This is a genomic window from Serratia sp. Res13-Sevr-LER1-36-b, assembly GCF_015673035.1.
Lineage (GTDB): Bacteria > Pseudomonadota > Gammaproteobacteria > Enterobacterales > Enterobacteriaceae > Chania > Chania fonticola_C.
On the sequence record NZ_JADACK010000008.1, the window covers coordinates 1 to 47,660 of the forward strand.

At 54.0% G+C, this 47,660-nt stretch carries 35 protein-coding genes, 1 tRNA gene and 1 pseudogene; 6 read left to right on the forward strand and 31 right to left on the reverse strand.

The annotated features are described in order from the left end of the window. Positions 1–287: 287 nt before the first annotated feature. From IMQ33_RS06635 to bcsR, 9 genes are all read right to left on the reverse strand, one after another. Positions 288–1,784 carry a pitrilysin family protein gene (locus IMQ33_RS06635; RefSeq protein WP_065684896.1) on the reverse strand — a complete coding sequence of 499 codons (1,497 nt, stop codon included), beginning with the start codon at positions 1,782–1,784 and terminating at the stop codon, positions 288–290. A 319-nt stretch (positions 1,785–2,103) separates the two neighbouring features. Continuing rightward, on the reverse strand, positions 2,104–3,396 hold the full coding sequence (locus IMQ33_RS06640) for a dicarboxylate/amino acid:cation symporter (RefSeq protein WP_065684897.1): 1,293 nt from the start codon (positions 3,394–3,396) through the stop codon (positions 2,104–2,106). A gap of 316 nt (positions 3,397–3,712) precedes the next feature. Then, positions 3,713–5,725, reverse strand: coding sequence for a biofilm formation regulator HmsP (hmsP, locus tag IMQ33_RS06645; RefSeq protein WP_196061580.1), 2,013 nt, complete (start codon positions 5,723–5,725; stop codon positions 3,713–3,715). A 320-nt stretch (positions 5,726–6,045) separates the two neighbouring features. Beyond that, entirely contained in the window at positions 6,046–9,519 is a 3,474-nt protein-coding gene (gene bcsC, locus IMQ33_RS06650; RefSeq protein WP_196061581.1) for a cellulose synthase complex outer membrane protein BcsC, read from the reverse strand. Then, positions 9,501–10,613, reverse strand: a complete 1,113-nt coding sequence (gene bcsZ, locus IMQ33_RS06655) for a cellulose synthase complex periplasmic endoglucanase BcsZ (protein WP_196061593.1) — start codon at positions 10,611–10,613, stop codon at positions 9,501–9,503. Before bcsZ ends, bcsC begins: the two co-directional genes overlap by 19 nt. An 8-nt stretch (positions 10,614–10,621) precedes the next feature. After that, positions 10,622–12,931 (reverse strand): cellulose biosynthesis cyclic di-GMP-binding regulatory protein BcsB, encoded by a 2,310-nt coding sequence (gene bcsB, locus IMQ33_RS06660; RefSeq protein ID WP_196061582.1) that lies wholly within the window; start codon positions 12,929–12,931, stop codon positions 10,622–10,624. A gap of 61 nt (positions 12,932–12,992) precedes the next feature. After that, complete coding sequence (bcsA, locus tag IMQ33_RS06665; RefSeq protein ID WP_065684901.1) at positions 12,993–15,596, reverse strand: UDP-forming cellulose synthase catalytic subunit; 2,604 nt, start codon at positions 15,594–15,596, stop codon at positions 12,993–12,995. Beyond that, on the reverse strand, positions 15,593–16,330 hold the full coding sequence (gene bcsQ / locus IMQ33_RS06670) for a cellulose biosynthesis protein BcsQ (RefSeq protein WP_196061583.1): 738 nt from the start codon (positions 16,328–16,330) through the stop codon (positions 15,593–15,595). The genes bcsA and bcsQ overlap by 4 nt, the downstream gene beginning before the upstream one ends. 3 nt (positions 16,331–16,333) lie before the next feature. Next, positions 16,334–16,528, reverse strand: coding sequence for a cellulose biosynthesis protein BcsR (gene bcsR / locus IMQ33_RS06675; RefSeq protein ID WP_065684903.1), 195 nt, complete (start codon positions 16,526–16,528; stop codon positions 16,334–16,336). A 194-nt stretch (positions 16,529–16,722) separates the two neighbouring features. Between bcsR and bcsE the strand changes: the two genes are divergently transcribed. From bcsE to bcsG, 3 genes are read left to right on the forward strand one after another with little or no spacing between them, the layout of a single operon-like run. Then, positions 16,723–18,288 carry a cellulose biosynthesis protein BcsE gene (gene bcsE, locus IMQ33_RS06680; RefSeq protein ID WP_065684904.1) on the forward strand — a complete coding sequence of 522 codons (1,566 nt, stop codon included), beginning with the start codon at positions 16,723–16,725 and terminating at the stop codon, positions 18,286–18,288. Beyond that, entirely contained in the window at positions 18,285–18,482 is a 198-nt protein-coding gene (gene bcsF / locus IMQ33_RS06685; protein ID WP_065684905.1) for a cellulose biosynthesis protein BcsF, read from the forward strand. The genes bcsE and bcsF overlap by 4 nt, the downstream gene beginning before the upstream one ends. Before the next feature lie 2 nt (positions 18,483–18,484). Continuing rightward, positions 18,485–20,140, forward strand: a complete 1,656-nt coding sequence (gene bcsG / locus IMQ33_RS06690) for a cellulose biosynthesis protein BcsG (protein WP_196061584.1) — start codon at positions 18,485–18,487, stop codon at positions 20,138–20,140. A gap of 160 nt (positions 20,141–20,300) precedes the next feature. Here the strand turns inward: bcsG and dppF are convergent, their stop codons facing one another. From dppF to IMQ33_RS06760, 14 genes are all read right to left on the reverse strand, one after another. Next, entirely contained in the window at positions 20,301–21,290 is a 990-nt protein-coding gene (gene dppF, locus IMQ33_RS06695; protein WP_021181580.1) for a dipeptide ABC transporter ATP-binding subunit DppF, read from the reverse strand. After that, positions 21,287–22,267, reverse strand: a complete 981-nt coding sequence (gene dppD / locus IMQ33_RS06700; protein WP_021181581.1) for a dipeptide ABC transporter ATP-binding protein — start codon at positions 22,265–22,267, stop codon at positions 21,287–21,289. Before dppD ends, dppF begins: the two co-directional genes overlap by 4 nt. A gap of 14 nt (positions 22,268–22,281) precedes the next feature. Continuing rightward, complete coding sequence (gene dppC / locus IMQ33_RS06705) at positions 22,282–23,184, reverse strand: dipeptide ABC transporter permease DppC (protein WP_024484208.1); 903 nt, start codon at positions 23,182–23,184, stop codon at positions 22,282–22,284. A gap of 11 nt (positions 23,185–23,195) precedes the next feature. Beyond that, on the reverse strand, positions 23,196–24,215 hold the full coding sequence (dppB, locus tag IMQ33_RS06710) for a dipeptide ABC transporter permease DppB (RefSeq protein WP_065684907.1): 1,020 nt from the start codon (positions 24,213–24,215) through the stop codon (positions 23,196–23,198). 162 nt (positions 24,216–24,377) lie between these two features. Then, complete coding sequence (dppA, locus tag IMQ33_RS06715) at positions 24,378–25,985, reverse strand: dipeptide ABC transporter periplasmic-binding protein DppA (protein ID WP_024527785.1); 1,608 nt, start codon at positions 25,983–25,985, stop codon at positions 24,378–24,380. A gap of 569 nt (positions 25,986–26,554) precedes the next feature. Next, positions 26,555–27,157, reverse strand: a complete 603-nt coding sequence (locus IMQ33_RS06720; RefSeq protein WP_196061585.1) for a helix-turn-helix transcriptional regulator — start codon at positions 27,155–27,157, stop codon at positions 26,555–26,557. 255 nt (positions 27,158–27,412) lie between these two features. Beyond that, positions 27,413–28,198, reverse strand: a complete 786-nt coding sequence (locus IMQ33_RS06725; protein WP_196061586.1) for a hypothetical protein — start codon at positions 28,196–28,198, stop codon at positions 27,413–27,415. 128 nt (positions 28,199–28,326) lie between these two features. After that, on the reverse strand, positions 28,327–28,893 hold the full coding sequence (locus IMQ33_RS06730; protein ID WP_370571756.1) for a fimbrial protein: 567 nt from the start codon (positions 28,891–28,893) through the stop codon (positions 28,327–28,329). A gap of 10 nt (positions 28,894–28,903) precedes the next feature. Then, the gene (locus IMQ33_RS06735) at positions 28,904–29,404 is read right to left on the reverse strand and encodes a fimbrial protein (protein WP_196061587.1); all 501 of its coding nucleotides are present in this window, start codon (positions 29,402–29,404) and stop codon (positions 28,904–28,906) included. Between the two features lie 12 nt (positions 29,405–29,416). Next, on the reverse strand, positions 29,417–29,860 hold the full coding sequence (locus tag IMQ33_RS06740) for a fimbrial protein (protein WP_230326650.1): 444 nt from the start codon (positions 29,858–29,860) through the stop codon (positions 29,417–29,419). 234 nt (positions 29,861–30,094) lie between these two features. Further along, positions 30,095–30,844: a fimbria/pilus periplasmic chaperone gene (locus tag IMQ33_RS06745; RefSeq protein WP_024527777.1), complete on the reverse strand. Its 750-nt coding sequence runs from the start codon at positions 30,842–30,844 to the stop codon at positions 30,095–30,097. A 72-nt stretch (positions 30,845–30,916) separates the two neighbouring features. Beyond that, positions 30,917–33,445, reverse strand: a complete 2,529-nt coding sequence (locus IMQ33_RS06750) for an outer membrane usher protein (protein ID WP_196061588.1) — start codon at positions 33,443–33,445, stop codon at positions 30,917–30,919. Between the two features lie 53 nt (positions 33,446–33,498). Beyond that, complete coding sequence (locus IMQ33_RS06755; RefSeq protein ID WP_230326651.1) at positions 33,499–34,041, reverse strand: fimbrial protein; 543 nt, start codon at positions 34,039–34,041, stop codon at positions 33,499–33,501. Positions 34,042–34,132: 91 nt separating this feature from the next. After that, positions 34,133–34,660: a fimbrial protein gene (locus tag IMQ33_RS06760; RefSeq protein ID WP_024527774.1), complete on the reverse strand. Its 528-nt coding sequence runs from the start codon at positions 34,658–34,660 to the stop codon at positions 34,133–34,135. A 383-nt stretch (positions 34,661–35,043) separates the two neighbouring features. Between IMQ33_RS06760 and IMQ33_RS06765 the strand changes: the two genes are divergently transcribed. Next, positions 35,044–35,781: a winged helix-turn-helix domain-containing protein gene (locus IMQ33_RS06765; protein ID WP_196061589.1), complete on the forward strand. Its 738-nt coding sequence runs from the start codon at positions 35,044–35,046 to the stop codon at positions 35,779–35,781. Positions 35,782–36,638: 857 nt separating this feature from the next. Here IMQ33_RS06765 and IMQ33_RS06770 read toward each other — a convergent pair. The 3 genes from IMQ33_RS06770 to IMQ33_RS06780 all read right to left on the reverse strand — a co-directional run bounded on the left by IMQ33_RS06770 (position 36,639) and on the right by IMQ33_RS06780 (position 39,182). Continuing rightward, a tRNA-Pro gene (locus IMQ33_RS06770) sits at positions 36,639–36,715 on the reverse strand. 125 nt (positions 36,716–36,840) lie between these two features. Further along, the gene (eptB, locus tag IMQ33_RS06775) at positions 36,841–38,535 is read right to left on the reverse strand and encodes a kdo(2)-lipid A phosphoethanolamine 7''-transferase (protein WP_024486967.1); all 1,695 of its coding nucleotides are present in this window, start codon (positions 38,533–38,535) and stop codon (positions 36,841–36,843) included. A 221-nt stretch (positions 38,536–38,756) separates the two neighbouring features. Next, entirely contained in the window at positions 38,757–39,182 is a 426-nt protein-coding gene (locus tag IMQ33_RS06780) for an organic hydroperoxide resistance protein (protein ID WP_024486966.1), read from the reverse strand. 186 nt (positions 39,183–39,368) lie between these two features. Between IMQ33_RS06780 and IMQ33_RS06785 the strand changes: the two are divergent. Continuing rightward, positions 39,369–39,659: pseudogene (locus IMQ33_RS06785) on the forward strand (GTP pyrophosphokinase); the annotation flags it as partial. A gap of 161 nt (positions 39,660–39,820) precedes the next feature. Here IMQ33_RS06785 and IMQ33_RS06790 read toward each other — a convergent pair. Together IMQ33_RS06790 and bglF are read right to left on the reverse strand one after the other, a co-directional pair. Next, entirely contained in the window at positions 39,821–41,221 is a 1,401-nt protein-coding gene (locus IMQ33_RS06790) for a glycoside hydrolase family 1 protein (RefSeq protein ID WP_196061590.1), read from the reverse strand. Positions 41,222–41,244: 23 nt separating this feature from the next. Continuing rightward, positions 41,245–43,122 carry a PTS beta-glucoside transporter subunit IIABC gene (gene bglF, locus IMQ33_RS06795; RefSeq protein WP_196061591.1) on the reverse strand — a complete coding sequence of 626 codons (1,878 nt, stop codon included), beginning with the start codon at positions 43,120–43,122 and terminating at the stop codon, positions 41,245–41,247. Positions 43,123–43,753: 631 nt separating this feature from the next. Here bglF and IMQ33_RS06800 point away from each other — a divergent pair. Next, entirely contained in the window at positions 43,754–44,503 is a 750-nt protein-coding gene (locus IMQ33_RS06800) for an NAD(P)-dependent oxidoreductase (RefSeq protein ID WP_196061592.1), read from the forward strand. A gap of 663 nt (positions 44,504–45,166) precedes the next feature. Here the strand turns inward: IMQ33_RS06800 and IMQ33_RS06805 are convergent. From IMQ33_RS06805 to IMQ33_RS06815, 3 genes are all read right to left on the reverse strand, one after another. Continuing rightward, a complete protein-coding gene (locus IMQ33_RS06805; protein ID WP_196067753.1) occupies positions 45,167–45,724 on the reverse strand; it encodes a helix-turn-helix transcriptional regulator in 558 nt (185 codons plus the stop codon). A gap of 105 nt (positions 45,725–45,829) precedes the next feature. Then, positions 45,830–47,074 carry a fimbrial protein gene (locus IMQ33_RS06810; RefSeq protein WP_196062722.1) on the reverse strand — a complete coding sequence of 415 codons (1,245 nt, stop codon included), beginning with the start codon at positions 47,072–47,074 and terminating at the stop codon, positions 45,830–45,832. A gap of 64 nt (positions 47,075–47,138) precedes the next feature. Continuing rightward, positions 47,139–47,660, reverse strand: a 522-nt coding sequence (locus IMQ33_RS06815; RefSeq protein WP_196062721.1) for a FimD/PapC C-terminal domain-containing protein, incomplete at its 5' end; no start/stop codon positions are given.

Below are 47,660 nucleotides of genomic sequence, written 5' to 3' on the forward strand. Positions count from 1 at the left end.
AGCTATCAGCTAAAGAAAATTACCTGACCACAGCACATGACCACAGCCCGGACCAGTTCCCTCTCCCCATGGGAGAGGGGACCGATCGAGCTAACTATCAGCTAAAGAAAATTACCTGACCACAGTACCAAATCAGGTCACTTTTATGTGGGGAACAGAACGATCACGGCACCTCACCACCAAGTCTGGCCCCTTTTACGTAGGGAACAGATCTACCACAGTACATGACCACAGCACCGGACCAGCTCCCTCTCCCTGTGGGAGAGGGTTGGGGTGAGGGGCAATGATTACTGTGCGCTGGCTTCCGGTGCTGCGGTAGCCGCGTCCGCCGGTTTTGGCTCTTCGCTCACCACGGCCGGTGCTGGTGCCATGATGCCGTTATAGGTTTCCTGTAGCTGCTTCATATTCATCTCCGGCTCCCCCTTCGGCTGTAACAGCACCAAGGTGGCATCCTGCGACAGTTGCAGCTTCAGTTCCTGATTCAGCGATTCCAGCGTCAGCGACGACAAGAAGGCCTGACGCAGCTTCTGGTATTGCTCCGGAGCGATATCCACCACGCCACTTTGCTGTGAACGCAGACGCTGGCTCATCAGCACGTCGGTGTCGGTGCGGGCATAGGTGGCAAACAGTTTGCTCAACTGATCGGTTTTCTGTGCCAGCAAGGCATTGAACTCATCCTGAGACAGGCCGTTGTTACGCACATTAGCCAATTCGCGGGCAATAAACGCCAGGCCGCTGTTCAGATTATCATTCGGTGAATTCAGATGGATTGCACACTGGGCGCGTTGATACTGCACCCGGCAGTCAAAGCCCAGCTTGATGTTTTTCTGCTCGCTCTTTTGCAGTACCTGCTGAATATGCCAGAACAGGGCTTCACGGGCCATATCACTACGCCAGTAACGACTCAGGCTTTGCGAATCGCGAATCGGATGCCATGGCGTATCCCACATGATCGACAGCGTATCCTGCTTAACCTGATCGCTGATCAGGCTGACAGGCTGCGGTGGCAGTGGGGTCAGAGTTGGCATGGTTGCCGGCGCTTCGCGCTTGCCTTGGAGAGGCGAGAACGCCTTGTTGATCTGCTCACTCAGGCTACGGCTATCAACTTTACCTACGACATACAACGTCATAACGTCCGGGGTATACCACTGCTGGTAAAATTTCTGCAGTTGCTCGATATTGACCGGCCGTTTGACCGGTTGGCCCGGATCGTGTGCCAGCAACGTTGAGCCTTTCAGGCGATAACGCCACCAGCTGTCTTTAGGATCCGGCGGGAAGATACCGATAGGATCCATATTGGCATTCATCACCGCTTCTACCGTTGGCTCATCAATAGCCAGCTTACCCGTGGTATCCGCCAGCCAGGCCAGCGCCTCTTTCAACAGATCGGGACGGTTATTGGGCAGGCTCAGATTGTAGATGGTGAAATCATAAGAGCTGATGGCTGGCGGCAATGGCCGTTCACTGTCCACGCTCTGTTGCCACAGCGACTGTAGCTGCGGCTGGGTAAAACTCTCGCTGCGCGTAATCGCAATACGCGGCAGCAGATGGGCAAAACCGATCTGCTGGGCAGACTCCACCAGCGATCCGGTATTGACCATCAGCCTTAATTCAACGCGATCGCTCGGGCGCTGTGGTGTATCAAGGATCTGCCAAGAAAAACCGTTACTCAGCTGCCCCTGCTGCCAGGCAGGATCAGGTTGTAGCGCTTCAGCGTGCACGCTGCCGTTGGCCGCAACCAACAGCAGCCCACCCACTAAAAGACGAATTCTGGTGCCCTGCATGTGAACCCCTACTTAATGACTAGCCAATTTTTTATGCAAATACGGATATTCCGTTCATTGGAATATAAGGCATCGTCTCGCCGCGATGTTGACGAGTACGGCCTGAACTGTGCGTGGCACAGCAACGATCACACCCTGAGTTTCACCGTAGGGCGGAAAGCGCAAAGTGTACCATTCTGTTAGACCGCGCGCCTTGGCGGATGTCACTCATCACAGTGAAAAATAATAGCTGTAGGGTGTTATGGAGAAAAAATGAACAAGAAGCAAGGGGAAATGACATCGGCTGCCATGGCAGCCGATGTTGAAGATAGGAATAAACTTAGGCAGAAGGCAGCTTTTTGTTGGTAGCAACCTTATCTGTTCTGTTATTCAACACGTCTTGCAGCTGCTTCTCATCCAGTTGGTTACACCATTTGGCCACCACTACCGTCGCCACACCGTTACCGACCAGGTTGGTCAAGGCGCGGGCTTCAGACATAAAGCGGTCGATACCGAGGATCAGCGCCAGACCGGCCAGCGGTAAATGCCCTACTGCCGAAATTGTCGCTGCCAGTACGATAAAGCCACTGCCTGTAACCCCTGCTGCCCCTTTCGAGGAGAGCAGCAACACCACCAACAAGGTCACCTGATGCATGATGTCCATATGGGTGTTGGTAGCCTGGGCGATAAACACCGCCGCCATCGTCAGATAGATCGAAGTGCCATCAAGGTTGAACGAGTAGCCTGTCGGGATCACCAGGCCTACCACCGATTTCTTGCACCCCAGATTTTCCATTTTATCGAGCATGCGTGGCAGCACCGATTCGGAAGACGAGGTACCCAGTACGATCAGCAGTTCTTCTTTGATATAGCGAATAAATTTGAAGATATTGAAGCCGTTGTAACGGGCAATCGAGCCCAGCACCACCACCACAAACAGCACACAGGTGACATAGAAGCAGACAATCAGCTGGCCCAGTTGCAACAGGGTGCCCACACCGTATTTACCGATAGTGAACGCCATGGCACCAAAGGCCCCCAGCGGCGCCAGGCGCATGATCATATTGATGATGCCGAAAATGACGCGGGAGAAGCTGTCGATAACGTTAAAGATCACCTGGCCTTTCTCACCCAGGCGATGCAGAGCAAAACCGAACAGCACCGCAAACAGAAGCACCTGCAAGATGTTGCCGCTGGCAAAGGCACCTACCACGCTACCCGGGATAATATCCAACAGGAAAGGCACAATGCCCTGCTGCGAAGCCTGCTCGGCATAGACTGCTACCGCTTTGGCATCCAACGTTCCTGCATCAACGTTCATCCCGGCACCGGGTTGCACCACGTTAACGATCACCAGGCCGATCAGCAACGCAATGGTGCTGACGATTTCAAAGTACAGCAGGGCAATCGCCCCGGTACGGCCCACGGCCTTCATGCTCTCCATGCCCGCAATGCCGGTCACCACGGTACAGAAGATCACCGGAGCGATAATCATTTTGATTAATTTAACAAATCCATCGCCCAGGGGTTTCATCTGGGCACCGAGTTCAGGGTAGAAATGGCCAAGCAGGATCCCCAGCGTAATCGCTGTTAACACCTGAAAATAGAGGCTCTTAAATATAGTTGTTTTCATTAGCACATCCTTTGGGGGGAGACAACGCGGCAGGCGGGCAATCACTCGTCCGTCCTGTTTATCGCTTGCGCGGAAAATAACACCCCCATAACAACATGGAAATAACTTGTTGGAGGGATCCAGGCCTATTGGTGTGAATTTAAGAGCTGAAACGCGTCAGTCAGTGTACAAGTTCCAGCGTTACGGACGCTTTTCTTTGCATTAACTCAGAATAGGTAGCAGTAGAAACTAGTTTTTGACTGGGGAAATAAAGCGGCTGCTCCCACCTGAAAAGTACCAGGAGGGAGGATAAAAACTCAGCGTCAGGTCAACCAGGTCACGCTTTGGCAACGGAGGCAAACTGCGCTTCAAACTCCTTGCGGGGCAAGGGCTTGGCAAACAGGAAGCCCTGGCCAGTGCGAATGCCGTGCTGTAACAGCCAGTCTCGCTGCGCCGCGGTTTCCACCCCTTCCGCCATTACCGGCAGATGGAGCACCTCGGAAATCGAGCTGACGATCCGCACCATAGCATCGTCCTCCGGCAGGCCGTCAATAAAGCTTTTGTCGATTTTAATCAGATCAATTGGCAGGGATTTCAGACGATTGAGGTAATTCAGGCTGGCATAGCCCATGCCAAAGTCATCCAAGGCGATCGACACGCCTAAATCATGTAATTCCCGTAGCAGTTCCAGCGCCCCATCAAGGTCGTGGATACGCACCGTCTCGGTGATTTCCAGCAGCAGCTTATGCGGGTCGATCTGGTGCTCGTCCAGCAGCCGTTTCAACTGAGGCACAAAGTCTTTATGCTGCAGTTGGATCGGCGAAATATTTACCGCCAACGGCAACGTGATGCCCTGGGATTGCCACGCGGCCAGAATACGGCATGACTCTTCCAGCACCCAGTTACCCAAGGGCACGATCACGTCCAACTCCTCCGCCAGCGGGATCACATCCGCCGGGAGAATAATCTGCCCGTCGGGCAGTTGCCAACGCAGCAGGGCTTCCGCACCAGTCACCTGATTGGTTTGCATATCCCACTGCGGTTGCAGGAACAACGCAAACTGACGTTGCTCAATGGCCAGCAGGATCTCGCTTTCCTGCGTCAGACGCTTTTGGGTTTTTTCGGTCAGGCAAGGCTCGAAGAACAGGATCTGATTTTTACCCTCACGATGTGCCGACATCATGGCCGAGGTGGCACTGCGCAGCAGTTGCTCCGCGCTTTCCCCAGAATTGGGATAATGGGCAATGCCGATACTGGCGCTTGGCCGCAGCGGCATTTTCTGTTGCAAGTTAAGCGGCGCATTGATGGCTGCCATCACTCTTCTGGCCAACTGCATGGCGTGAATGGGCTGCTCAATATTTTTCGCCAGGATGGCAAACTCGGCATTGCTCAGCTGTGCCAGCACGCAGTCCACACCGATAACCTGACGCAGCTTTTTCGCCAGCGTCAGCAACAGCGCTTCACGCATGGATGGGTTCAGCGCGCCGGAGGCTTCATGCAGGGTTTCGATCCCCACTACCAACAGATTAAAGCGCGGTGGCCGCATACTGGCAGCAATATGCTGTTCAAGCAGCGCGGCAAACAGCACCGGATTGGGTAATTCGGTCATCGAGTTATGGGTACTCAGGCGGCTCATGGCGGTATGCGCCTTGGCCAGCGTTTGCTGGTTGCGGTTGTAATTGCGCACCAGCAAGCCTAATTCATCGTCCTGATGTTGAGCAGGCAACATCAGTTGGTGGTAAGGGAGATCTTCCTGAGGGACATTTTCCAGTTCACGCGCCATGGCTCGCAATGGATAAACCAGCAGCCGGTTCATACACCAGCTAACGGCGATCGACAGGATCAGCGCCAACAGCAGATAGGTCGACAGCATGGTCGATAGCGTGCTGAGGATAAACTGATACATGCGGTACGAATCGGCCTGTAACACCAGATAGGCCAGCGGCTGAGGATTGGCAGGCACCCGCTCAAGCGAATAGAGCGGCACCGAAATCTGTACCGGCAGCTCAAAGATACGCGCCACTAGCGCAGGGACCGGGCGTTCCGGCGGGAAATTGGCATGCAGCGCCTGAAACTCGTTAGGCAGGACAATATCCGCTCGGGTGAGGATCCCCACCGGCTGCAGAGAGTTGAGCACGCGTTTGGTTTCCGGCACATCCATGCGCAGCACGGCTTCTGCCAGAGGCTGACGCACGGCCTGGGCCACATTCTCCAACTGCTGGGCATAGTCATCTCTGCGCTGCTGCACAAAGTGGAATAGCTGGATCACGATGAAGATACAGATCGTCACCAGTGCCACACCAGACACTGCCGCCATCTGCTTAATCGTTAATGAACGCCTGACCCGCAAAAACCTGCACTCCTAGATTAATCAATGACGCCCCTCACCCTAACCCTCTCCCACAGGGAGAAGGGATTGAATGCTCTAAAAACCTAACTCTTGTGCCTGACCGCAGCTCCGTATCAGTTCCTGCAAGGAGGGGCAGGGGTAAGGGGAAATATTGCTTGCTGGATAAGCGGCTTGAGTATACTCGATTGCCTCACGTGTTTACCTTACCAACCGCTTGGTGGCAGCAGGAAAAGCGCGGGTTTCGGTATTATCCTAGCCGGAATAGCCACAGGGTAGCAAAACTACCCTGTGGGCGACACCACGAATCGACCAATTTCACGTTACTTGAAGTCGGCGTACGGCGTCAGTGGCTGCGGTGGCAGATCGAGATCGCCCTGCCAACCGGCGAGCGAGTAACGCAGATAAATCAACGCATGGCTCGGGGTATAGTCTTTAGCCTGTTGAATATCGATGCCGGCCCCCAGCGTCCAATGGGAACTGAGGCGGCGTTCGATCAGGGCTCGCAGCGTATAGCCCACGCCGGAGGAGGAGCCACCGCTTTCCACCGCGTCCCTGTCTGGCAGGGAATCTGGGATCAGCCCTTGCAGGGGATAGCGTTTTTCATCGTTGGTTTTCGAGTGCGAGATCGACACCGAGCCCCCCACTTCCCACGACCAGTTTTCCGTGCGCTGGCGATAGTTCACCGGCACCGCCAGCGAAACATATTGCTGCGGGCTGTAATAACCCCCCTGCCCAAGGGAGTAACCGCTCAAGTCTTTCTGATAGTGCCAGAGCATGGTGCTCAACCCAACGGTGGCGCGGCGGTTATCTTCGTTTATCACCTTATAGTAATAACCGGCCATCAAGCGCTGGCGCTGGTTATCCTCGACATTCTGGCCGGTAAGCTGATGAGCACTGAGATCGGCCCACACGCCGTTGGCTTCACCGCGATCGTAGCTGGCGCTCAGATTGATACCGGTGGCACGCACGCCGCCCCAGGTAGTGCCGGTGTTCGGATCTCGCGTCCCGCCGAAGGCCAACAGCGAGCTGGTAATCGGCCGCCGCGAGGCGCCTAGCGTCCAACCGATATGGTTCCAGTCACCGCTATAGGCCACGCCGCCGACCCAGTCCACCACTTCAAATCCCATCGGGGTAGTGCCGATATCGGTTTGCCAATGGTCGTTAGCCCAACCGGCCGCCACGCTGGTGCCGGTGGTTTTTTGCCGTTCGTCACCGCGGCAACCCTGCGTGTTACAGGTGCCAAAGGTTTCGAAGTACTTGCCGTTATTATCGGTCGAGAAACTGCCCGCGTTCAGTTGGACGGTGTCGGTACGCAGGAACGCCCGGCCGTCATACAGCGGCATATCCACCTGCAACATGGTGTCATGCGCCTGATAATCCGAGATGCCACCGGTGCCGCTCGAACGCCAGTAGTCGTGATCGAGCGTGACCCTGACGTCCTGTTGGCGATAAAGATCGGCGGCATCGGAGCGGATGCCGCGTTTTAGCCAGTCATCCGTCGCGTTATTGCGGGTCAGACGGGTATAACCTTCATTATCCTCGGGCACCGTTGGCGCAATGCCGCTGGCCACCATCGCCTGACGATAATCCTGCTGCGCCGTTTGCGGTTGCAACTGCTTTTGCTCCAGCCTGGCGGCATCACGGTACACCAAGGCTTTGGCCTGCCCCGGCGGCTCCTGTTGGGCAGCCACTTTTAACTGCTTGAAGATATCGGTCGCTTTTTGCGGTTCGCCCACTGCCGTCCAGGCATTGGCAACACGGCGCTGGCCATTGATCGACTCATCCGCTTGCGCTGGTGCCGTTTGCAGCCGTTGGCGGGCCTCGCTCAGCTGACCTTGCGCCACATAGGCTTCAATCTCCCCCAAACGCGCATCCGGATTATTCGGTTCACGCGCACGCACCCGCTGATAATCCGCCAGCGCCTCGTCATACTCTCCCCGCTCCAGCGCCCAATCTGCCAAGGTCAGGTCGATGCGTGTTGCCGGGGGCTGCTGGCGCAGATAGGCGATTGCTGCGGGTTCATCACCGGCAGTTCGGAGCCGTTCGGCATGATCGAGCGTGGCCTGCATCTGCAAGCGCTGGACCATCTCACGCATCCCGTCGTTCCACTGCGCTTTGGGCAATGCATTCAACTGGGCCAACGCCTGGTTGTCACGATCGCTACCAGCCAGGTACAGCGCATAGGCGTAAACCAGCTGCGGATCGCCTGACTTCTTCGCGGCCAGTTGACGCATCAGCACGTCGGCCTGCTGCGGTTGCCCGGCCTGACGCAGCGTTTGCGCATAGTGGTAGGTCAGCCAGACGTCATCAGGATCCTTCTGGTGCGCCTGCCGGTACTTTTCCGCCGCCTCTGGCCACTGTTGGCGCTGGGCCAGTTCGTCGCCCTGCTGTTTGAGCATATCCAGTTGCAACCCGTTGAGAGTGCTGTGCAGCTTGGTCTGCTGCCCACGAGGCAGGCTATTGAGATAGGCCAGCGCCTTTTGTGGCGACTGCCGCTGGTAGATATTCACCAAACCCCGCACCGCGCTACCGCTGCCCGGATCCAGGCGCAGAGCCTGCTGATAGTAGCGCTCGGCAGCAGCATCATCTTTACGGGCTACGGCAACATCGCCCAGGCCGATCAACGCATCGCTGTCGCCGTTATCAATCTGCCGCGCCTGCTGGTATTTTTGCTGAGCCAACGGCAGGTTATTAGCCTTTAACGCTTTGTCGCCCGCCTCGATCGCTAGCCAGTAGCGGGTGGTTTTGATCAGGCTCTGCCATTTGCTGCTGTCGTAGTTATCCTTGTCCGCCTTCTGCGCCTGTTGGAACAGGCTCAAGGCCTGCTGCCGGTTACCGGCGCGGGAATAGGCCAGGCCAAGCGCACCAAGCACTTCGGCATCATTGGGCGCACTCGATAGCGCTTTTTTCAGTTCCGGGATTGCCGCACGGCTGCCGCCTTTATTCACCTGCGCCAGCCCGGTCATGCGCGCGCGATAGGCAGGATCGGCCAACAGGGTCCGCTGGCGGGCCAGTTCCTGCTGTGCGCCAAGCGCCTGCTCACCGCTTTCAAACACGCCGAGGAAACGGTTCAACGCCGCCACGCTCTGCGGGCTGACCGGCAACGCTTTGACCTGTTCCAACCACAAATCCGCCGCAGAACCGCGGCCTGCGGGATCGGCCGCCACTTGCTGTAACAGCTCATAGGCCTGAGCGTCGCGATCCTGGCTGAACAGCATCCGCGCCAGCGCCATGCGCAGCGTGATGTTGCCGGGATATTGCCGATCCAGCGCCTGTAGTTGCTGTGTCGCGGCTAATTCCTGGCCGGGTAGCCTGGCCACCAGACGCCAATACTCCACCGCCAGATCGAGCGTTGGCAGATTGCCGTGGAACAGCTCGTCGTACTGAGCTTTGGCCTCCGGCAAGCGCCCTGCGGCCGCCATCAGGCGAGCCTGTTGCAGCTTCTGGCGGGTTTCCGGCTGGGTCAGCAGCATATTCATTTCTGCCTGGCGGAACACCGGCGATTGCGGTGCCACCCCCTTCAGCTTATCCAGCTGTTGCTGCGCCAAGACCTGATTTCCCTGCCGCAGCGCCAGGCGCATACGCGCCGCTATCACGTCGGGGTTATTCGGATCCATCAGCTCAAGGCGATAAAGCGATTGACGTACCAGCTCATCTTTGTTGCTGGCTTCACCGATGCGCACCTGCTCCAGCAGCCATTGCTCCGGGGCAACGCTCTCGGCACTCTGCGCCTGCGGCAACAGAGCCAGGCTTAAAGGAAACAGGCTTAGCCAGCCTAGTGTGAAGTTGCGCATAGGCTACTCCAGGCAGGTTGAAGTTCACCCTGACGATTGAAACGATAGCGTTGTTGATCCCATCCCTGGCCGAACAGCAGCAAAGAGGCGCTGAAATAGGCCTCATTACCCAAGGGGTTATCCTGAATACGTTGGCGTTGCACCGCCAGGGCATCGGGTTGTGCAGCCAGCAGCGGCAACAGCGCGGCGGAGAAACCTACCGGGCCAGTACCGTTGGTTTTCCCGCTGGCGGTATCGACCTTCTCCGGCACAGCGCCAAGCTGGGCGGTGAGGCGCATCATCGGTTGAAACTGCTTCACCAGCGCCGCTTTATGGGGATCGTCGTCCGCCAACATCCCAACCCAGAGATAGACGCGAATGGCGTCATAGCTGCCGATATTGGGTTTGACGGGATCGGGCTGCCAACCTTTGCCCAATTGCCACTCGGCCCAGTCTGGTGAAAACCCTTGCGGAGCCGTTTCCAGCAGCATCCGCTGGCTGGTTTTCTGCATCGCTCGCCACGGCCCGTTCAATTGGGCAAAGCGGGCCAGCAACTGCGGTGGTAAATAGCTGGGGTTCAAGCGCCAGCGATCCTCGGCCACAAAACCCATCTTGCCCGGCAGCAGCATCAGACCCAAACCGGGGATATTCGCCACCTCTTCACGACCAATCCGTTGCAACAACAGCGTGCCCAATGTTTGATAGCGGCGGCTTTGCCACAGCCGCCCCGCCTCCAGCAGGTTATACGCGATCCATAGATCCGCATCGGCAGCCGAGTTGCTGTCCAGCACCTTCCAGGCCTTGGCATCGTCCTGCCCCCACAGCCAGGCGGGCAGATGTGCGCTCAGGTCGCCAGAGGCGAGATTGTTCTCCGTCCACGCCAACAGCTTATCGAAGGCAGGCCGATCGTTGGCCACCAGCGCGAAGAACATCCCATAGCTCTGGCCTTCGGACGTGGTGATGCGCTTCGGGCTGCTGGGATCGATCACCCGCCCTTCATCGCTGAGATAAAACTGTTGGTACTGCTGCCAGGCTGGCCAATCACAGCTTGCTGCCGTGCTGAACGCACACAGCAGCATCAGGCCAGGCAGCAGGCGGCGCAGACAGATCTCCATCATGGCGATTAATCCCGATCTTCCGGTGACAGACGACGACGGCTAAAGGCCTTCAGACCACGCCGCAGCAACAGGGCCGCCATCACCACCACCAGCGCGGCTATCGCGCCCAGCAACAGCGGATGCGTCGACAACGCATACCAGATACGTTCCCACCATGGCAGATGGCCGACGTAATAAACATCCCCCACGCGCAAGCTATCGACGCCGGACTCACGGATCACGGCCACCGAACCAAACATCGCCGCACGCTTGCCGCTGTCTAGCTGCGCATTATTCAACAGTTCATAACCCCGTGGGCTGTCTGCCAGCAGGGCTACAATGCTGCGCTGATCGTGGAACGGGGATTGCACACCGACAACCGCCGCCATCGCCCCTTCCGAGCTGATGGTGGTTTTGCTGTCTGGCGTAGCGTCATCCTGCTGCACATCCATACTCGGCAGCGGCAGTTGGCGCATCGGCATTTTCACCCAGCTCAGCGTCGCCTCTACCAGCAGGTTGATTTTCTTGTCATCACGCAGCTCCGGCGGAATGGTGCCGATCAGCAGGATATCGGCGTCTTTTTCCTTGGCCTGTGACCAGTCATCGGACAGCGAGAAAGCCAGCGCCGGATAGCCGGTTTGCGCCCCCATGTTACCCATGGCGTTGAGCAAGGCGCTCACCTGGGCGGGCTGCGGCTGTTTGTTCACCAGCACCAGCGTTTGCGACAGATCCGCCAGACGGCTGAAAGGGAAACCGGCATTGGCGAAGGAACGCAGGTCGGGCATGGTGATAAAGTGACGATAGCCGGAGAAATCGATGGTGGAGTTGCCGTCGATCACCGCATGGTTCGGCACCAAGGAATAGGTTTCGCAACGCCCTTCGGCACCGCTGGCCAGCAGCGTGGTGTAATCGAAGTCAAAGCGCAGCTGGTTGGTCGCCCCCAACTTCAGCACCGGAATATTGACCGCCTTGTCGGAATCGAGCAATCCCTGAGCCAGCGGCAAACGCAACAGCTGTGCGCCCTTCTCATGCTCTGGCACCAGGGCATAGGACTGCACAAACTGATTGTTCAGGCTGATGCTCAGGCGAGAACCATCCTCAATACGCGGGGAGGTGTAGCGGTATTTCAGCTGCATATCGATACCGTTGCTGTGGATCAGGAACAGATCCGGCGGCAGGTTCATCGACAGCGAGATAGGCCCAGGTTCGACGCCGTCAGTCTGCAACTGCTGGGCATATTGCTGCAGTTCGCTGAACTTCATTGCCCGATCGGTACGCACCCAGTTTGGTGCATCGTATGGCTGGCGAACGGCCAACTGCTCAACCTTATCCACGCTCACATTCTGGCCACGGAACAGGATATTACCCTGCGCGATGCCCTTCACCGCCGTGATCAGGTCGTTATCATCACGGCCCTGTACTAACAACAGCTTCACATAGGGGTTATCCGGGTGGCTGATCATCTCCACCGTCGGCCCGTTGACCGCCGGATAATCCTTCAGGAAGTCCGGGCGCTGTTTATTGGTGGCAAACACGATGGCGTGCTGGCTTGGCAATCGGTTAAACAGCGTCGGGAAGGACTGACCGCGCCACTGCGCCTGGGTGCCGAACCAGGAGGCCAAGATCCCCGCTGCACGCTGCTGTGCAAGATCGGGTTGGCCGGCAAACACCATCGGCAGCGTTAATGGCCGATCGTCTCGGCTGTCAAAGAAGGGTTCCGGGAAGTGGGAAAGCTCATTTTTCACCGGCAGTGTCTGGTAACGCAGGTTCAGCGAACTGGATTTGCTGACGTCCAGCCACAGCGTGCTGTTGGCCGGGTTCTCACAGATGTTCTGGTAATGACCGACAAACACCAGACGAATGCGATTAAAATCGGTGATATAGCGCGGATCGATCGGCAACTGGACACGATTAGGCTTACCCAACTGTTCCTTGGTAATGGTGGTGACGCCCATCAACTCATCGTTGAGGTAGATCTTGACGTGCGACTCCACCGGGATCAGCGACGGTGAAGGGGTAAACTCCAGGTCCAGCAGCGCCTGCGAAACCACTTCGTCACTGCGCACGCTAAACTCAATCTGGCCTTCTGGGCGGGTGCCACGCAGGATAAAGGTGCCAGGCGGTGGTGCCACCTCGGTAAACGGCAGTTTTACATCCCGCACCGGCGCCTCGGGTGCTTGCGGCACCGCCACTCCCATTGGTACGGTGACCGGAGCTTCGGCCACGGTGCTCACAGGCGGGGTCACGCCAGCCGCTGGAGTGGGGGCCGTTTCCGCCTGAGATAAGCTACTGATGCCTAAGGCCAGTGCGGTAAACCAGTTTATTTTTCTCGTCATCGTATCATCATCTTTTGGGCCAGTTCACAGGGCATGCGAACGGGCGGTTGCGACATACAGCCTATGCCACCGTCTCTGTGGCCGTTGGAGCGCGGCCTCTTCCTACGCCATGCGGAATAAATGACAGGATCCAGGTGGCCAGCGAGGTCAGGCCGACCAGGATCTTGCGCATCGTTGGAGGCGCATAGTCCGCCATGCGCCGGTAGCCGTGAAAACCTAGCATCAGTACGTCCCGCAGGCTGTCCACCGGCCGGTCTTCCGGGAATGCGTCTTGCCACAGTGCCCAGGTATCGGCCCGGGCAAAGGTGCATTGAATAAATTCGATATGTTGGCGGGTCGAGAGTTCGACCAAGCGGACACCCACCGAGCGGCCATGGGATCGCGTCACCACGCAAGGGAAGCTGAACTCCTGCTGGCCACGTTTAAGCAGCAGCGCAATCTGGTCATGCTCTTGCAACTGATCCGGCACGCGCATTTCGATACCCACACCACCGTCGGAGTAATCACGCAACGTACAGGGGAACAGATGTCCGTCAGCCCGGGCTACCGCCGCAGGCATGGCGATCTCCACGCGATGCGACTGCCGTACTTGCCTGGCCTCCACCGCTACGGCCACCGCTCCACCGAGGATGGTCATGTTGTAGATCACCCAAATCAGGCTGATAACCACCGTCATCATCTCGTCCGCCGGGCCGTAGAAAAAGCGCCACACGCCAAAACCCAGGCCTGCCAGATTGAGTGTCACCAACAGCAGGTAAGGCCGGGTGATCACCCAATCAACGTGCTCTTGCGTAACCAACCCACCTTTGGCGGTGACGTTGAACTTGCCTTTATGCGGGTTGAACAAGGCCACGGTCGTTGGCCGGGCGATATACCAGGCCAGCACGGTTTCGTAGATTTCACTCCAGAAGGAGTGGCGGTATTTGCCCTGAATACGTGAGTTGGTCAGGCTGGCGTGGATCATGTGGGGCAGCACATACAGCGCAATTGCCAAGGCTGGCGCGAAGATGATGTAAGCATGCATCAACAAAAACGCCAGCGGCGCGGTCAGGAAGATCAGGCGCGGAATACCGGACAGGAAGTGCAGCATGGCGTTGGCATAGCACAGGCGCTGGGCAAACTTCAGCCCTTTACCCAGTAACGGGTTATCCAACCGGAAGATCTGCACCATGCCACGCGCCCAACGAATACGCTGGCCGATATGGGCAGACAGGCTTTCCGTTGCCAGCCCGGCGGCCTGCGGAATACGGATATAGGCAGAGGTGTGGCCAAGGCGGTGCAGACGCAGCGAGGTATGGGCATCTTCGGTCACCGTTTCCACCGCGATACCGCCGATCTCATCTAATGCCGTACGGCGCAAGATGGCGCAGGAGCCGCAGAAGAAGGTGGCATCCCACATATCATTACCGTCTTGTACCAGCCCGTAGAACAAGGTGCCTTCGTTCGGCGTCTGGCGAAAACGCCCCAGGTTGCGCTCAAACGGATCGGGCGAGAAGAAGTGGTGCGGCGTTTGCAGCATCGCCAGCTTCTTGTCTTTAAAGAACCAGCCCATGGTCAGCTGCAGGAAAGAACGCGTGGGGACGTGATCGCAGTCGAAGATAGCAACAAAATCACCGCTAGCGTGCTTGAGCGCATTGTTGATATTGCCCGCTTTGGCGTGTTCATGGGTCGGCCGGGCGATGTATTTCACCCCGACCTCTGCGGCAAAGGCTTTAAACTCTGGCCGGTTACCGTCGTCGAGAATATAGATATTGATTTTATCTTTCGGCCAATCGATGCCCAGCGCCGCATAGATGGTGGGCTTCACCACGCCCAGATCTTCGTTGTAGGTCGGCACCAGCAGATCGACGGTCGGCCAGGTGCTGCTGTCGGCAGGCATCGGCACCGGCTGGCGATTCAACGGCCACACGGTTTGGAAGTAGCCCAGCACCAGCACTACCCAGGCATAGGTTTCCGCCGCCAGCAACAGCAGGCCGCAGGTCAGGCTGAGCGGATCGTCCCAGTTCAGCGTTGAGGTATAGCGCCACCATAGATAACGGCAGGAAACGGTCAGCGACAGCACAATCAGCATCAGGCTGGGTAACCGGCCCGGGATACGCCGCACCACCATGGCAATACACCACAGCAGCAGCACAAAAATAAACTGGGCGGGCAGTTCAAAGGGCTGGGAAATACACAGCAGAGCCAGCAGCCCAGCCAATAGGCCAGCAATGATAAACAGCACCTGCCGTACCCGGTGATTCATCCGGTTGAGGCGCTGTACCGTACGCTCCTCCATACCGGCACCCTGCAAGCGCTGTGGCAAGCTTTGCAACCAGTTGGCGTAACGCAGTTGCAAACGGTGCCAACCGGCAAAGTAATGGCGCCCCATCGGGGCCGGGCCACTGTGGGTCACCAGCAACCAAAAACCCTGCAACAAATAACGCAACGCGTCTGCCGGGCGTGGGCGATGGGGGGAAATATGGGGGAACCAATAGCTTTGGCCTGCCTGCACCTTTTGCCAGCCAGGGGACTCAAACCGCAGCAACAGCCAGCCAATGGCCACCATCAGGGTCGTGAGACCAGCGGTAAATGCCGGGGCCCCCGCGTGCCGATAAGCGCGGTAGCGTTGTTGCACCGCCCGGTGAACAGGAGGCACCAGCAGCAGGCTCAATACCCTGCTCATACCTCGGCGTCCTGCAGGTTGAGCAGACACCAGTTGGCCAGCGTCAGCACTTCGTCGGCCGCCAGGCTTTCCGGCCGATACTCTCCCAGCGGCTGCTTGACCGCCATCGCTTCCGCCAGCGCTTCATCACGATGGACCACCAGTGGCAACAGACCTGCTAGCGTTTGTAGCCACAGCTGATGCAGATCTTGCTGCAACGGGCTGGCCGAGGAATAGTGATTAATCAGCAAGTGGCACCCCGTAGGCAATGGCTGCTGATGCAGGCGCGCATGGCAGTTGGCATCGGGCCCGAGCAACAGGAAAACCTGGTCGGCCAGCGCCAGTTGCTGTTCAATCTCGGGACCGTCACCCGCCGGGATATCCAGCAGGATCCAGCGATACTGCCCTGAAGCACGTAACTGAGCCAGAAAATCATGCCAACGTTGTGGGGTATCACTTTGTTGCTGCCGTACTTTTTCCCGTTCGGCGGCGCTTAACCGGCCAAACGGCAGAAAATCGAGCTTTTTGCCGTAACGCATTGCCCCATGCGACCAACCGGTGCCATCCAGCTCTGCACGAGCCCAGCCCCGGTTCAGTTCGAAGGGCATATTAAAGTGTAATCGCAGCAGGTTGTCCGGTGACAGGTCAATTGCCAGTACCGACTCGCCCAGTTGCTGTAACGCCCAGGCTAACGCCGCAGTGATTGACGTGGTGCCAATACCGCCCCGAATCCCTTGCAGTGCAATGACCGGCATGGATCAAGCACTCCCCGTCTTGTTGGCTAGTTCCGCCAGCAGCGGCCAGCGGACCATCATTTGTGCTAGCCGTTCCTGGCGTGAAATATCGATGTAGTTTAACTTAGGCAACGAAAAAGCGCGGCTCAAAGCCTGCAAATCGTCCTGAGGTTCTACTGGGGCTTTCTCCCGAAGCCCTCTTAACGCATCATTATTCATCTTGCCGCCTCATAAAATAGGCTAATGTTAAATGACTATAGCAACGTTCGGAAAAAATTGGGCCAATAAGATGAATCTTAACGGATAATATCCCTCTTATGGTTAGATTTGCTATGCTAACTCAGACATTACGCTTTTAATGTGACCAGCTCGGGTTTGGTCTACGCCACTTTCAACGAAAGTAGAATAAATCTATGGCGCACTCTTTTTCATTAGGTATCCGACGGATTTGGCAAGAATTGTCGGCTATGCAATCCCCAGGCTTTTACTGGGTGAATATCGATCGCCAGAGCGATGCCAACCTGTTTTGCCGGCAGATCATCGCCGCCCAGGCAGAAGATGCCCAGTTGGCAGTGATTTGTAGCGGCAATCAGGCAGACACCTTATTGGCAACGCCTCTTTCCCCTGCGATTAAAAAACTCCCTTTATATAGCCTGCCAGAAAAAAAAGCGGCGCTGCTGCATTTGGCCGACGATCTGATGCGTGAGCTAAAACCCAGCAACCGCTTACTGATCCTGTTGGCCCACGCCAGCCTGTGGCAAACCTTTACCAGCGATGAATTGCGCAAATGGGCCGCTCAACTCGGCCAATGGTTACACCAGCAGCAGTGCACGCTGGTTGTACTCAGCCACGGCAGTGGCGTGAGTAAACTCAAAGGCCAGCTAGCCGCCGAGCACCGTATTCTCAACGGCCTGGCCAGCCTGCAGGGGCTGCAAGGCAGTGCCCAGTATCTGGTGCACTGGTGGAGCACGGCAAACGGCATCAATGCCAATCAGTTGTTCACCCTGACCGAAGGCCCGGAAGGCTGGCAAGGGGCAGACGATAGTAACCAACCCTCCCCTACCCCGGAACGCAACGACGAGAGCCTGTGCCTGGCGGAACAACGCATTCTCGAGGGCGCCCCGCCGCTATCGGCCAGTTGGCAACTGTTTGAGAACAATACCAAATTGATGCAGCGTGGCATGCTGACCATCGCCGCCACGCTGATCTTCGCCCTGTATCAAAGTGACGAAATTGACGAGTTGGCCCATCAGATCCATAGCCTGCGCCGCAGCAGGGGCGACGGGCTGAAGATTGTGGTACGTGAGATGAGCGCCAGCCTGCGCTACAGCGACGAACGCCTGCTGCTGGCCTGCGGTGCCAATCTGATCGTGCCCCACGTGGCACCGCTTTCCAATTTTTTGACCATGCTGGAAGGTATCCAGGGCCAGAGGCTGTCGCGCCATGTCCCGGCGGATATCGATAACCTGCTCGCCGGGCTGCGGCCACTGCAACTGAAAGGCTACCTGCCGCTGGAGGAATTCAACCGGGCGGTGACTTCGCTGATGGAAAATACCCTGTTGCCGGAAGATGGCAAAGGGGTGATGGTCGCCCTGCGCCCAGCACCGGGGTTGAGCGCCCGTCAGTCGATGACGCTGTGCCATTTGCGGCGTTTTGGCGACATCATGACCGTGGCACAGAATCGGCTGTTCCTGTTCCTTTCCACCTGCCGGATTAACGATCTGGATACCGCACTGAAATTCGTCTTCCGCCTGCCCGTTAGCGAGGCGTTCAGTAATCGGGTAGTGTGGCATCAGGATGTGGATATTATCGATAAAATCAGGCTGTTGCGGCAGCATATCGAGTTTTCGCTCCCCGCCAGCAAGCTGCAATCGGCCGCTGCCACAACAACCCACGCCGTAGAAACGGAACACCAGACCGAACGCCGGGAACCCATTCCCTTCACCCTGATGAGCCTCGGGCAGGAGGAACAGCCATGAACGCACTTGACGATATCGTGCAACTGGTGATCCTGTGCGCAATAGTGTTTATCCCTACGGGATACCTGCTGCATCGCCGTTTCCCCAACTGGCACCGATCTTGGCAGAATTTGTTGTTATCACCGCGCTATTTAAAGTCGGCAGGGCTATGGGTGCGCACAGGTTCCACCTCTCAAATCAAGCGTAAAAAATAACCATGAGTGACGATAAAATAACGCAACCTGACAATACCTTATGGCGATACTGGCGCGGCCTTGGCGGCTGGAACTTCTATTTCCTGGCCAAGTTCGGCCTGCTGTGGTTCGGCTATCTGAATTTCCATGCGCTGCCCAACCTGGTGTTTATGGCCTTTTTACTGATGCCGATCCCGTCGCCGCGCTTGCACCGCTGGCGTCACCTGATCGCCATTCCTATCGGTATCGGTTTGTTCTACCACGACACCTGGCTGCCGGGGATTAACAGCATCCTTAGCCAGGGCTCGCAGCTCACCGGTTTCAGCGCCGATTACCTGCTGGAACTGACCAACCGCTTTATCAACTGGCAGATGATTGGCGCCGCCTTCGTGCTGCTGATTGCCTACCTGTTCCTGGCCCAATGGATACGCATCACGGTGTTTACCGTGGCGGCATTGGTGTGGTTGAACGTGGTCAATATTGCTGGCCCGGCGATCTCCTTGCTGCCTACCACCAACACTGCAACGGTGACGGATACCCCGTCTACACCGGCCACGGCGACGACACCAGGCGGCAATCTGCCTGCGGCCAATGGCCCACCGACCAATGCCAACCTCACGGCCTACCTGGAGCAGTTCTACCAGCAGGAAAAAGCCCGAGCGACCACCTTCCCGGCCGCCTTACCTGCCGATGCCCAGCCGTTTGACGTGCTGATCATCAACATCTGCTCGTTAGCCTGGGCCGATCTGGACGCCGTCAATCTGCGCAACCACCCGCTGTGGGCCAAGATGGACATTATGTTCACCAACTTTAACTCGGCCACTGCGTACAGCGGCCCAGCGGCCATCCGCCTGTTACGCGCCAGCTGCGGCCAGCCTTCACATCACGATCTGTATCAGCCTGCCAATCAGCAGTGCTATCTGTTTGATAACCTGGCCAAGCTGGGCTTTAAACAACAGTTGATGCTCGATCACTCCGGCGTGTTCGGTAACTTCCTGAAAGAAGTACGTGAGCAAGGTGATATACAGGCTCCACTGATGTCGCAGGCCGGGATCGGCAATGAACTGGCTTCATTCGACGGTGAACCGATCTATAACGATCTGCAACTGCTCAACCGCTGGCTCGATCAGCAGAAAAAGGGCGGCGATGCCCGCACCGCCACCTTCTTCAACCTGATCCCGCTGCATGACGGCAACCGCTTTGTCGGGGGTAAACAGACCGCCGATTATCAGCCCCGAGCGCAGCAACTCTTCGATCAGTTGAATACCTTCCTCGATGAGCTACAGAAATCCGGGCGCAAGGTGATGGTGGTGATCGTGCCGGAGCACGGTGCGGCGCTGGCGGGCGACAAAATGCAGATGTCCGGCCTGCGGGATATCCCAAGCCTGAACATTACCCATACGCCGGTTGGTATAAAACTGGTTGGTATGCAGGCCCCGCATCAGGGCAGCCCGGTGGAGATTAAAACGCCGAGCAGCTATCTGGCGCTGTCCGAACTGGTCTCGCGGTTGGTGGACGGCAAGGTGTTTACTGCGCCAAGCGTCGACTGGCAAGTGCTGACGCAGAACCTGCCGCAAACGGCGGTGATCTCTGAGAATGACAATGCCATCGTGATGCAGTATCAGGGCAAGGCGTATATTCGCCTTAATGGCGGGGATTGGGTGCCTTATCCCCAGTAAGCGGTGAGGGGCGTTTTGCGGCTAGTAAGTTTCTGAACCGCACTTATAAAAAAACGCCGGTATCGCTACCGGCGTCTGATTGAAGATAGAGTGGCAATGTCGCGGAGGTAACCGGGCGCAGCATGCAGAGTATCTACGTTGCGAGCCCGGTGAAGAAATATCAAGACCCTGCGGCTTCATCCTGGTCAACGGCAAAGCAGGCCACCATCTGATCGCCATACTGCTTGAGCTGCGGTTGCAGCTGGGTGCAGGTGCCAAAGGCACGGCGGCAACGGGCGTTGAACGCACAGCCCGGCGGTGGGTTCATTGGGCTTGGCAGTTCACCGGTCAACTTGATGCGCTCCCGGCGCATATCCGGGTTCAGGCGCGGCGTAGCGGAAAGCAGTGCCTGAGTGTACGGATGGCGCGGGTTATTGAAGATGGCGTCTTTACTGCCCTTCTCCACGCAGCGGCCGAGGTACATCACCATCACTTCATCAGCGATGTGCTCCACCACCGACAGATCGTGGGAGATGAACACGTAAGACAGCCCCAGATCCTGTTGCAGATCCATCATCAGGTTCAGCACCTGCGCACGCACGGACACGTCCAGCGCAGAGACAGGCTCATCGGCAATCACCACGTCCGGGTTGAGCATCAGCCCACGCGCAATGGCGATACGCTGCCGCTGGCCGCCGGAGAACATATGCGGGTAACGGTCGTAATGCTCGGTTTTCAGGCCGACCTTCGCCATCATTTCCAGCGCTTTCTCACGCCGTTCGGCGCTGCTCAACGAGGTATTGATCAGCAGCGGCTCCTCAAGGATCTGCCCCACCTTCTTACGGGGGTTAAGCGATCCGTAAGGATTCTGGAACACGATCTGGATCTTCTGGCGGCGCAGCTTCTCTGCCGTCACGTCTGGCTTAAGCAGATCTTGCCCCTGATAGTACAGCTCACCACCGGTAGGGATTTCGATCATGGTCAGCAAGCGGCCCAGCGTGGACTTACCACAGCCAGACTCCCCAACCACCGCCAGGGTTTTACCGCGCTCAAGGGTAAAGGAAACCCCGTCCAGTGCTTTTACCAGCCGTTCCGGGGCAAACAGCCCCTTCTTGACCGGGTAGTGTTTTTTCAGGTCAATGGCCTGCAATAAAGGGTGGTTCTGGCTCATACGGTCGGCCTCCCCGCATCATCCAGCGGTGTGTGACATTTAACCTGACGGCCGGGAATGCTGCGCAGTTCCGGCTCTTCTTCGCGACAGTGTTGGGTTGCATACGGGCAACGCGGGTTCAGCAAGCAGCCTTGTGGCCGATCGTACTTGCCCGGCACCACGCCAGGCAGCGAGGCCAAACGCGCCTTGTCGGTAGCAAACTCTGGCAATGCGCGCAGCAGCGCCTGGGTGTACGGGTGGCGCGGCGAACGGAAAATTTCTACCGCCTTGCCGGATTCCACTACCTGCCCGGCATACATCACGATGATGTGGTGTGCCGCTTCCGCCACCAGCGCCAAATCGTGGGTGATCAGCAGCAGCGCCATATTTTCGCGCTGTTGCAGCTCGAGCAGCAGCTCAATGATCTGGGCCTGGATGGTCACGTCGAGCGCGGTCGTCGGTTCATCCGCAATCAGCAGCTTGGGCCGGCAGGCGATCGCCATGGCGATCATCACACGCTGGCTCATCCCGCCGGAAAGCTGATGAGGGTAAACGTCCAGCCGCGAGGCCGGATCGGGAATGCCTACCTGATTGAGCAGATCGATAGCGCGTTGGCGACGGGTGCGGCGGTTACCGCCCTGATGCACCTTCAACGCTTCCATAATCTGGAAACCGACGGTATAGCATGGGTTCAGGCTGGTCATTGGATCCTGGAAAATCATCGCGACTTCGGAGCCCACCAGCTGGCGGCGCTCTTTTTCCGAGATTTTCCGCAGGTCCTGGCCGTTGAACTCCAGCTTGTCAGCCATCACCTTGCCAGGGAAATCGATCAACCCCATGATCGCCAGCGAACTGACGGATTTACCGGAGCCGGATTCGCCGACGATGCCAACCACCTGCCCCTGTTCTACGCTGTAGCTGATTCGGTCTACCGCGCGGAACGGCGCACCTTCGTCACCGAAGTGCACCGAAAGCTTGTCTACATTTAATAACGCCATTCTCTCTTCCTCTGTTACTGCTTGAGTTTGGGGTCGAGAGCATCACGCAAGCCGTCCCCCATCAGGTTAAAGGCCAAAACCGTCAGCAGAATTGCCACCCCTGGGAAGGTCACAACCCACCAGGCACTTTGCGCGAACTGCAGTACGTCAGAGAGCATGGTGCCCCACTCCGGCGTTGGCGGTTGCGCACCCATACCCAGGAAGCCGAGAGCGGCCATATCCAGAATGGCGTTCGAGAAACCGAGAGAAGCCTGCACGATCAGCGGTGCCAGGCAGTTTGGCAGGATATTGACGAACATCTGACGCGCAGCTCCAGCCCCCGCCACGCGGGAAGCCGTCACGTAATCGCGGTTCACTTCCACTAGCACCGCAGCACGAGTCAAGCGAACATAGTGCGGCAAAGCAACAAAGGTCAGCGCCAGCGAGGCGTTAACGATCGAGGGCCCAAACACCGCCACCAGCACCAACGCCAACAGCAGGCTTGGCAGTGCCAGCATGATATCGACCACGCGCATGATGATGGCATCGACTACGCCGCCGAAATAACCGGCCAACAGGCCGAATACCACGCCCATCACCAGAGAAAGCACCACCACCAGGCAGCCTACCAACAGCGAGAGCCTGGCACCGTACATCAGGCGCGACAACACATCACGGCCGACATCGTCGGTACCCAGAATAAACTTCCAGCTTCCGCCTGTCTCCCAGACCGGGGGCCTAAGCAGGGCATCACGGAACTGTTCGGCAGGCGCATGTGGAGCCAGGAACCCGGCCCCCACGGCAACCACCAGCATGATAACGATATAAACCAGGCCAACTACGGCCCCTTTGTTGCGCTTGAAATAGTGCCAAAACTCCTGGAACGGGGTCATTGGCTTCGGCGCACCTTTCACTACAGACTCGGTAATTTGAGACATCAGAGCGCCCCTTATTTCTTGTGGCGAATACGCGGGTTGACCACGCCGTAGAGCACGTCTACCAGCAGGTTAACCAGAATAATCATACAGGCGACCAGCAATACGCCGCCCTGAACAACCGGGTAATCACGGCGTTGCAACGCATCCATCAGCCAGCGGCCAAGCCCCGGCCAGGAGAAGATGGTTTCGGTCAGGATCGCCCCGGCCAGCATGGTGCCAACCTGTAGGCCGATCACCGTCACCACCGGCAGCAAGGCGTTACGCAATGCATGCACCACGATCACCCGCATACGGCTCACACCCTTGGCGCGCGCGGTACGGATATAATCTTCACCCAGCACTTCCAGCATGGAGGAGCGGGTCATACGCACGATAACCGCCAGCGGGATGGTGCCCAATACGATGGCGGGCAGGATCATATGCATCACGGCGTCGATGAAATCACCCGGCTCACCCCAGATCAGGGTGTCGATCAGCATAAAGCCGGTTAGCGGCAGGCTGTCATCGAGGAAGACCGTATCGCTTATTCGCCCCGATACGGGCGTGAGGTTGAGCTGTACCGAAACCAGCATGATCAGCATCATGCCCCACCAGAAGATCGGCATTGAATAACCGGTCAGGGAGATACCCACGGCGGTATGATCAAACACCGAACCTCGCCTGACGGCCGCCAGCACCCCCACCGGGATACCGACAATCACCGCGAAGAGCATCGCGCACAGGCCCAGTTCCAGGGTGGCCTTAAAGCGCGGCACAAACTCTTCCCACACGGAGATACGGCTTTTGAGGGACGTCCCCAAATCGCCATGCAGCACGTTGGTGACGTAATGGAAGTATTGTTGATAGAGCGGTTTATCCAGCCCCATCTCTGCCATGAGTTGTGCATGGCGCTCTGCGGAGATCCCGCGTTCCCCGGCCATAATGGTCACCGGATCGCCGGGGATCATATGGACGAATGCAAAAGTCAGCAACGTTATGCCGATAAACGTTGGGATAACTAACCCCAAACGTCGGAGTATGAACTGCAACATATCCCGAACTCTCTGTATAAAGTGCCCGGCAGCTCATCGTCCGCCAGGCTTATTAAAACTCACACGCTTCACGACATTCTTCTGGGGACGGGAATGCAGGGGCGCAACGTATTGCGCCCCTGCAGATTAAGTATCCCAGTCCTTCAACCCGCCTTGGTAGGCTTAGTCCAGAGAAACGTTCTCAAAGTGATGTTTACCAAGCGGGTCAACCACATAGCCCTTCACTTCTTTACGCACTGGCTCGTAAACGGTGGAGTGGGCAACAATCAGCGCCGGAGCCTGATCGTGCATGACTACCTGAGCCTGCTTGTAGAGTGCGACGCGTTTGTCGTGGTCCGCTTCGGCACGGGCCGGTTGGATCAGATCCTCAAACGGCTTGTAGCACCAACGGGAATAGTTGGAACCATCTTTGGCGGCCGCACAGCTGAACAGCGTGGCGAAGAAGTTGTCTGGATCCCCATTGTCACCGGTCCAACCCATCATCACCGTCTGATGCTCACCGTCTTTGGCACGCTTGAGGTACTCGCCCCACTCGTAGGTGACGATCTTGGCATTGACGCCAATCTTCGCCCAGTCGGACTGGATCATCTCAGCCATACGACGTGCGTTCGGGTTATACGGACGTTGTACCGGCATCGCCCACAGATCGATGGAGAAGCCATCTGGCATGCCTGCTTCTTTCAGCAGCTCTTTGGCCTTGACCGGATCGTAAGCGTAGTCTTTGACCTCGTCGTTATAGCCCCACATGGTTGGTGGGATCAGGTTCTTGGCAGGTTGACCTGCCCCCTGATACACCGCATCCACGATGGCCTGCTTGTTCACCGCCATGGTCAGTGCCTGACGCACCTTCACGTTATCCAGCGGCTTCTTCTCGGTGTTGAACGACAGGTAGCCGACGTTCAGGCCAGGCTGTTCCATCAGGTTGATGGTTTTGTCCTGCTTCATGCGAGCGATGTCTGCCGGGTTCGGGTACGGCATGACCTGGCACTCGTTTTTCTGCAGCTTGGCGTAACGCACAGAGGCATCTGGCGTGATGGAGAACACCAGGCGATCGATCTTCGGCTTGGTGCCCCAGAAACCGTCAAAGGCCTTGTAGAGGATTTTAGAGTCTTTCTGGTACTGCAGCAGTTGGAACGGCCCGGTACCCACTGGGTTCAGGTCCACTTTCTCTGGCGTACCGGCTTTCATCATCTTGTCGGCATATTCAGCGGACAGGATGGAAGCGAAGTCCATGCCCAGGTCAGCCAGGAATGGCGCTTCTGGACGGGTCAGCGTAAAGCGAACGGTGTTGTCGTCTACTTTCTCGACTTTGCTGATCAGATCCTGCATGCCCATACCCTGGAAGTATTCATAGCTGCCGCCAGAAACCTTGTGGTAAGGGTGGTTTGGATCAAGCTGACGCATGAAGGAGAACACCACGTCGTCGGCATTCAGTTCACGGGTAGGTTTGAAATCTTTGCTGTCCTGCCACTTCACGCCTTTGCGCAGGTGGAAGGTATAGGTTTTACCGTCTTCGCTGACGTCCCACTTCTCTGCCAGGCCAGGTTCCAGTTCGGTGGTGCCCAGTTTGAACTCAACCAGACGGTTATAGATTGGCACTGAGCTGGCATCATAGGTGGTGCCGGAGGTGAACAACTGCGGGTTGAACCCTTCAGGAGAACCCTCAGAACAGTAAACCAGCGTCTTTGCCTGCACGCTTGCCGCAACGGTCAGCGCAATCAGGCCGATACCGAATTTCAGAATCCCTGATTTACCCAAGGAACTTGTCATCGCTAGTGCTCCGTATGTGATGTGGTGTGTGTATTACCGCCAGAGCCTAATATTTTTTGTTACGCGGCCTGTGCGGTCAGTGCCCGAAGGCAGGAGGAATAAAAAGCGCGAGAATGCCGGATGGAACGCATCACGGCAGGGCGTTTGAGCGAGTGAATTTCACTCATACACCTCTCACTCTTATCCCTGAGGGTACCAAATTGCCAACTGTTTGGGGTGCCGTCAATATAACCAGTAGGGATTTACCTAGACTGTGAGAAACAGCAAGCAAACATAAAAAAAACCTTTCAGCAACATTTACAGCATTAAAACTTGTGCTACGGGTTAAATCTTGGCGTCATGAACCAATGTTCATGACCAATCCAGCATTAACCTCCAATAAAAAACCAAAAAAGATTATTGCTGAATGATGAATATCTGAGCGGTTATTTTTGTGATCCCGGTAAAAGACAGGAGGAAATGCTGGAGCACTACCCGAAAGGGGGAGCTGGGTTGAGGGGGCGGCGCGTAGGGGGTTTGCCACCAGGTTTTCCACCTCTAGACGCCACTGTTGCCGATTTGAGTCATCGTCAAAATAGAGTCCGCGGGTTAAATTCCAGGCCGCCATTGCGTAGCCAGTCATACAATTCACTGTTGCGCCTGAAACCCAGCTTGCGCATCGCCGTGAGTTTATGGGTGCTGACGGTTTTGACGCTAAGTGAGAGTTTGCTGGCTATCTTCTCAGGGGTTAATTCCCATGAGATCCCTTGCAGAACCTCACGCTCGCGTGGGGTCAGGTGCAAACTGCGACATGCTCTTTTCGAATTGGCGATCAAAGACGACTGACTTGCCTGTTCAAACATTTCCTCGACCAAGCGCAGCACGGCATCAGGCCTTGCCTGGCGGCTTAATACCGCGCCTTGAGGCCGGTTTCTTACATTCTCAGCCGCCGTATCCCGGATAAAAATCGTCCCGATTAGCCGCTCCCCCGAATTTTCCCTGCAAGCATTGAGCCTCGCCGCCCCGCCAAAGGGTTTGGCACAGACCATCAGGTCGATCGCTATCCCTAGCGTCACCGGTACAAAACGCCACGTATAGCCTTTCGCCAGAAAATAGTCCTGCAAAATATGCTGGATACCCTGTGCGAAATAACGGTTGCTATCCTGGATAGCGATAACAATACGTGGCTTCATTTTACTTCCTTATAATTTGAGACATAATATTGGGTATTTCGGCATGGTGTTTTGCTGAAAATTAGCATCTACCCAGATCAGGGGTATGGCTCCCTGTCGGAATTATTCTGCTTGCACGCCCCTATATCTCACTAATATCTGCGGTGTTTACCCTGGTAACATTTATACAATTTATGAAGCTGCCTCAACACTCTGTTAAATAATGCCCTGACTTTTCATGACCATTGTTAATAACATAAATCAATAAACACACCATCATTCCGTAGTTACAGCAATAATCAGCGAGCCACTATATTCCCCCCCAACAACTTCCTTAGCCGCGCTCCGTAATTCAGAGCGAACGGTAAATATTCTGTAGGTGTCCACACGCTTCACGACCCCCTGTTCAGCAGATATTCCGTCAATAGAAATAAGCGACTTAAGCGTGTCAGGGCCTTTAAGTGTCACACCACCATTATTGGGGTAGTAATTTAAAGCTTGTACCCGCACGTTGGTAGATCCGGTACAGTTAACAGAGACCTCTGTCTCGGCTCTATCTAGGGTGACCTTAGTACTGGCCACTAGATGATTTATGGTACCGCTACCGATATAGCAGGTTAATGGTGGTGTAACCGGCGGATCTGGCTCCTCTGGCGGTAAACCAGCATCAGGGTTTTGGTTGCAGCCTCTGGGGTAATCTTGCAGGTATTTCTGAGTAATGATGGTTAGGCAAAGACTAGGGCCAGTCTCAAGCATGGTTTGGCCCTGCACTCTGAGCGCATTTCGCACTTCATCCAAGGTAGCACTAGCAGGAAGTTTGGCAAGGATTAGGTCGTCCTTAATGGAATAGAGCCTTATTTGACATCCTCCTCCTGCGCAAGGCAATCCGGGCTCCACGTTTATAACATTGATCGTATTGGTTATGACAAACACATATCCATTCACGTCTTTCCATGTTATTTTCCCTCCGTGTATCATAGCAGAACTATAAGAATTCACTGAGTAAGGTAAGATAAAAGAAAGTATAAAAAACATAAAAAACCGGGTCACTGAAATATTCATAATTCAACCTGTTTTAGTACCGCACGTAGAGAAGTCCGCGCCATCTTTTTTTAGCCACATGTCGCCCCTGACAGCGTATTAGAGGAATAGCAGCCCCAACTATTCTCTATTGGTGGCTCGACACCACGTTATTCATAATCGAGTCTAAAGGTAGCAGAGGCGCTGAAGAGGCCGCGCTCAATGGTTTTATTCGCGATCGCTTTGGGTTCCCCTTGTACATAGGCCTTCAGAGCAATGATATTGCTGCCGGCCTGCAACGTGTACTTCCCACGGGCCTTATTAATCGGCAGGGGTGTAGCATCCAGAGTTTCCAGCCCAATCGCGATCCCTTTCGCCTGGCTACCGCTGTTCGGCGCCAGTAAGCCGGGTAGCGGCAGGCTTTCTTCCGTACTCACGAACCTGACCGTTACCGTCTTGCCCAGCGTCAGGTCACATTCCACCAGGTGTATCTCGAACGACTGCCCCAGCGTACGCGTGTTCAGGTACAGATACTTGTCGATAACCGTACCAAAATCCAGCTGGATATCTTCGTCACCCGGCAGTATCACGCACGGCTCCGTCACCAAGGCACCGTACAGACGTACGTTTTTTTCTCCGGCCGCCAACGTCGGGTTGGCCGTCAGCGCGGCAAGCAAGAGAACTAGCCCCATCCCCACTACGGCACGGTCAAAATAACGGACTGTCTTGCGTTCCATTTCGGGCTCCTTATTGGTAGTCGGCTCGTAGCGTTGCCCAGGACTCAAATGCTCCTTCCGTCAAGGTGGCCCTCGCATTCTTCACCGGCACCACCTCCAGACGCGGTGGGTTAGCCAAATCTATCTTCAGCGTGCTGTTTGGCGTAAACGGCTGGTCATTCTGGTAGACCCGGATGCCCAGGTTCGCCTTGTCCGTCAGCAGCGCCTCACTATCGAACCCTGCCACACTGCCGCTCAGACTCAGCGTCAGCGCCCCGTTACCAGTGGCAGCCTCCAGGCAGGTTATCTGGTAGTTCATCATCTGGCGGTAGTTCACTCCATCCACCTTGTTGATACCCACCCGTTCACCGAAGTTTACCTCTATCCGGTTGTCGTCGTTGATGGTGCACGGCGGCGGTGTTATCAGCGTGCCGTGGAACGTCATGTCTGCCCCGTTATCCTTCGCCTGTGCCGTAACGACAACGCCCATCAGGCCGCAGGTCAGTAGCAGGGCTCTTATCGTTATGCTCATACTCTGCTCCCGTTACTGGTAATCCACTTTCATCGTCGCACCCGCCGTGAATTCACCACCCGTCAAGGTAGCCCCACTCTGCTTGACCGGAATGGCCCATAGTTCCGGTTGGTGAGGGTAGGTGAAGTTCAGCCAGCTGTTGATTGCCAGTTTATTGCTACCCCGTTGCAGCTTGATCCCCAGCCCCGTCTTGGTGGTTTTCAGCACCGTGCCGTCAAAGCTGGCCCCACTTCCCTGTAACTGCAGTTTCATCGCGTTGGAGGTAGCATCCTTACAGCCCAGCGTATAATTCACCGGCATACGGTAGCGATCGCCGTCCACCCTGGTCGTCATCACGTCACCGAATTCCACCTCAATGGGTCGGTTATCGTTAATGGTGCAGGAGGGAGGCGCCAACACCGTCACCTTAATCGTCACCGTACTGGTCGTCGCGCAGAGCATCAACGGCATAGCCATCAGCAAACCACTAAGACCAACGAGCCTCTTCCAACGCACAAAGCTCCTGTTATCCATGACTCGCTCCATCAGTCATCACTCAGATGAAAATCCACCACTGCCAAGTTACTGCCCGTTACCAAAGCGGCTGGCGTACGTTCAGAGGTGACGGCGTTGGCACTCGTTGTTCTTGCCCTTTCCATTCATGTTCCCTCCCGTCTCTCCTCCTGCCCATCATGGTGGTAAGAGCGCAACTCAACCGCCTTTCTTCTCCGGTACCACGGTGCAACTGCTGCCGTTACAGCTAAAACTCAGCTGCGGGCGGCCACCGTAGTCGTTGACGTAGGTCAGTACCGGGCTGTTGCCCACCGCCGCCGCGCTCACCGTCAACGGCAGGCTGCTCTTTGGCGGCACCATCATTGGCTCGAAGCCTTTTACCCCGGCCCCAGCTTTTTTGCTGTTGGCGTCCACAATCGTGACGTAATACGGCGTCGGGTTGTTGACCATATACTTGTCACCCTGTTTGCTCAGCGTCATCTGCTCCTGCGGCGGTGCGGCGTTTGTGTCCATCGCAATTCCCGCCGGGCGGTAGAACAGCTTGATGCGCGTCTGCAGCGCAATCTGCAACGTATTCGCTTTACTGCTCTTCGGCGGGATCTCACGCAGGTTGAAGTAGTAAAGGGTTTCCTTGTCCTGTGCCAGCAACTTGGCCGCTGGCAGCGCCTGGATTTTTACCTGGCTCGGCTTGCCTGGCTCGATACGTTGCACCGGCGGCAGCACCGTGAGTGGGCTCTGGATTTTGTTGCCCTGCTCATCCTCAATCCAGCCCTGCGCCAGATACGGCAACTGCTTGTTCTGGTTACTGACATTCAGGCTCACCGACTTCTGGCCGCCGTCAAAAATCACCCGCGTGCGATCCAGCGCGATAGCCGCCTGGGCCTGCTGTGTGACCAGTGTCCCCAACAGGACAGCACTCTTGAGCGTAAGGCCAAGAGACCGTTTCATCGTTTGCTTACTTTGCATTATCTGTTTCCCAGCCTTAGCGGCCTTGTTAAAAGGTTACAAGGGGAACGCCCCTTAATCTGCTGACGAACTGACCGGGCGGCAAGGCAGTAGCAAGGTGTTCATCAACATGTCGGCAGGCAGCAGGGCAGGCATCTGCACCTCGCACTGAAGCTCCCCGCCCCAGTGCACCGTCATGCTTTCCCCGGCGTTGATACCACTCAGGTAGACGCTGCCGCCATCGTTGACTATCCCGGTGTCTTGCCGCCGTGCGTTCATCACCGTGGCCCCAAACGGCGGTTCGCTCCCATCAGCCAGTTTGAGTATCGCCATCGCTTTTTCGCCAGCAATCACATCAAACCGACGATAGCCAATCGCCCCTTCGGTCAGCGTTGCCTGTACCACCGACGTCGTCGCTTCCGCGTTATCACCCAGTTGGTTCAGGTCGATGCTGGCCTTGTTGCGGTAGTAACTATTCACATCGCCTATCACCGCCTTACCCCAGAGGTTGGTCCGGCTGGTGCTGCCATAGCCGCGCACCGGCACATCCGCCACGCCGTTGGCGTCAATCAGCATCCGTGTCCCTCCCTGCCTCCCGGCGCGGTGTAGCGCACCGCCCTCGGCCGTCATTGTCACCCCGCCCTGCATCGTCATGCCGAAAGCGCTGAAGTTATCCTGCTGATAACTGGCATTGGCACTCATGCGGGCAATATCCCCCTCACGGTTGTAGTAGCCGCTAAGGGAGGTCCCACTGCGCGAAGCACCAATATTCAATTGGTAGTTATTGTGTTCATCCAGCCGCTCGTAATATCCCACCCGATGCGTGGACTCATCGCGGCTCACCGTCGTGTTGTAACTCAACGTCGAGCCGTTGCCCCACGGCAGTGACAGCGATAAATAGGCGCCATCATCATTGGAACCATTGTATTGATTGCGATACGCCGTGAGTGACAGGCTGACATTACGCAGCTTGCCAATATCGAAATAACGCGATAGCGACAGGCTATACCTATCGTTAGCAGGTCGATCCCAATAGGTTTCGTGGCTGTAATTGAGATAGCTGCTCAGCCCCCATTCACGGAACTGCTTGTTGAAGGTGATGGTGTACATCTCCTTGCCGTTGCGGGTACGTTGGCCATAGTCACGCGCGTCCAGGTACTCGCTCATGCTCATAAAGTCCTGCTCAGAGAAGCGGTAGCCGGCAAAGGCAATCTGGCTGTCGTACTCGTCAAAGCTCTTCGAATAGCTCAGGCGGTAAGATCCACCACTGAACGTACCGCCTTGTTGAGGCAGACGCGCCCTTGATTGGGTCGCATCAAACGACAATGCCCCGAATGCCATTAAGTCACGACCGATACCTACCGACAGTGCGTTATAATCCCCGCCAGCCAGAGCTCCGCCATACAGCGACCAACCATTACTCACCCCCCAGGTAAACTCCCCGGTACCAAACAGAGGACCACGCAAACGGTGTTGCCAGCCCGACGGTTTGCCAGCCGCCAATTTGAACCGTATTGCCCCCGGGCGCGTCAGATATGGGATACTGGCGGTGTTCAGTACAAACTCCTGCACGCTGCCGTCCTGTTCTTCCACCCGCACGTTCAGCTCTCCGGTTACCGCATCGTTGACATCCTGGATACGGAATGGCCCCGCAGCCACCTGGGTTTCGTACAGGACTCGCTCCTGCTGACGGATAGTGACCTTGGCATTGGTTCTGGCGACCCCAACCACTTCTGGCGCGTAACCCCGCAGGTTTGGCGGCAGCATGTTGTCATCAGACACCAGGCTTACGCCGCTAAAGCGAAAGCTGTCGAACAGGCCTGAATCCAGGTAGTTCTCCCCCATCATCAACTTCGAGCGCAATGCTGAAATGGCGCGGTAGGCGTAATAACGGCTCCAGTCGAACTGCCTGTTCGTAGGGCGGCCAGACCCCGCCTGATGAGTAAGGTTAGTCTGCCAGTCTGCCCGTAAACGCCAGGACCCCAGGTTGGCCCCGGCAATACCGTTACCGCTCAGGCTGTAGCTGCTCGTCCCTTGCTTAAGCTGCCTTTGCGTCTGCGTATTGAGGTTGTAATCCAGCAAGAGACCTGGGAGCCCCTCTTCCCAGCGTGACGGCGGATCCCAGTTATCGGCGGTATACTCCAGATAGGCCTGAGGAATATTCAGATACAAGGTTGAGGTGGATAAATCGCCACGCACCTCCATACCTTTCAGACTGGATTCATCCAGACACTCCCCCTGACGCCACCAGCGCAAATCCTTGGCCGCGCCTTCTTTCAACCCTAACTGCGCCACCAAAGCTTTACCGACACAGGCCCGGCTGTCATTCGGATCCCCTTCCGGTGGGTAAAACGATATCGCTTGTTCCGGTAGATCGTTTTTATTGATATGTACGGACATGCTGTAGGTACCCGGCATGATGTAACCGCCGCGGGAGAAGTGGCTCAGATCGATATTTTTGCGGTCATGCACATCCAGTACATCCGTGTTGAACTGAATATCCTCGGCGGCGTACACCACGGTCGACGCCGTGCTCAACGCCAAAGAAATACAGACGCTGAGTGCCTGAAGACGTGTCAGCTTCTCTACAGGTGACAATCCCATATCCCTAACCTTTTTATTAATGCCTTATTCCTGTGGCAATGTCTTAATAGCGTTTAGAAATAATCCAATTTAAAACGAATGGAAGAGACGTATTCACCGGACTTTAAAACATGGTTATTGGCTACCAGATTTACGGCATAACTCAACACCATGTTCTGAGGATTAATTGTTTCCAATGGCAAGGGTTTGCCCGGCCGGGCAATATTGCCACCGAGGTCACTAATTTTCAGCGCCACACCGGATGCCGTGCCTTGCACGGTAAATAGCCCCCCTTCGTTATCTCCATCAAAGGTCACCTGAAAATTCTTCCAGTCAGGTAATTGACGGCCAAAGCGCTCCAACTCACAATCACTCAATTTAATGAAAAAATTTTTACCCCGTCCCTGACCATCACGAACAATATCCTCTACAGAGATCGCATCAATCTCAACGGTTTGGTCTTGGCTCTCTACGGCAATAGCACAGGCAGTATCAATAATGGATCCTTGCATATTTACACGTCCCCATCCCAAGGCAGCATGTGCGGCCAAAGAAGAGAAAGGTACCGTAATAAATAGGTAAGAAAACACGGCGATAATAGGAGTTACATTCCACATGGCAAACTATCCTTGACGCTATCGTCCTCCAAAAAGGCATGCGGATCCCTCCACATGCCCAAACAGATTATGCCTATAATGACGTAGCCGATTACTGGTAGGCTAAAGTGAAGTTGGCAACCGTCTCGAATTTGCCTTCGGTAACCGCGGCAGAAGCCCCATCACCCTGCAGGTAAGCACTGAAGTTCAGGGTATTATCGCCATTTTGCAGTTCCTGGAGAGCTGTTGCCTTAGTCAGCTCAATCGGGCCGTTAACATCTTCAATAACGATGCTGGCACCACGCCCAGTACCCAGACGGTTTTTGACCGAACCGACGTTACCATTAAAGGACACGCTCACTTTGTTCTTGGCATCAGGCCCGGTACCGATTTCGCAATTCTCCAGATCAATGGTGAAATCATGCGAACTAGATTTGCCGCCGTCCTTCAGGGCAACTTTAGAAATCTGGCCCAGTTCAATCGTCTGTTCGGCAGACTTTTGCGTGATAGAGCATGGAGCATCAATAATTGAACCGTTAAAGGTGATTTTACCGTGCCCCTGGTCTTTCACTGCGGCGTGTGCCACAGAAGACATACCCAAAGCCACTACTGCTACCATCATGATCTTGTTCAGTTTCATGCAAAAAATCCTTAAAATGAAAATTCCATAAATTTCAGTTTTCAATGGATGCGAGATCCATGTGTTTATCGCCAGCCCCCTAAAACAGCTTCCTTCGTGTCTTTGGCAAGGCCAGTAAAACACAAGCAGCCTCAAGTCTGCCGATGTGGATAAATCTATCATCAAAACAAAAATTAGATATTTGTTTTAAAAATATGCGATTATTTAGATTTTTACTCCAATTATTTAGAACTATATAAGCTTAAGCATCAAATAAACAAAGGCTGATAGATATTGTCAGATTTAAGTATTCCACCTATAAATTAAGATTATTCTTAATAATTTGACTACCCTAAAAAATACATATAAAAAGCCATTTTCAACACACTTAATGAGTATTCATTATGTTTTACATCATCAATAAGGTGATTAAATATTCACCGGAATCAAAAGAGCTATCATTGGCGCAAGAGGAGCAAACCTCATTGGTTTTGTCTAATCAAGCCTCACGATTGTTAATGGAGCTGATAAAAAACTTTGGTAGTGATTTAACCCGAGATTATTTGCTGAAACATATTTGGGAGGATTTTGGGTTAACACCATCAAACAACAACCTTTACAGTGCGGTGAGTGAGCTAAGGAAAGCGATATCAAGCCTTGGCATCACAGAGCAAGTGATTATCACTATCCCGAAGGTGGGATTCAAGTTTAAGTGCAGCGTTGATTGTTTACCTAAAGAAGTAAACACAGAGAAAAAAGAAAGTAAGGAAATAAAGCCGACATCAGTAAACCATACAAAATTGGTCAGTTTTTTTGTCGCATTCTGCATTGCCGCATTAGTGATTTTTTACTACATCCTTGTAGAATCGAAAGGTATAGAAATAAAGACATCCACTCCCTCCTTAATCGACGTGATTGATAAATGTAATATTTACTCATTAGATAGTCCAGCAGTACAGTTCAAAGAGAAAGTATTCGAAAATATTTTTGAAAAAACCAACCTTAAGGAAGAGTGTAAAAAGAATGGCTACAACATATACTACAGTGATATAAAATCAATAGATGATTATGGCTTTATTGGTGTATGTCTTAACACTAAAATCAAAAAAAATACAAAATGTTTCAACATCAGGAATGATTAAAATGAACAGAAATGCCATGTTAATGGTAGCAATCCTATTAACTATAGCAATTGCTGATTATAGTTATGAGAAAAAATAAAGACCAGGAGTTTGTTATTTACATGTAACTATAACATTCGGTTATATTTACAAGCAAAAAACACACCATCGATAATGATAACTTTTTCATCTATAATGAAACCGACAAAAATGGAACCTATACGGTAGAGTATAATAAAACAGTAAAAAATATAATGACAACACACCGGATAACTCATGGGGTGACCTTGGGAATAAAACCTCTGTCTATTACATGACTTTCCACAAGCTCGATGACGATGTTTTTCTAATCAGAGGGTGCGGATTCCCAATGTTTCTTTGCACCAATAGCTAATTTATCCCCGCCGCCCTCCAAAGCCGCAGGTGGCAGGGATAAGCCACTGGCGTTAGCCATTCACTATTGCTGCTACCACAGAACTAAATTTGCAGAAGTCGAGTTGTGCCCCATTGCTAACCAAACGGGCGCAGCATGCAGAATATCTACAATTGTGCGTCCAGTGAGGAAATATCTGCGGTCTCAAATCGGCTGATCATTGTTCACTGCATGACCGAGCCGCACCCATGTCTATCCGTGAGCCAGGCAGCCTGAGCGACAAACTCCAGACGTAAAAAAGCCCGCTTGAAAAAGCGGGCTTTCTTGAATGTGGTCGGCGAGAGAGGATTCACTCGTATCGTCCATGATACTCGCCCCTTCGGGGTATCGCTGGCGCGATATGCAAATCTGTTCCCGACAGATTTGTCGACCTCCGCGGAGGTTCTCATCCTCATAAACGCCAGACGTAAAAAAGCCCGCTTGAAAAAGCGGGCTTTCTTGAATGTGGTCGGCGAGAGAGGATTCGAACCTCCGACCCACTGGTCCCAAACCAGTTGCGCTACCAAGCTGCGCTACTCGCCGATGCGGGGCGCATCTTACTGCTGGGCCGTATACGCGTCAATCTCTTTTTCACCACTGCATACCAAGTGGCGCTAAAAGCGCCAAACAGGCCAGTATCTGAGCGGATACGGCCTTTCTGGCTCGGTTTACAGCGCCTTGGCGTCCGCTTTACTCTGCGGAAGGTGACACCAGTTATTGCTCTCAACAATACCGCCGTCTGGCGAGGTGTAACCCAGGCAGCCGAGGATAGAGTCAAACAGCTCTACGTGACGGTGCGGTTGGCCAACCCGCTGTTGAGTCTGTAACTGCTCAAACGCACTCTTATGCTGCGGGTCTTCGAGGTATTTATCGGAAGCCCAGACGATCATCGGCACACGGAACTGCTCCGGCGGGGCCATTTCACGCGGCGTACCATGCAGATGCGAGTTTTCACCAATGGATTCGCCATGGTCGGCCGCGTAAAACACGATAGCCTTCTTATCTCGCACCTGGTCAATCACGCTGTCGATAAAGGTATCGGTGTACAGCACCGAGTTGTCATAGGCGTTAATCAAGCGCTCTTTGGAGCAGAACTCATCCACGCCCATGCATTCCGGCTGATAACGAGCAAAGCTGCGCGGGTAGCGCTGTGAATAGAGGTAATGCGACCCTTTGGTATGCAGGATCACCAAATGCTTGCCGTCAGGATGGCGAGCCAGCGACTCTTTCATCTCATCCACCAACAGCATATCGTCCACCGATTTACCGTCGTTACGCTTCTCTGAGGCGATCATTTCACGGAATGAGTAGTTATCCACATCGGTATTATTGTAGAACCACACCTCGCTCTGCATCGCGAACAGCTCGGAACTGAAGCCCAGCTCTTTCAGTACGGCAAAGATATTCTGCTCTTTCAGGGTTCGCTGCGGGTTATCCGAGGTGCCATGCTCGCGCACGAACATACAGCGTAACGAAAGCTTGGTGGAGGTATCACAAGATTCCCCACGGAACGCCACCAGGTTTTTCTCCTGCGACAGCTTTGGCGTGGTATCACGCTCATAGCCCAGGATGCCCATATGATCCCAGCGGGTGGTTTCACCGATGATAAATACCACGTAGGTATCATCGATGCCCTCTGGGGCAACATAGGTAAAGTTCTTGCTGGGATCGAACATGTTGGCTGCGTCCGAGCTTTCATCATAACGGGTGTAGGCAAACAGCCCCAGCGCCGAAAGCCAGTTGGAAGGCAGATAAGAGTGCGCAACCACCCCGCCATAGCTCGGCAGATCGATATTGGTGATCTTTTCCTGTGCGCTTTGCTCTTTATCCAGGGTACGCAACGGCAGCCACACCAGCGCGACCACCGCCAACATAATCAGCAGTGGCTTAATCCGCTGCCCTGGCGTTTTCATTTGTTCGATCAGGGTGTCGCGCAGGTTATTGCTCCAGATGCACAGCAGCGGCAAAGCGCTGACCACGATCATCCACAGCACAAAATTCAGCCCGACCACCTCTTTGGAGAGATCGATATCGGTGGTCATCACCGAAACGATAATCCCATAGCCAATCACTACGTTGAAGAACGTCATGTAGTAACTGGCAGCGACGGAGATCAATACCAGTAAAGAAGCGACGATACGGTAAAACAGCCGCCCCCCCAGGGATACCAGCCGCATGATAAAGAAGGTGAACAGGACAATGGCGATGACTTCCGTCAGCGCAGAAACAACCTTGATCCCCTGAATGCCGTGCGCAAAGGAATCAAAACGACGATAGAAAACGGAAAGGTTTAAAAAGATGCCGATATAGATCGCTAACAATAACGATAAATTCTGCTGTGATAGCGATTTAACTTTGTTCATGTAACGCAGTGGCTCCGGGCTTCAAGTTCTGAAACCATCAGACAGTCGATATGCCCTCAGGTTCAGCCGATGGGCAATAAGCATCATTCTGCAGAACAGAATCAAGAAAAATCGCACCAAACGAGCATTTTTTGCCAATTTTGTGAGGAAAATAGCGGGAGACACAGCCAGGGAATGGGGGAGCATTGCTCCCCACTTTCAGCGGTTTTTGGCAGGAAACATTATTTAATGTTAAGGGTTACATCGATATTGCCGCGCGTGGCATTGGAGTAGGGGCAGACCACATGGGCTTTCTTCACCAAGTCTTCCGCGACGCTACGCTCAACGCCCGGCAGGCTGATATCCAGCTGAACCTCAATGCCAAAACCGTTGGGGATCTCACCGATACCGACGGTGCCCTCGATGGAGGCTTCGGCAGGGATTTTCACTTTTTCTTTGGAGGCGACAAATTTCAGTGCCCCCAGGAAACAGGCCGAATAGCCCGCGGCAAACAGTTGCTCAGGGTTGGTAACCTCTCCGCCTGCCCCACCCATCTCTTTCGGCACGCCTAATTTCACGTCCAACACGCCGTCGGATGAGGTTGCACGGCCGTCTCGGCCACCGGTTGCCTTGGCATGGGCGCGATAAACCACTTTCTCAATAGACATAGATCGTTCCTTTTCGGGTTGGTGACCCGATCCAGTGTAGACCATTCTGCGCGGAGCCCAGGCTCGCACAACTGACGTTAAGCACGGTATGCTAAGTTCTATCTATCGGATGCCGCAGGGAAATCAAAGCATGACTGACACATTGGCCGAACGCGCCCGCCGCTATGCCACCAAAGCGCATGGAGCGATCGACACCACAGCGCCAGCGGCTCCCCACAGGCCAAAACCATCAAGCTGGCCGATTTGATCGACAACACCCGTTCCCTGCTGCAATACGACAGTCACTTCGCCAAAACCTACCTGGTGGAAAAACAGCGCCTGCTGGAAGTGCTGACCGAAGGCGATCCACAGCTATGGCGGCAGGCTAGCTATATCATCGAACAGGGTTTGCAGGCGCTGCAGCTGCCACCGCATAACGTCCCGGCCCGTTGGTTTGACCATGCCCGGTTGCGATACCAGGCAAACGAGGTGGCATAAGCTTGAAATAGGAGGGGCCATCAGTTACAGAAATTACCTGGCCATTGCCGCCAATCAGCTCCCTTCTAGGCAGGGCAAAACGATCACAGCACCCGACTGCAACACCGTGGCAGCTCCCTCTCCCTGTGGGAGGGTTGGGGTGAGGGGTAGTTAGGCCACTACTATTTAATTTTCAAACTGCTACCGTTGCTGTGGATCACATCGCGATACCAGTAGAAACTCTTCTTGCGGCGGCGCTCCAGGCTACCGTTGCCCTCATCATCGCGATCGACATAGATAAAGCCGTAGCGCTTCGCCATTTCCGCTTTGGAGGCGCTGACCAGATCGATCGGCCCCCAACTGGTGTAACCCATCACCTCAACCCCATCGTCGATCGCTTCTGCAACCTGCACCAGATGGTCGTTGATATAGTCAATGCGGTAATCGTCGTTGATGCTGCCGTCGGCCTCGATGCGGTCTTTCGCCCCCAGCCCGTTCTCGACGATAAACAACGGTTTCTGATAGCGGTCATACAGCACGTTGAGCAGATAGCGTAGCCCCACCGGGTCGATCTGCCAGCCCCATTCCGAGCTTGCCAGATGCGGGTTAGGTACCATGTTGAGGATATTGGCACGGGCGGTCTTGTTCTGTTCTTCGTCGGTGGTCACGCAGCCACTCATATAGTAACTGAACGAGATAAAGTCGACGGTTTCGCGCAGCGCCTGCTTATCTTCCTCGGTGATCGTCACCTGAATGCCGTTCTCACGGAAGAAACGTTTCATATAGGCCGGGTACGCACCGCGCACCTGCACGTCACCAAAGAACATCCAGTCGCGATTCTGGCGCTGGGTTTCCAACAGATCTTCCGGCTTGCAGCTCAGCGGATAAAGAATACCGCCCAGCAACATATTACCGATCTTACCGTCCGGCACGATCTCATGGCAGGCTTTTACCGCCTTGGCGCTGGCCACCAACTGATGGTGGATCGCCTGGTAAATCCCGCTTTTGCTGCTGTCTTCCGGCAGACCGACGCCGGTGAACGGCGCATGCAGCGACATGTTGATCTCATTGAAGGTCAGCCAGTGTTTGACCTTGTGCTTATAACGCTCGAACACCGTGCGAGCATAACGCTCAAAAAACGCAATAAGCTTACGATTACCCCAACCGCCGTACTTTTGCGTCAGTGCATAGGGCATTTCGTAATGCGACAGGGTGATCAATGGCTGAATGCCGTATTTGGCCATCTCATCGAACAACCGATCGTAAAACGCCAGCCCGGCTTCATTCGGCACATCTTCATCCCCTTGGGGGAAGATGCGCGTCCAGGCGATCGAGGTACGCAGGCACTTGAAGCCCATTTCGGCAAACAACGCGATATCTTCAGGGTAACGGTGGTAGAAATCGATCGCCACATCCTTGATACCGCTGTCTCCGGCAACGCGTGGCGTCAGCCCGCCAAAAATCCCTTGGGGTTGCAGATCTGACGTCGAAAGGCCTTTGCCATCTTCCAGATACGCGCCTTCTACCTGATTTGCCGCGACCGCGCCGCCCCATAGAAAATGTTGTGGAAATTTGCAACTCATCGCTTTCTCCTCAATAAACCTGATTAACGTAATAGTGTCAGCAACGGTGCCTGTTCCTGCACCGGGCTTTGGCCGCTGGTAAGCACATCGATATAGTCGTCGCTGTTGCTGATGATGATCGGGGTGGTGGTATCGAAACCTGCGGCACGGATCGCCTCTTGGTCAAACTCGATCAGCAGATCGCCCTGTTTAACGCGATCGCCCTCTTTGATATGGGCGGTAAAATGCAGACCGTTAAGCTTGACGGTATCGATGCCCACGTGGATGAGCACCTCGGCACCCTCATCCGATTCAATGCCGATGGCGTGCTTGGTTTTGAACAGCGATACCACACAGCCATTGACTGGGGCCACCACACGGCCCTGGTGCGGCATAATCGCCACGCCTTTACCCAGCAGGCCGCTAGCAAAGGTGGCATCCTGAACCTGCTCCAACGGGATGACGTCGCCAGCAATCGGGCTGGTAACCTGCTGCTTGCGGTTGAGCGGTGCCTGTAAAGCTGGGGCTGCTGCCGCTTCAGCCGGTTGTTCCGCTGGCGGTACGATACCGAACAGATAGCTGGCAATGGCTGCAAACACAAACGACACCAAGGTACCGGCGATCGCCCCCAAGACCGTCGCATCAAAGCCGCCTGCCGGAATGATCTGGGCAAAGGTGAAAATACTGACCAAACCAAACGAGTAGGTTGCCGTGTGGAAGTAACCAATCACCGCACCACCCAACGCCCCACCGATACAGCCGAAAATAAATGGCCGTTTGTTTGGCAGCGTGACCCCGTACACCGCAGGCTCGGTAATCCCGAAGATACCGGCGGTAACGGCAGAGCCCGCCATCACCCGCAGCTTGGCATCGCGGGTACGCAACATCACGCCCAATGTGGCCCCCACTTGCCCCATCACCGCAGGCAGCAGCAGTGGAGACAGGGTGTCACGGCCAAACACACTCATATTGTTGAGCATCAGCGGTATCAGCCCCCAATGCAGGCCAAAGATCACACAGACCTGCCAGGCCGCGCCCATAAAGGCACCAGCAACGATCGGGTTGAAGGCATAAATAGCCTGATAACCGTTGGCCAGCATGTGGCTCAGCCAGGTGGCCGCCGGGCCAATCAGTAAGAAGGTGAGCGGCACTGTGATCACCAGACACATCAATGGCGTCACAAAATTACGCAGTGCGCTGTGCAACACGCGGTTAAATAGCGGCTCCAGGCGGCAGGATACCCAGGCGGCAAAAATGATCGGAATGACCGACGAGCTATAGTTGATAAAAGTAATAGGGATGCCGAGGAAATACTCCGGCTGAGCCCCCGGGAGCTGTGCCACCTCAAAAGCCCCCATCATCAACGGATGCGTCAACGCCCCACCGATGGCCATGGTGACAAAGACGTTACCGCCAAATTTCTTACCGGCGGTGTAACCCAGCATGATCGGTAAGAAATAGAACAGCGCGTCGCTGGAGGCAAACAGCAGCTTGTAGGTGCCGCTACTCTCCAACATCCAACCACAGGCCAAGCTCAACGCCAGGAAACCCTTGAGGATCCCCGAGGCCGCCATCACGCCGAGCAGCGGGGTAAAAATGCCGGAAACCACGTCGATAAAACGGCTGAGCAGGTTTTCCTTTTTATCTTCTTGTGCATTGGCTGGCGTTTCCTCACCTGCGCCAAGCTGGGCATTCAAGGCGTTATAAACCTCTCCTACGTGGTTACCTACCACCACCTGAAACTGGCCGCCGCTTTCCACGACCATGATGACGCCTGGGTTTTTCTTCAACGCCTCCGCATCTGCCTTGCCGTGTTCTTGCAGTTTAAAACGCAGGCGGGTGGCGCAATGCACCAGGCTTTTCACATTGTCGCGGCCACCGACGCCGGCCAAGATCTCACTGGCTAATTCCTGATATTTCATGGTTGCATCCTTAACGCTTAACCTTGCTGCTCCCCAGCCACGACGATGGCCAATCGTCGTGGAGGAATTCAGCGCAAAAAAAAACCTAAACCTCGCTGCCTCTGATCCCAACGTGGGGAAACAGAAACTCGAGGTTTAGGTTTTGCCTGCAAAAGCAGTGACAACCCTAAATCGGTTGAGCTATGACGGTAACATTCTGTTTTTCAGTGCGGCAAGGCTTTCCGCCACAAAGTTGCCGAAGTGTGATCCGGTATACAAAATCCTCTGCCATCCCCCTAGCGCTTTTGTATGATTAGCCAGCCACAAAAAACATTACCACTTTTAATCTATTACCATATTGTAATTTACCGTAAAGACATGTCTTAATACGCAACAAAACATAATCAATAATGACTTAACCCATTAAATAACATTGAATTACGATCTACTTTCGCGCTTTTTGTTTCATTGAATTTATCATTGCACCCATTTTTGAGTAGTGAAAAAACCCGCTTAAAACCCGACAAAATGCTAAGCAAAATCCTAATCAAACCAGAAAATACATCAGAAAAACTAACTAAAAGATGGACAAAAATAGTTCAGAGTATTATTACTAGTCTTCAGAAAATTTGTTTTAGGGAAAGCAGTAGCCATGGCATTACGTACAGAACTTGGGCGGGTGTTAATTACTGGTGCCGGTGGCCGAGTGGCGACAGCGTTCAGGCAGTTCGCTGGCCACCGTTACGACTTTCGCCTGGCGGAAAAAGAAGCTGGTCTGATCTCTCATTTGCGGCCCAATGACGAGTTACTGACGTTCGATATCACCGATATCGAGGCTTGCCGGGCAGCCTGCGTCAACATCGATACCGTGCTGCATTTGGCCGCCGATCCTTCTGCGGATGCTGATTTTTGTTCTTCACTGATGAACAACAACATCCTTGGTACATTCAACATCTTCCGCGCAGCGAAAGACGCAGGCTGCCAACGCGTGGTGTTTGCCAGCAGTGCACAAGCGGTGGAAGGCTATCCACTGGATTACCAGGTGCGCCCGGACGATGCGCCGAAGCCGAAAAATATGTACGGGGCGAGCAAGGCGTTTGGCGAGGGGATCGCCGCCTATTTTGCCCATCAGGAGGGGCTTTCTGCACTGTCGGTACGGATTGCCAACTTCACGACGTTGGAAGCGGGCCAGCAGATCAGCGCGCGGGATATGAGCGCCTTCCTGAGCCACCGGGATGCCGCCGATCTGCTCGATCGCTGCATCCGCGTTACTCACGTGCAGCATGCGGTGGTGCATGGCATCTCTAACAACCGCTATAAGCGACTGTCGTTAGAGGAGACTACGCGACTGCTGGATTACTACCCCGAGGACGATGCATTTACCCTGCTCGGGTTTAGTTAAGCGGGCGCAGCACGCTGCCCCCGTTTAACCCAGCAACATTGCCACTTTGTCATCATTCTGACGTCGTATATCTGCCCTTTCCGCTTTGTGATTTTTTCGGGAAGGCTTCTGTCCGTCTTAGAAGAGTCTTTCCGTTATCGGGTAAAGTAGGAAGTTAAACACACGGGGCCTTTTAGGTTTTAATGTCATCTGAATTCTGAGAATTGTATCTGGAGTTGAGCATAAAAAAGTTTATTAAACATACGGAAATAATAGATGAGATGGTGGGAAAGGGTGAGGTAGCTAAGGAACCACTTATTGTGATGGTGAGTCAATGTGGATTTGAAAGCTGAATAAATTATTAACAGAAAATCATCACAAAATAAACAATCGATGATACGATTATTACATTATTTTCCAAAAATGAAGTCCTGAAGAAACCACTCCTCTGCATTTAAGATTCAGATTAACGCTGGGCTATGCAGAGTTAACCTGAAAAATATTCATAGCCAAAATTTATTTTGATGTCACTATTTAACTTTTTGTTATTGTAAATTTTAAACGGGAGGGTATGATGGAAAACACCTCTCACTGTACCTATTTCTCATGGCGTAATTAATCTTTAAAATAGTTAGTGTATTAAGTTACCAATCCCCATATGGAGTTATGATTAATTATCTGCTTTCATATAATATATATCTTATCTCTAATCGGCCATATATCAAATATGTTCCGCCCTCCCAATTTGTGTAATGCATTTCTTCTGTGTGAATATACGGTTTTTATAGAAATATTTAAAAATCGGCCAATAGATTGAGGGTTCATTCCGCTAATAGTGTGTAGAAGGATAGTTTTCTCTCTACTCGTTAACGAAGATTTTATGGGAGGTTCAGGTAATTTACCTTTCTGCTGACCCTCTTTGATTTTTTTTAATATTCCTTCTGCATCCGTGTTAGCATCTAGGAAGCATTGTTTTTTAAACGCGAAATTAAACCTTACCTTATTATTGGTAGGAATGAAAATCAACTGTCCAGTAAGTTGCTCCGTTGAAATCAAGTAAGAAAGATCAACGCTATAATAAGATATGTAAAAAATCAATACATCTGCCTTTCTTATTTCATCTTTTGTTTCTTCGAACAAAGCTTTTGGTTCTACCTTCCTAATTTCATTTTTATCATTTTTTATTTTCCCTTGAAGCCCTAAAAAGAAGTAATTATTATCGGTTATTATGTTAATCTTCATTTTTCATACTCCATTATGATACCTACTTTATTAGGTTGAATTTTGGTGGTTAAAAACAGGCCTATAAGGCCTCAAAATAACTGAGGCCATAAGCAGTATAAGGTTCTAATAATAATTGATAGTAAAAGTCATTTTTCCATCCGCCCGGCCGCCTACCAGCTGTGTATTGGTTTTTATGTAACGAGCGGCTAACGGGATCCTCAATGTTGTAGTTCCATCTTTGGGTGCTGTTACTGTCTGAACCTGACTAAAGTTAAAGGGGGTTGGTGCTCCTGAAGAATTACCATACCCGATTTGAATACCTATACCTTGTGCTGCGGGATCAGCTGTCGATGAATTTACTGCCATAATGCCTTGAAGAGGATCAATGACTGGATTCATTGGTGTCAGCCCTAATGTCAGCGCGTTAGGATCAGAGCTGCTTGTGCTGGTCGTAACCACTCCATTTCCTGACCTTCTTAACGAGGTGTTACTCATGTTATAAGTGCCATAGAACGTAGGGCAGTTGTTTAATGTTACGGATGCATCCACCCACGGTGTTGCAGAATTAGCACTTGTAAAGTCAGTTGAATCATATCGACCTAAATCTACATTAACATCAGGTGTTGCGCAGGTAGTCGACACCACATTGAGACTTCCATTAAACTGCAGGTATTGAAGCGGAAGGGGAAGTCCAGCAATACCTGCTGCGATTTTTGTTACGGCTACTGTTGGGAAATTTGCCGCGTTAATAACTCCCGGCGTGACGGGGCCTGTTTTGACCAACCAAATACGATAAGCCCCGCTATTTACAATGGGTTTTCCTGACTCAAAAAAGTCTGTCCTTTCTATTCGTGGCAATTTTTCACCGAAGCCATTTGTTCCTGTGATGAAGACACCGATCCCTGGCAATCCACTCTCATATACTGTACCGCTAAAACCACCGATCGTTACGGGAACAATTGGCAATGGAGTGGTGCTATATTGGGCATATTGTTGCAATGTCACATCTGCATCACAGATTAATACCGCCCCCATATTTTGGAAGGTGTAGTCAGCTCTATATAAAGCGGTGCCGACAGGCGTGTCGGGGCCAACGGTAATATTGCCAGAAAGCGTTAATAGGCCTTGAAATGGAACCACACCCGGAACCGGGGAGCACGTTACTGCCTCTGCATTCTGACTAAAAACAGCACTCATGAGGAGGATAGTACATATCGGTAGTGTCGATAGCACTGAAAATATATTTTTCAGTGGGTTTGAATTTTTTCGTTTCATTGATTTATCTCTCATGCTGAGAAAATCTAGATAATGAGATAAGAAGCTGATAAATAAAATTCGTTTAACACTTAGCGAAACGAGTCTTATCACCACCTTTCCTACATATCTAGGTTATCTAACTAGTATTAAATATCGTGGTTCATGCCAGGTTTGTTTAACTTTCGCCTGCGGGTGTATCCATACCTGCGTTGGCCAGTATTTTGTTTCCCGGCACCAGAGCGTCACTCGGTAAACAGCTCGAGTTAAACTGTTGTATCTGAGCCTGTTTCTGCCCTTTGGCGACAGGCATCAGGACATAGCTGACGGCGCATTGCATTTCGCTGCCTTCCCCCCATTTCACACGTAATTGCCCCCGGTCTTCTGCCACGCGGGCATACAGTTGCCCACCCGGGCCGACGGAACCCACGCTGTTCCCCTTGCTGTCAAAGATATCGGCCCCAAACGGCACCGGCTCACCCTGGTAGGTGGCGTTGACCAGGATAGGGGTGCCATGTTTGGTGGCGTATTTCACCTTCACCACCGCCCCGGAGTACGGCGCTACCTTCTGGCTGGTATTATCCAGTTCCACGTCTGAAGAAGTGCCTTTCGGATCGATGCTGATGTCGTTCATCTGGTACGGGTTCAGGTACGGCACCACCGCATAGCCACGCGAGTCAATCTTCACCCCCGGATACGA

What these genes read in the sequence shown, in the direction of transcription:
- IMQ33_RS06635 (WP_065684896.1), bottom strand. Translation starts at nt 1,784, where the DNA reads ATGCAGGGCACCAGAATTCGTCTTTTAGTGGGTGGGCTGCTGTTGGTT.
- IMQ33_RS06640 (WP_065684897.1), bottom strand. Translation starts at nt 3,396, where the DNA reads ATGAAAACAACTATATTTAAGAGCCTCTATTTTCAGGTGTTAACAGCG.
- bcsC (WP_196061581.1), bottom strand. Translation starts at nt 9,519, where the DNA reads ATGCGCAACTTCACACTAGGCTGGCTAAGCCTGTTTCCTTTAAGCCTG.
- bcsZ (WP_196061593.1), bottom strand. Translation starts at nt 10,613, where the DNA reads ATGGAGATCTGTCTGCGCCGCCTGCTGCCTGGCCTGATGCTGCTGTGT.
- bcsB (WP_196061582.1), bottom strand. Translation starts at nt 12,931, where the DNA reads ATGACGAGAAAAATAAACTGGTTTACCGCACTGGCCTTAGGCATCAGT.
- bcsA (WP_065684901.1), bottom strand. Translation starts at nt 15,596, where the DNA reads ATGAGCAGGGTATTGAGCCTGCTGCTGGTGCCTCCTGTTCACCGGGCG.
- bcsQ (WP_196061583.1), bottom strand. Translation starts at nt 16,330, where the DNA reads ATGCCGGTCATTGCACTGCAAGGGATTCGGGGCGGTATTGGCACCACG.
- bcsR (WP_065684903.1), bottom strand. Translation starts at nt 16,528, where the DNA reads ATGAATAATGATGCGTTAAGAGGGCTTCGGGAGAAAGCCCCAGTAGAA.
- bcsE (WP_065684904.1), top strand. Translation starts at nt 16,723, where the DNA reads ATGGCGCACTCTTTTTCATTAGGTATCCGACGGATTTGGCAAGAATTG.
- bcsF (WP_065684905.1), top strand. Translation starts at nt 18,285, where the DNA reads ATGAACGCACTTGACGATATCGTGCAACTGGTGATCCTGTGCGCAATA.
- bcsG (WP_196061584.1), top strand. Translation starts at nt 18,485, where the DNA reads ATGAGTGACGATAAAATAACGCAACCTGACAATACCTTATGGCGATAC.
- dppF (WP_021181580.1), bottom strand. Translation starts at nt 21,290, where the DNA reads ATGAGCCAGAACCACCCTTTATTGCAGGCCATTGACCTGAAAAAACAC.
- dppD (WP_021181581.1), bottom strand. Translation starts at nt 22,267, where the DNA reads ATGGCGTTATTAAATGTAGACAAGCTTTCGGTGCACTTCGGTGACGAA.
- dppC (WP_024484208.1), bottom strand. Translation starts at nt 23,184, where the DNA reads ATGTCTCAAATTACCGAGTCTGTAGTGAAAGGTGCGCCGAAGCCAATG.
- dppB (WP_065684907.1), bottom strand. Translation starts at nt 24,215, where the DNA reads ATGTTGCAGTTCATACTCCGACGTTTGGGGTTAGTTATCCCAACGTTT.
- dppA (WP_024527785.1), bottom strand. Translation starts at nt 25,985, where the DNA reads ATGACAAGTTCCTTGGGTAAATCAGGGATTCTGAAATTCGGTATCGGC.
- IMQ33_RS06720 (WP_196061585.1), bottom strand. Translation starts at nt 27,157, where the DNA reads ATGAAGCCACGTATTGTTATCGCTATCCAGGATAGCAACCGTTATTTC.
- IMQ33_RS06725 (WP_196061586.1), bottom strand. Translation starts at nt 28,198, where the DNA reads ATGAATATTTCAGTGACCCGGTTTTTTATGTTTTTTATACTTTCTTTT.
- IMQ33_RS06730 (WP_370571756.1), bottom strand. Translation starts at nt 28,893, where the DNA reads ATGGAACGCAAGACAGTCCGTTATTTTGACCGTGCCGTAGTGGGGATG.
- IMQ33_RS06735 (WP_196061587.1), bottom strand. Translation starts at nt 29,404, where the DNA reads ATGAGCATAACGATAAGAGCCCTGCTACTGACCTGCGGCCTGATGGGC.
- IMQ33_RS06740 (WP_230326650.1), bottom strand. Translation starts at nt 29,860, where the DNA reads ATGGCTATGCCGTTGATGCTCTGCGCGACGACCAGTACGGTGACGATT.
- IMQ33_RS06745 (WP_024527777.1), bottom strand. Translation starts at nt 30,844, where the DNA reads ATGAAACGGTCTCTTGGCCTTACGCTCAAGAGTGCTGTCCTGTTGGGG.
- IMQ33_RS06750 (WP_196061588.1), bottom strand. Translation starts at nt 33,445, where the DNA reads ATGGGATTGTCACCTGTAGAGAAGCTGACACGTCTTCAGGCACTCAGC.
- IMQ33_RS06755 (WP_230326651.1), bottom strand. Translation starts at nt 34,041, where the DNA reads ATGTGGAATGTAACTCCTATTATCGCCGTGTTTTCTTACCTATTTATT.
- IMQ33_RS06760 (WP_024527774.1), bottom strand. Translation starts at nt 34,660, where the DNA reads ATGAAACTGAACAAGATCATGATGGTAGCAGTAGTGGCTTTGGGTATG.
- IMQ33_RS06765 (WP_196061589.1), top strand. Translation starts at nt 35,044, where the DNA reads ATGTTTTACATCATCAATAAGGTGATTAAATATTCACCGGAATCAAAA.
- eptB (WP_024486967.1), bottom strand. Translation starts at nt 38,535, where the DNA reads ATGAACAAAGTTAAATCGCTATCACAGCAGAATTTATCGTTATTGTTA.
- IMQ33_RS06780 (WP_024486966.1), bottom strand. Translation starts at nt 39,182, where the DNA reads ATGTCTATTGAGAAAGTGGTTTATCGCGCCCATGCCAAGGCAACCGGT.
- IMQ33_RS06790 (WP_196061590.1), bottom strand. Translation starts at nt 41,221, where the DNA reads ATGAGTTGCAAATTTCCACAACATTTTCTATGGGGCGGCGCGGTCGCG.
- bglF (WP_196061591.1), bottom strand. Translation starts at nt 43,122, where the DNA reads ATGAAATATCAGGAATTAGCCAGTGAGATCTTGGCCGGCGTCGGTGGC.
- IMQ33_RS06800 (WP_196061592.1), top strand. Translation starts at nt 43,754, where the DNA reads ATGGCATTACGTACAGAACTTGGGCGGGTGTTAATTACTGGTGCCGGT.
- IMQ33_RS06805 (WP_196067753.1), bottom strand. Translation starts at nt 45,724, where the DNA reads ATGAAGATTAACATAATAACCGATAATAATTACTTCTTTTTAGGGCTT.